The sequence below is a fragment of the Pseudomonas sp. HMSC067G02 genome (assembly GCF_001813485.1).
GTDB classification, from domain to species: Bacteria; Pseudomonadota; Gammaproteobacteria; order Pseudomonadales; family Pseudomonadaceae; genus Pseudomonas; species Pseudomonas aeruginosa.
This window is the reverse complement of the sequence record NZ_KV812632.1, coordinates 474,013-515,867: the sequence shown is the minus strand read 5'-3', so window position 1 is coordinate 515,867 and position 41,855 is coordinate 474,013. Positions and strand designations below refer to the sequence as shown.

The 41,855-nt window shown below is 67.9% G+C and carries 28 protein-coding genes (1 of these 28 running past the window's edge); 21 read left to right on the top strand and 7 right to left on the bottom strand.

All coding sequences use genetic code 11. The annotated features are described in order from the left end of the window. Nucleotides 1-329: 329 nt before the first annotated feature. The 3 genes from dnaE2 to imuA are packed head-to-tail and all read right to left on the bottom strand — an operon-like array spanning nt 330 to nt 5,429. A complete protein-coding gene (gene dnaE2, locus HMPREF2914_RS06415; protein WP_073667775.1) occupies nt 330-3,425 on the bottom strand; it encodes an error-prone DNA polymerase in 3,096 nt (1,031 codons plus the stop codon). Then, nucleotides 3,401-4,816 (bottom strand): Y-family DNA polymerase, encoded by a 1,416-nt coding sequence (locus tag HMPREF2914_RS06410; RefSeq protein WP_003116540.1) that lies wholly within the window; start codon nt 4,814-4,816, stop codon nt 3,401-3,403. The genes dnaE2 and HMPREF2914_RS06410 overlap by 25 nt, the downstream gene beginning before the upstream one ends. Before the next feature lie 7 nt (nt 4,817-4,823). Further along, a complete protein-coding gene (imuA, locus tag HMPREF2914_RS06405) occupies nt 4,824-5,429 on the bottom strand; it encodes a translesion DNA synthesis-associated protein ImuA (RefSeq protein ID WP_031627677.1) in 606 nt (201 codons plus the stop codon). Nucleotides 5,430-5,680: 251 nt separating this feature from the next. Between imuA and pigA the strand changes: the two genes are divergently transcribed. Then, nucleotides 5,681-6,280, top strand: coding sequence for a biliverdin-producing heme oxygenase PigA (gene pigA, locus HMPREF2914_RS06400; RefSeq protein WP_023092217.1), 600 nt, complete (start codon nt 5,681-5,683; stop codon nt 6,278-6,280). A 117-nt stretch (nt 6,281-6,397) separates the two neighbouring features. Here the strand turns inward: pigA and HMPREF2914_RS06395 are convergent, their stop codons facing one another. Continuing rightward, nucleotides 6,398-6,718, bottom strand: coding sequence for a hypothetical protein (locus HMPREF2914_RS06395; RefSeq protein WP_003116538.1), 321 nt, complete (start codon nt 6,716-6,718; stop codon nt 6,398-6,400). A gap of 165 nt (nt 6,719-6,883) precedes the next feature. Between HMPREF2914_RS06395 and vreA the strand changes: the two genes are divergently transcribed. The 3 genes from vreA (at nt 6,884) to vreR (ending at nt 9,171) form a co-directional block, all read left to right on the top strand. Further along, the gene (gene vreA / locus HMPREF2914_RS06390) at nt 6,884-7,600 is read left to right on the top strand and encodes a TonB-dependent outer membrane receptor VreA (protein ID WP_003120815.1); all 717 of its coding nucleotides are present in this window, start codon (nt 6,884-6,886) and stop codon (nt 7,598-7,600) included. Further along, entirely contained in the window at nt 7,597-8,142 is a 546-nt protein-coding gene (vreI, locus tag HMPREF2914_RS06385) for an RNA polymerase sigma factor VreI (RefSeq protein WP_003085329.1), read from the top strand. The genes vreA and vreI overlap by 4 nt, the downstream gene beginning before the upstream one ends. A gap of 69 nt (nt 8,143-8,211) precedes the next feature. Next, a complete protein-coding gene (gene vreR / locus HMPREF2914_RS06380) occupies nt 8,212-9,171 on the top strand; it encodes an anti-sigma factor VreR (RefSeq protein WP_004364210.1) in 960 nt (319 codons plus the stop codon). A 9-nt stretch (nt 9,172-9,180) separates the two neighbouring features. On the opposite strand, the gene HMPREF2914_RS06375 is transcribed toward vreR, so the two are convergent. Further along, nucleotides 9,181-9,822, bottom strand: coding sequence for a PulJ/GspJ family protein (locus HMPREF2914_RS06375; RefSeq protein ID WP_023092216.1), 642 nt, complete (start codon nt 9,820-9,822; stop codon nt 9,181-9,183). Further along, a complete protein-coding gene (gspH, locus tag HMPREF2914_RS06370; RefSeq protein ID WP_003111910.1) occupies nt 9,806-10,255 on the bottom strand; it encodes a type II secretion system minor pseudopilin GspH in 450 nt (149 codons plus the stop codon). The genes HMPREF2914_RS06375 and gspH overlap by 17 nt, the downstream gene beginning before the upstream one ends. Nucleotides 10,256-10,402: 147 nt before the next feature. On the opposite strand from gspH, the gene HMPREF2914_RS06365 reads away from it, so the two are divergent. Continuing rightward, nucleotides 10,403-10,834, top strand: a complete 432-nt coding sequence (locus HMPREF2914_RS06365) for a type II secretion system protein N (protein WP_004366502.1) — start codon at nt 10,403-10,405, stop codon at nt 10,832-10,834. A gap of 2 nt (nt 10,835-10,836) precedes the next feature. Here HMPREF2914_RS06365 and gspI read toward each other — a convergent pair whose 3' ends face one another. Next, nucleotides 10,837-11,211, bottom strand: a complete 375-nt coding sequence (gspI, locus tag HMPREF2914_RS06360) for a type II secretion system minor pseudopilin GspI (RefSeq protein ID WP_003085347.1) — start codon at nt 11,209-11,211, stop codon at nt 10,837-10,839. Nucleotides 11,212-11,444: 233 nt separating this feature from the next. On the opposite strand from gspI, the gene gspG reads away from it, so the two are divergent. From gspG to HMPREF2914_RS06280, 16 genes are all read left to right on the top strand, one after another. Next, nucleotides 11,445-11,894 (top strand): type II secretion system major pseudopilin GspG, encoded by a 450-nt coding sequence (gene gspG, locus HMPREF2914_RS06355; protein WP_003085349.1) that lies wholly within the window; start codon nt 11,445-11,447, stop codon nt 11,892-11,894. 7 nt (nt 11,895-11,901) lie between these two features. Then, a complete protein-coding gene (gene gspK / locus HMPREF2914_RS06350; RefSeq protein WP_003085351.1) occupies nt 11,902-12,867 on the top strand; it encodes a type II secretion system minor pseudopilin GspK in 966 nt (321 codons plus the stop codon). Continuing rightward, on the top strand, nt 12,864-14,075 hold the full coding sequence (gene gspL / locus HMPREF2914_RS06345) for a type II secretion system protein GspL (RefSeq protein ID WP_023092215.1): 1,212 nt from the start codon (nt 12,864-12,866) through the stop codon (nt 14,073-14,075). The genes gspK and gspL overlap by 4 nt, the downstream gene beginning before the upstream one ends. After that, nucleotides 14,062-14,655 carry a type II secretion system protein M gene (locus HMPREF2914_RS06340; protein WP_003111906.1) on the top strand — a complete coding sequence of 198 codons (594 nt, stop codon included), beginning with the start codon at nt 14,062-14,064 and terminating at the stop codon, nt 14,653-14,655. Before gspL ends, HMPREF2914_RS06340 begins: the two co-directional genes overlap by 14 nt. Then, the gene (gspD, locus tag HMPREF2914_RS06335; RefSeq protein WP_023092214.1) at nt 14,652-17,063 is read left to right on the top strand and encodes a type II secretion system secretin GspD; all 2,412 of its coding nucleotides are present in this window, start codon (nt 14,652-14,654) and stop codon (nt 17,061-17,063) included. Before HMPREF2914_RS06340 ends, gspD begins: the two co-directional genes overlap by 4 nt. Continuing rightward, complete coding sequence (gene gspE / locus HMPREF2914_RS06330) at nt 17,060-18,469, top strand: type II secretion system ATPase GspE (protein ID WP_023092213.1); 1,410 nt, start codon at nt 17,060-17,062, stop codon at nt 18,467-18,469. The genes gspD and gspE overlap by 4 nt, the downstream gene beginning before the upstream one ends. Further along, the gene (gene gspF, locus HMPREF2914_RS06325; RefSeq protein ID WP_003141142.1) at nt 18,469-19,683 is read left to right on the top strand and encodes a type II secretion system inner membrane protein GspF; all 1,215 of its coding nucleotides are present in this window, start codon (nt 18,469-18,471) and stop codon (nt 19,681-19,683) included. Before gspE ends, gspF begins: the two co-directional genes overlap by 1 nt. 513 nt (nt 19,684-20,196) lie before the next feature. Further along, nucleotides 20,197-21,303: an alkaline phosphatase LapA gene (lapA, locus tag HMPREF2914_RS06320; protein ID WP_003116534.1), complete on the top strand. Its 1,107-nt coding sequence runs from the start codon at nt 20,197-20,199 to the stop codon at nt 21,301-21,303. A gap of 85 nt (nt 21,304-21,388) precedes the next feature. Continuing rightward, on the top strand, nt 21,389-22,489 hold the full coding sequence (locus tag HMPREF2914_RS06315) for a substrate-binding domain-containing protein (protein ID WP_003112210.1): 1,101 nt from the start codon (nt 21,389-21,391) through the stop codon (nt 22,487-22,489). 158 nt (nt 22,490-22,647) lie between these two features. Further along, nucleotides 22,648-35,190: a filamentous hemagglutinin family protein gene (locus tag HMPREF2914_RS06310; RefSeq protein WP_023092212.1), complete on the top strand. Its 12,543-nt coding sequence runs from the start codon at nt 22,648-22,650 to the stop codon at nt 35,188-35,190. Nucleotides 35,191-35,581: 391 nt separating this feature from the next. Then, on the top strand, nt 35,582-36,184 hold the full coding sequence (locus tag HMPREF2914_RS33110) for a transposase (protein WP_003085362.1): 603 nt from the start codon (nt 35,582-35,584) through the stop codon (nt 36,182-36,184). Nucleotides 36,185-36,348: 164 nt separating this feature from the next. Then, entirely contained in the window at nt 36,349-37,983 is a 1,635-nt protein-coding gene (locus tag HMPREF2914_RS06300) for a ShlB/FhaC/HecB family hemolysin secretion/activation protein (protein ID WP_015503474.1), read from the top strand. A gap of 23 nt (nt 37,984-38,006) precedes the next feature. Continuing rightward, the gene (locus tag HMPREF2914_RS06295; RefSeq protein ID WP_003085365.1) at nt 38,007-39,854 is read left to right on the top strand and encodes a DUF2341 domain-containing protein; all 1,848 of its coding nucleotides are present in this window, start codon (nt 38,007-38,009) and stop codon (nt 39,852-39,854) included. Between the two features lie 10 nt (nt 39,855-39,864). Further along, complete coding sequence (locus HMPREF2914_RS06290) at nt 39,865-40,284, top strand: ExbD/TolR family protein (protein ID WP_003085366.1); 420 nt, start codon at nt 39,865-39,867, stop codon at nt 40,282-40,284. An 8-nt stretch (nt 40,285-40,292) separates the two neighbouring features. Next, nucleotides 40,293-41,039: an energy transducer TonB family protein gene (locus HMPREF2914_RS06285; protein ID WP_003098450.1), complete on the top strand. Its 747-nt coding sequence runs from the start codon at nt 40,293-40,295 to the stop codon at nt 41,037-41,039. 67 nt (nt 41,040-41,106) lie between these two features. Further along, on the top strand, nt 41,107-41,855 hold the start of the coding sequence (locus tag HMPREF2914_RS06280) for a putative porin (RefSeq protein WP_003110840.1). 958 nt of this gene lie beyond the right edge of the window; 749 of the gene's 1,707 nt are visible here — the first part of the coding sequence; the start codon lies at nt 41,107-41,109; the stop codon falls past the right edge of the window.

The following is a 41,855-nucleotide window of genomic DNA, read 5'->3' as shown; positions in this document are numbered from 1 at the left end:
GATGACCAGGGGTTTTGCTTTTGCGCGCGGAAAAAGGCGTGCTTCCTGTTCACCTTGCCGAACCCCTCCTGGCATGTCCTCTTTCGCGTCTAGCGTAGCGAGAGACCGGGCGGATCCGCATGGCGCTGGCGCTCTTGCGTTCGCCGTACCGATCCCGATCCGCGAGTTAGAGCCTCGCTTCGAGGAGAAAGACAAAAGGTGGCTTCCGATGAAGGGAATCGCTTGATTTACTGTATGAATAAACAGTATCTTGAGCGCTCCCCCCTTCGTGGCCATCCCTGTTGGCCATCCCAAGGCAGCTCGTCTCTCGAGCTGCCTTTTTCTTTGTCTCAATGGAAATCCCGGCTGCGGACGTCCAGGCCGGTGAGTAGAGGACTCAGGTCATGCAGGCGCCCGGCGATGACGTGGCGCACCTCGCCGGAGGACTCCAGGATGCCCTCCACCTGCAGCAGCCGGGACTCGAGGAATGGCCGCCTCTGCCGTTCGGCGAGGTCGTGCCGGACCACCACGTTGAGCATGCCGAACTCGTCCTCCAGGGTGATGAAGGTGATGCCGCTGGCGGTCTGTGGGCGCTGCCGGCCGACCACCAGGCCGGCGACCCGTATCGGTCGTCCATGTCCCAGTTTCGCCAGTTCGCGGGAGTCGCGGCAGCGGCGGGCCTTGAGCTGTCCACGCAAGAGTTTCAGCGGATGCGGGCCGAGGGTGGTGCCGAGGAGAGCGTAATCGCTCAGCAGTTCCTCGCCGCGCGAAGGCAGCGGCAGGCTGACCGTGGTTTCTTCGATGACGGTCCCTTCGGCGAACAGTGGCAATTGCGGCTCGACGCTGGCGACGGCCCAGCGCGCCTTGTGCCGGTGTCCGGCGAGACCGCGCAGGGCGCCGGCATCGGCCAGCAACTCCAGGGCCCGGGCGTCGAGCCTGGCGCGTCGGCCGAGATCGTGCACGTCGAGGAACGGCTCGGCCTCCCGGACCTGCTCGATACGCCTGGCATCCTCCTCGCGAAAGCCTCGGATCATCCGCAGGCCGAGGCGTATGGCCGGTTGCGCCTGGCCGAACGGCTCCAGGCTGCAATCCCAACCGCTGTGGCGGACATCCACCGGGCGTGTCTGCAGGGTGTGGCGGCGGGCGTCCTGGAGCAACTGGTCGGGGCTGTAGAAGCCCATCGGCCAACTGTTGATCAAGGCGCAGGCGAAGGCCGCCGGCTCGTGACGTTTCAGCCAACTGCTGGCGTAGGTGAGCAGGGCGAAGCTGGCGGCGTGGGATTCAGGGAAACCGTAGCTGCCGAAGCCTTTGATCTGCTCGAAGATGCGTGCTGCGAAGTCGGCCTCGTAGCCCTTGGCGAGCATGCCCCGGGTCAGCCGCTCGCGGTGGTGTTCCAGGCCGCCATGACGCTTCCAGGCGGCCATCGAACGACGCAGTTCGTCCGCCTCGCCCGGCGTGTAGTCGGCGGCGACGATCGCCAGTTCCATGACCTGTTCCTGGAACAACGGGACGCCCAGGGTACGTTCGAAGACCTTCTCCAGTTCGGCCGATGGATAGGCCACCGGCTCTTCACCGTTTCGCCGGCGCAGGTAAGGATGCACCATGTCGCCCTGGATCGGCCCTGGACGGACGATGGCGACCTGGATCACCAGGTCGTAGAACTTCTGCGGGCGCAGGCGTGGCAGCATGGCCATCTGTGCGCGCGATTCGATCTGGAACACACCGATGGTATCGGCGCGGCTGATCATTTCGTAGGTGGCCGGGTCTTCGCTCGGGATACTGGCGATGCTCAACCGCTTGCCGCCGCGCAGCGCGTGGATCAGGTCGAAGCTGCGGCGCAGGGCGCTGAGCATGCCCAGGGCGAGGACGTCGACCTTGAGCAGGCCGACCGCGTCGAGATCGTCCTTGTCCCACTGGATCACCGTGCGTTCGGCCATGCTGGCATTCTCCACCGGGACCAGGGTGTCCAATGGCTGCTCGGAGATGACGAAGCCGCCGGGGTGCTGCGAGAGGTGGCGCGGAAAACCGATCAACTCGCCGGTCAGGGCCAGCACCCGGCGCAGGATCGGACTCTGCGGATCGAAGCCGGCCTCTTCCAGGCGTTCGGCGCTGGGGGCCTGGTCGCTCCAGCGGCCGCAGCAGTTGGCCAGGACGTCGACCTGCTCGGGCGGCAGACCCAGGGCCTTGGCTACGTCGCGCACCGCGCCGGCGCCGTGGTAGGTGCTGACCACCGCAGTCAGCGCCGCGCGCTGGCGTCCGTAGCGTGTGAAAACGTACTGGATGACCTCCTCGCGGCGCTCGTGTTCGAAATCCACGTCGATGTCCGGTGGTTCGTTGCGCTCGCGGGAAAGGAAGCGCTCGAACAGCAGGTTGGTCCGGTCCGGGTCCAACTCAGTGATGCCGAGGGCGAAGCACACTGCCGAATTGGCCGCCGAGCCGCGGCCCTGGCAAAGGATTTCTCGGCCCCGGGCGAAGGCGACGATGTCCTGCACGGTGAGGAAATAGCTTTCATAGCCCAGTTCGGCGATCAGCTCGAGTTCTCTCTCGATCTGCTTGCGGACCTTGGCGCTCGCGCCGTTCGGCCAGCGCCTGGCGATGCCCTGTTCGGTGAGATGGCGGAGCCATGACGCCGGGTCGTGTCCGGCCGGTACCAATTCGCGTGGATACTGGTATTTCAGCTGTTCCAGATCGAACCGGCAGCGTTCGGCGATCTTCAGGGTTTCCGCCAGCAGGGCTTGCGGGTAGATCCCCTGCAGGGCCTCCAGGGTGCGCAGGTGGCGTTCCCCGTTGGGGAAGAGATAGGCGCCGGCCTCGCTGACCGGCAGATGGTTGCGGATCGCTGTCATGCAGTCCTGCAGGGCTCGCCTGCCGCGGGCGTGCATGTGGACGTCGCCGCAGGCCACGGACGGTAGCCGGAGATGCGAGGCGAGCGCGAGCAGTTTGTCCAGGCGGGCATCGTCATCGGCGCCGCGATGCAACTCGACGCCCAGCCAAAGGCGCTGGGGGAAGCGTTCGCGGAGCCAGGCAGCCTGCTCGTCCTCATGGTCGTTCGGCAACCAGATCGCCAACAGGCCGGCGAGCGGCTGTTGCAGGTCTTCGCGCAGCAGCCGGTAGTGGCCCTTGTCGGCTTGTCGCCGGCCGCGGGTGATGAGGCGACAGAGGTTCTGGTAGCCCTCTAGATCCTCCGCCAGGAGGACCAGCTTGGGCCCCTGTTCGAGGCGGATTTCGCTGCCGACGATCAGTTGTACCTGGTGCTCCCGCGCCGCCTGCCAGGCCCGTACGATACCGGCCAGGCTGCATTCGTCGGTGATCGCCAGGGCCCGATAGCCCAGGCGCGCTGCACGGGCGAAGAGTTCCGCGGCGCTGGAGGCGCCGCGCTGGAAACTGAAGTTGGATAGGCAATGCAGTTCGGCGTAGGCGCTCATGCGAACCAGCCATGCAGCCACAGCGGCCCTTCGCTGCCGACCTCGCGATAGACCCAGGCACGTTGTCCGCTGCGGGTTTCCACCAGGTAATAGTCGCGGCGGATGTCTTCGCCATCCCACCAGCCCGACTCGATCCGCTCCGGGCCGGCCAGCACGGTGGGCAAGGCCTCGCCGAGGGGGCGTGGCTCCGCCAGCAGCCAGCCGGGTCGGAGACCGCAGGCTGCCGGCGATTGCGCCCTGTCGCAGCTGTGCGGCCGCCAGCTTCGCTCCGGACGGTGTTCGGCGACGGCGCTCAGGCCCTGTACCGCCTCGTCGCCCAGCCGCGCGCGCAGGCGTTCCCGCAACTGTTCCCAGCCGAGATACTGCTGTGGGCGCTCGTCGAACAGTTCGCGGTGCTGCGGCGTGAAAGGAGGCAGCTCGCGGGCCTCCAGGCGCACGGCATGCACGGGTGCGGGCAGTTGCAGCTGTTCGAGACGGCCGCGGGTCAGCTCGAAGAGCATGGCCGCCTCGCGTTCGGCGCTGAGCAGGCCGACCGTGACCTGGCTGTCGGCGCGCCCGTGATGCTCCAGATGCAGGGTGAAGCGCTGCACGCCGCTGTCGCGTCCGGCGAGAAAGGCGGCGAGATCGGCGCTCAGCCGTCGCAGGGGGAAGAGCAGGGCCTGGTGCGATTCCACGTCGAAATTGAGTTCGATGCGCAGGTCGAAGGTGTCCGGCGGTCGGTAGTGCTCCAGCGCCAGTGGGCTGCGGCCGCAGAGGCGGTCGATGTGCAACAGCAGTTCGGCCGGGAAGCGACGGGCCAGGGCGGCGCGCGGCAACTCGAGGACCTGGCGCAGATGGCGCAGTCCCATGCGTCCGAGGGCGACGGCCAGCTCCCGCGAGAGTCCCAGGCGGTCCAGCGGAAGGGCGGACAACTGGCGTTGCAGCGCTGTCTCGTCCTCGATGGCCAGGCCGTCGTGGCTGTTCGCCAGGACCCTCGCCGCCACCGGGTTCGGCGCCAGGCACAGGCGATGGCGGAAGCCCAGCGCCGTGAGTTCCTTGCGCAAGCGGGCCTCGAAGCGTGGCCAGGGGCCGAACAGGGCAAGGCTGGACTGCACTTCCAGCAGCAGCGCGCGCGGATAGTGCAGGCTGACCTGCGAGCTGAAACCGTAGGCCCAGGCGGCGAGGAAGGCCTGCCAGCGCTCCACGGCGGCGAGGTCGTATTCCGCCGTGGCGAAGTCCCGGCTCAGGGCCTGGGCGGCGATCAGCGATTGACCGGGCTTCAGGCCGAGCGCGCGTGCCGCTGGGTTGACCGCCTGCAACTGCCGGCGCTGCGCTGGGCCGCCGAGCAGCGCCAGCGGTGCGTCGGGATTGCTCCGTTGACGCAGCGCGCTGTCCATGGCCAGTTGCGGCAGGAGAATGCAAGCCCAGAGCATGGCCGCCTCATTGCCAGGCGCTGGCTGGCAGGGCGGTCGCCGGCGCGAGGCCGCCCCGGCACTTGAGGATGCGCAGGCGTGGGGGGCGGGTTTCGATGCACAGGCGTAGCGCTGCCGGCGAAGGGTTGACCGCTTCGCGCAGGGGACGATAGGCGAAACCCAGGGCCTGACCGCTTTCGGCGGCGACCTGGAGGCGGCGCAGGGCGCGGTCGTCGGCCTGTTGCGGCCAACACAGCACAGCGGCGCAACTGCCCGAGCGCAGGCACTGTTCGGCAGCCCACAAGGCGTCGCGTCCGCTGGCCTGCAACAGGACCAGGTGGCGCAGGTCGACCGCGGCGGCCAGCCAGGCCTGCGGATAGGGTACGTAGGGTGCGCCGACCAGTACGACGCGACGTTGCGCCTGGGTCAGGCGAGCGAGGGTCGGCATCAGTAGTTGCAGTTCGCCGACACCGTCGCGGGCATGGAGGATTTCGCTCAGGGCATGCTCCGGCCAACCGCCGCCGGGTAGCAGTGCGTCCAGGCGCGCATGCCCGGTGGGCAGGGAAGCGCCGGCCGGCACGGCGGACTGGCCTTTCCAGATCCTACGTGCGTCGAGCAGCGCACTCAGCGCTATGCCATTGCCTCGTCCGGCGACGGCTGCGGGTGGGGTGATGTCGGCTACGGATGAAAGGGAGGCCAAGGAAATAACTCGAATACTGTATGTAAATACAGTATTTGCTGTAGTCCTTTTCTGGTCAATGGCAGTCGGTCGGCATCCTTTCATGTGACACTGAGATTCAATAACGAATATAATTGAGAATCGTTATTGATCCTGGGCACGCTATGTCGGCCCAGTGCGTTCCGTCCCTCGAAAGGAATTCCCCTATGGATGATACCCTGGCCCCTGAATCCACTCGGCAAAACCTGCGTTCGCAACGCCTCAACCTGCTGACCAACGAGCCGCACCAGCGCCTGGAGAGCCTGGTGAAGAGCAAGGAACCCTTCGCCAGCCGGGACAATTTCGCCCGCTTCGTCGCCGCCCAGTACCTCTTCCAGCATGACCTGGAGCCGCTTTATCGCAACGAAGCGCTGGCCCGCCTGTTCCCCGGCCTGGCTTCCCGCGCCCGCGACGACGCCGCTCGTGCAGACCTGGCGGACCTCGGCCATCCGGTGCCGGAGGGCGATCAGAGCGTGCGCGAGGCCGACCTGAGCCTGGCCGAGGCACTGGGCTGGCTGTTCGTTTCCGAAGGTTCGAAGCTGGGCGCTGCGTTCCTGTTCAAGAAAGCCGCCGCGCTCGAACTCGATGAGAACTTCGGCGCCCGCCATCTGGCCGAGCCGGAAGGCGGCCGCGCGCAAGGCTGGAAGAGCTTCGTGGCGATCCTCGACGGCATCGAGCTGAACGAGGAAGAAGAGCGCCTGGCCGCCAAGGGCGCCAGCGATGCCTTCAATCGTTTCGGCGACCTGCTGGAGCGTACCTTCGCCTGAGGGGCGTTCCTTGTCCTTTGATCGGCGGCCAACCTCGCCGACGACGATTGCCCCGGCCTGGTTGCCGGGGTTTTCTGTCTTGCGCCGCCGGCCAGGAACGCGGACCTGCGGAGGCCCTTAGCGAGGCGGCCGCTGCGCTTCCACTGAGTTGCCGAACGAGGTGCCCAGGCGAATGCGCGTCGCCGATTGGTTGTACAGGCCGAGCTGGTTTGGCGGACGCCGGACGATGGCGGCGGAATCCAGCTCCTGTTCGCGGCGGGCCCTGGCCGCGCTGTCAGGATCGGCCATCTGCTGGCTCAGGCATTCATAGGACAAAGCCTGGTAGCCGTTGACCTCGGTGTTGATGCAGTTCGCCGGCGGCGTCGGCTCGTCGGCCAGGGTGGCGTTCATGGCCAGGCCCAGGATCAGGGCCGGCAGAACCTGCGATGAACGGTGCATGGCGATTCTCCCGCGCTGGGATGGTGGTTTCCCGCTTATACGGCAATCGGTGAAAACATGTCACCGCAGGTACCGTCACACCACAGTCACACAGTGCCATCAGGATGTCCCTCCTGGGTGATGGCCATCTGGCCTGAACCGGGTAGTTCGGACTGGAATCCGTTGATGTCGATCCTCGGGGTGGCAAGGTCGTGCGCAGTGTCGTTGCTCGGTCTCGGCATGCTGCTGCCGGCGTCCGGCGCCGTGCCGGGCGATGGCGGCAGGCCGCCGTTGCGCCTGGCGGTGCACGCGTTCGATATTCCTCCGCAGAGCCTGGCATCGGCGCTGGTGACCTACAGCGGGGTGACGGGAATGGCGGTTCTGGTGGATGGCGAACTGGCCCGTGGACGGCGCTCGGCCCGCTTGCAGGGGCGCTTCACCGCCAGCGACGCCCTGACCCGACTGCTCGGCGGAACCGGCCTGATGGCGCGCTACACCAGCCAGGAAGCGTTCACCCTGCTGCCGGCGCAGGCCGTCAGGAACGCTGCGCCGCTGCCGGCAGAGATGCCGAAGGTCGAGCAGCCGCTGGATCGGCGCTACGCGGGAGCGGTCCAGGCGGCGCTGGAAGAACAGTTGTGCCGCTCGCCGCGCACTCGTCCGGGTACCTATCGCGCGGTGCTGCAACTCTGGATCGGTCGCTTCGGCGAGGTTCGCCACAGTCGCCTGCTCGGTTCGACCGGCGACCCGCAGCGGGACAGCGCCCTGGTGGAAAGCCTGCGCGGCGTGCGGGTGATGCAGGCGACGCCCGCTACGCTGGCCCAGCCGCTGACCATCCTGTTGCTGCCGAAGACGACGGGCAAGGCCATGGAATGCAAGCTGACGGAGGGAGTGGGAGGGTCATGAGCGATTCGCGGCAAAGCGCGATGGTGAAGCTGTTCCTCGCCTCCTACGACGACTTCAAGGCGCGCCTGAAACGGCGCCTGGGCTCCGAGGACCTGGCGTGCGACGTGCTGCACGAAACCTACCTGAGAGTCGACCGGCTGGATGATGCCCTGGAGGTCAAGAAGCCCCAGGCCTACCTGTTCCGTATTGCCCTGAACATTGCCGCCGACCGCCGCGAGGGCGACGCCCGCCTGCTCACCGGGGAGGAGGTGGCGGAGCTGTTGCAGGTGGCCGACGAAGGCCTCGACCCGGAGCGCATCGTCGGCGGTCACGCCGAGATCCGTCGCCTGCTGGAGGCGCTCTGCGAACTGCCGGCGCGGCGTCGGCAGATTCTCATCGCCTCGCGCCTGGAAGAGACGCCGCATGCGGAAATCTCCCGTCGCTTCGGCATTTCCACCCGCACCGTGGAGAAGGAACTCAAGGCCGCCCTGTGGTTCTGCGCGGAGCGCCTGGAAAGAAAAGTCATCCAGAGGTTCGGTCCCGGGGCCGGAAAACCGTCATAAGCATAAGCAGGTGGAAAACCGCCGCCATATCCATCCCATGAGCCATTCCGGTGTCCGTACAGCACAGTCATGACAGCCTCAGACTCCGCCGCCGATGAAACCGGCGACCTTCGCCACGAAGCGCACGCCTGGGTGATCAGCCTGACCTCCGGACGCGTCACCCAGGGCGACGCGCGGGCCTTCCGCCAGTGGTGTGCGCGCAGCCCGCAACACCTGCGAGCGTTCGTCGAGGCGCGCGATCTCTGGCAGGCACTCGGCAGTGCCGCCGCTCTGCCGCTGGAGCCGCCGGCCGTGGCGCAGATCGCGCCGAGGCGTTTCGGTCGTCGCTGGTTCGTCGGCGGTGCGCTGGCCGCCTCGGTGGCGTTGTTCGTCTTGCGCCCGTCGCTGCTCGACCATGGCCTGGGCGGCGCCGACTATGTCACGGCGGTCGGCGAGCAACGCCAGGTGCAGGTGAGCGGCGAGACGCGGATCGAGATGAACACCCGCACCCGCCTGAACGTGCGGCTCAATCAAGAGCAGCAGGAAACCATCGAACTGCTCGGCGGCGAGGCCGAGATCATCGCCAGCCACCCGCCGCAGAGCAGCCTGCGGGTGATGGCCGGGAGCGCCTGGCTGAGCGCCAGCCGGGCCCGCTTCAACGTGCGCAGCAGCGGTGACGTTTGCGTGGTGACCTGCCTGGAGGGCAGCGTGCGGCTCGAACACCTCGGCCAGCGCCTGGACCTCCAGGCCGGCCAGCAACTGACCTTCGACGAGCGACGCAACGGTCCGCCGGTGCCTTTCGACGTTGCCGAGGTGATGGCCTGGCGCGAGCGCATGCTGGTGTTCAACGACGTACCGTTGGCCACGGTGATCGACGAAATCAACCGCTACCGTCCCGGCATGCTCCTGCTGCTGGACAAGGCCCTTGGCCGACGCCGGGTCCAGGCCCGTTTCAGCCTCGACCAACTGGCCGACGTGGCGACCCTGATCCGCGATGCCTATGGCATCGAGGTCACCCGCCTGCCGGGCGGGGTGGTGCTGCTCGGCTGAGCCACCGCTTCATTGCAGGGCCACCACCCGTCGATAGCGCTCCACGCCGTTGCGGGTGACCCGCGCCAGGCTGATCTCCAGTCCGCTGGCGCGGACTTTGCTGCGTGCCGGCAGGCGCGTCCAGCCCTTTCCCGGCACCCAGGCACGGATCTCGAACCGACTCACGTCGTCCAGCACAGCCACCCGCTCCGCCAGCGGCGGCAACGGCAGGCGGTCGCCGCTGGGCGAGGCGGCGCGGTAGAGGACCTTGCCCTGTCGCCACCAGCGCACGCGCTGCAGCGGCGCGCCTGGCTCGGTACTGGCGCGGACGATGTCCAGGCGCAATGGGATCTCGCTCAGGCGCTTCAGTGCGAGTCCGGGCGGCAGGCTGTCGCCGGCCCGGATCGGCTCGTCGCCGCTGGGCAGGCCGGTCTCCTCCTGGATGGCGCTGTGCAGGGCGATGTCGCGCTCCAGCTGGTTCAGCGCGCGCAGTAGCGCGGCGCCCTGCTCGGTGCTGTCCTCCAGGTGCGCGCTGGCCCGGGCGATGCTGTCCAGGCCGCGCCAGGCCATCAGGCTGACGATGGCCATGAGCATGATCGCGACCATCACCTCGATCAGGGTGAAGCCGGCTTGCCGGCGCCGCGTCGTCGCGCGTTCAGTGTACCCGGACATGGCCGTTCGCCTCGCGCAGCACGGTGACGCTGTGTTGGCCGTCGGAGAGCGTTATCCGCAACGGCGCGCCGATCCATTCGGCGTCCAGCAACACCGGTCGCGGCGGGCGCACGCTGACCCGCAGCGGCGCGGCCTGCCAGTCGCGCGCGCGCAATTCGGTGTCGGCGGCGAAGGCGTCGGTCTTGCCGCGATAGGCCTGCGGGCTGAAGCGATAGCCCTTGGCGCTGGGCTGCCAGAGGATCGGCGTACCGCGTACCCGTGCTTCGCCCTGGGCTATTTCCAGCAACCGCGCCAGGCGCGCGGCATCCTGGCGCAGCAGACCCGTCGGGTCGGGGCGGGCGCTCAGGCTGATGGCCGCCGTGGCGATGCCGACGATTACCAGCACCACCATCAGTTCGATCAGGGTGAAACCGCCTTGCCGGGGTCGCCTCACCGGATGCCGCTCCGCGAAGAGAGAGGTTTCCAGAGTGCCCGACGAAGATGATCGGCGTGTGAAACATAACGGAGAGAATTCCGCGCTAGGCTGGTGCCGGGGCGCCGTTCGTGGCGCCCGTCGCCCATACGCCAGGAGAGCCCCGCCATGCCGGCCATGCCCCGTATCGATCCGCCCCGCCTGGTCCAGTTCGCCGCCGTGCTGGCGATCCTCGCCGGCCTGCTGTTCTGGGGCTATCTGTTGCTGGCGCCGATTCCCGGCGTGGTCCAGGCCGAGGTCGCCGACGTTCCGCCGCCCAGCGGCGAGGACGCCGCTCAACGCTGGTTCGCGGCGCCTTCCGGTGAGGTCGAGGTGCAACTGGCGGGATTGATCAGCGGTGGTCCCGCGGCGATCGCCATCCTCTCGGTGAACGGCGCGCCGGCCCAGGCCTATCGCGAGGGCGAGGTCCTGGCACGTGCGGCGAAGGTGCGGCGGATCGAGGCCGACGCGGTGCTCATCGAGCAGAATGGCGAGGTTCGCCGGGTGGCCATGCAGCGGCTCGCCGAACCGCCGCCGCTGGCTACCCTCAAGCGCGGTTGAGATCACCGGGAGCGGCTCAGCAGGGTGTTCAGGCGCGCCAGCGGCACCGCCTGTTCGCGCTGCGTGCGCACACGGATTTCCACCCAGAGTAGCGCGGGGTCGTCGGTGGCCTCGACGCGTTGTTCGCAGTACAACCGCAGGCGGCCCTGGGAGCATTCGAAATCGCTGTTTCCCGGAGCCGCGCCGACGCCCAGGCGTAGCTCGGCGAGCCGGCTCTCCGCTGCCAGCAGGGCCAGCGACTTGTCGCGCAACAGACCGTTGCCGTCGGTCATCAGGCCCACCGCGCGGATCGCTGCGGCCAGGGCGATGGCGACGATGGCCAGCGCGACCAGCACTTCGATCAGGGTGAAACCGCGGGAAGACAGGCGCGTGGACATCGCGGAAAGGTCGGCGAAAGGGGACTTCCAGGCTAGCCGGGAAATCTGACCGATCCCTGACAAAAGCTCGGGAGGGCGCCCCCGCGAGCCATCCCCGGCGCCTGCCGGAAAGCCCGGCTCCAGGGCCTTGCGGGCGCCTCCGGAAGAGCGGCGCACCCGAGGATTTTCAATATCGTTGACATATCTTCCTGAAACAATCCGCGGCGAATCGAACCATGCCGAGGAGTGTCGAGATGGATGTCGTGCAGTTCAGCTCCAGCCCGAAAGGACATCGGGGACAGCGGGGCTTCACCCTGATCGAGATCATGGTGGTGGTGGTGATCCTCGGCATCCTCGCCGCGATGGTGGTGCCCAAGGTGCTCGACCGTCCCGACCAGGCCCGTGCCACCGCGGCGCGCCAGGACATCTCCGGGCTGATGCAGGCGCTCAAGCTCTACCGCCTCGACCAGGGCCGCTATCCGAGCCAGGCGCAGGGCTTGAAGGTGCTCGCGGAGCGCCCTGCCGATGCCTCGGCGAGCAACTGGCGCTCGTACCTGGAGCGCCTGCCCAACGACCCCTGGGGCAAGCCCTACCAGTACCTGAATCCCGGCGTGAACGGCGAGATCGACGTGTTCTCCCTCGGCGCCGACGGGCAGCCGGGCGGCGAGGGCATCAACGCCGACATCGGCTCCTGGCAGCTCTGAGCGCGCCATGAACGGTCATCGCCAGCGCGGCATGGCGATCATCAGCGCGCTGCTGATCGTCACCGTGGTCGCGGTCATAGCCGCCGGCCTGATCGCCCGCCAGAGCGCATTCATCCGCGCCCTGGAAAGCGAGCAGCTACGCATCCAGGCCGGCTGGATGCTGCGCGGCGGCCTGGAATGGAGCCGCCAGTTGCTGCTCGAGGACAGCCGCCGCGACCCGCTGACCCGCCTCGACCAGCGCTGGGCGCAACCGATGCGTGGCTTGCGTCTGAGCAGCGCCGAATTGCCGTTCAACGGCCAACTGGAAGACGAGCAGGGCAAGTTCAACCTGCGCAACCTGTTGGTCGACCAGCGCCCCGATCTCCAGGAGCGAGCGAACTTCGAACGCCTCGCCGGTCTGCTCGGCGTGCGCCCGAAGGAGACTCGGCTGATCGTCGAGCGGGTACTCGATTCCTATGCACGGCTGCCCGCCGAAGCGCCGCCGGCCGAGACGCAACCCGCAGGCTTCGACAGCGGCCGCGAGACTTCGCCGGGTGCCGTGTTGCGGGCGCTTCCGGCGCGCATGCCGGCGCTCAGGCGTCTCGACGACCTGGCCCGGCTGGGCATTCCGCCGGCGACCCTGGAACGCCTGCGGCCCTACGTCACCATCCTGCCCGAAACCACCTGGATCAACGGCAACACCGCGCGCGCCGAAGTGCTCGCCGCCTGTGTCCCCGGCCTCGGGCTGGACCAGGCGCGGCGGGTGCTCGGCGAGCGCGACCGGGGCCGCTGGTTCCTCAATCGCGGCGACTTCGTCAACCGCCTGAACATGCCGCAATTGCAGGCGCAGTCGGTGAAGGTCGGGATCACCAGCGACTGGTTCCTGCTCACCGCCTATGCTCGGCGCGACCGGCAAGAGGTGCGCCTGCAAGCCCTGGTGCAGCGCAAGGCCGGTGAAAGCACGGCGGTCAACTGGGTGAGGGTGGGCTCATGAAAGCCACCTGGCGTTGCCTGCTGCCGCCGCTGAGCGAGTTCGCCGAGGCGGCGCCGCTGCATTGCCTGCGCCTGGATGCGCGCGGCGCGGTGCAGGAACGAATCGAGGCCTCGCTCGCGGAACTGGCGCGGCGACGCCAGGGGTTGCCGGTGGCGCTGTTCCTGCATCCGCGCGATTGCCGCCTGGTCAGTCTCGAACTGCCGGCGCTGCCTGCGGCGAAGCTCGCCGCCGCGGTGAACTGCGCGGCCGAGGCGCTGGTCCTCGGCGATCCGGCGCAGCTACGCCTGGCCCACGGCCCGCGCGGCGCCGACGGGCGCCTGACCTTGGGGTGGCTGGAGGCGTCGGCGCTGGCCTCGCTGGAGCAGGCCGTGCAGCGGCTGCGGCTCGACGTGCGGGAGGTGCAGGCCGCGCCGTTCCTCCTGCCGTTGCGCGATGACGGTTGGGTGGCCGGCGAGTGGGACGGCCATCTGCTGTTGCGCCGCTCGCTGAGCGACGCTGCGGTCCATCCCTTGCCGGAGCAGGGCCTCGCTGAGGTCCCGCAGGAGTTGCGACTGTTCTGGCTGGGCGAGCGACCGGCGTGGGGCTCCGCAGCCCTGGAGCGGGCCGAGGCGCTGGACGAAGCGCTGCGCTGGAGCGGGCCCGCCAGTCCGTGGGGATTGGCGCTGAAAGCGCCGGCGACGAGCGCCGGCAACGGCACCTGGAAGATGCCCCTGATCTGCGCTGCCCTGGCCCTGCTGGTGTGGGTCGCCGGTCTGAACCTGTACGCCGGGCAACTGGCCGGGCAGGGCCAGTCCTTGCAACGGCAGAGCAGTCAACGCGTGCAGCAGGCCTTCCCGGAACTGCCGGTGGTGCTCGATCCGCTGCGCCAGGCTCGCGAGCGACGCGACGCCTATCTGGCCGGCAAGGCCGATGGCGATGTCGTACCGGGGCTGGCCGCGCTGCTGCATGGCGCCGGCGAGGCGATGCCGTTCCTCGCCGGACGCCTGCAACGACTGGATTACCACGCCGGCGAACTGGACCTGGAGCTGCTGCCGGGACCGCCAGGCGGCGATGCCGCTGCCTGGCAGGGCGAGTTGGGCAAGCACGGGTTGCAGGCCGATGCCTCCGACAAGGGCTGGCAGGTGCGCGCCATGGACGCGCCGCCAGCGCCGGCCGCTGGCGCGGCAGACAGTGGCACTGCCGAGGCGGCTGCCGATGAAGATGAATAAGCGCCTGGCGGGCCTGCTGAATACCCCGGCGCAGCGCTGGAGTCCCCTGCTGCTGCGGCTGCAGGCCTACTGGCGGCAACTGGCGCCGCGCGAGCGCAAGATTCTCGCCGGCGGTGGCCTGGCGCTATGCCTGGCGCTGACCTGGCAAGTGTTCATCGATCCGCCGCTGGCGCGGATCGAGCATTGGCAAGCCGAGCTGCCGCGCCTGCGTGCGCAGGCCGCGGCGGTGGACGGCGTGTTGCGCGAGGTCGAGGCGTTGCGCGGTCCGACCCTGAGCGGTACGGCGGACGCCGAGGCGATCCGTCGCAGCCTGCGCGATCAGGGACTCGACGGTTTCCAACTGGACGCCCCGCAACCGGGCCAATGGCAACTGGACTTCGCCAGCGTGTCCGGCGAGGCCTTGCTGCGCTGGCTGGCGCGCAGCCCGGCGGCGTTGCGCCTGAGCGTCAGCGAGGCGCAGGTGACGCGTCTTGACGCTCCTTCCGAGGAGCGCTCTGGCTCTTCGAGCGAGCCGTCCGGCGGGCTGGTGTCCGCCTCGATCCATTTGCAGTCGTCTTCCGCTCCCAAGGATTCCCCATGAGGCAATCAGCTTTCCACCATGCCCGGCGTCGTTGGCCTGTACTGGGCGTGGCGCTGGGCGCGCTGCTGGTCGCGGCGTGTAGCGAGACGCCGAAGGTCCCCGGCGTGCCCCCGGCCGACGAGGAAGTCGGCCGGCCGCTGAGCAGTGTCCGCTCCGGTGCGCCGTTGCGCAGCGCCGACGTCCGCGAGCGGCCCCAGGCCGAGCAGGCCCGCCGCGCGCTGAGTGCCGGGCGCGGCGTAGCGCGCTCCGGTGGCGTGGCTCCGGTCTCAGCGGCAGCGGCCGAACTCGGCGAGCAGCCGGTCAGCCTGAATTTCGTCGATACCGAGGTGGAAGCGGTGGTGCGCGCGCTGTCGCGCGCCACCGGCCGGCAGTTCCTGGTCGACCCGCGGGTGAAGGGCAAGCTGACCCTGGTTTCCGAAGGCCAGGTACCGGCGCGCACCGCCTACCGCATGCTCACCAGCGCCCTGCGCATGCAGGGCTTCAGCGTGGTCGACGTAGACGGGGTCAGCCAGGTGGTGCCGGAGGCCGACGCCAAGCTGCTCGGCGGGCCGGTCTACGGCGCCGACCGGCCGGCGACCAACGGCATGGTCACGCGGACCTTCCGTCTGCGCTACGAGAACGCGGTGAACCTGATCCCGGTGCTGCGCCCGATCGTCGCGCAGAACAACCCGATCAATGCCTATCCGGGGAACAACACCGTGGTGGTCACCGACTACGCGGAAAACCTCGACCGGGTCGCCGGGATCATCGCCAGCATCGACATCCCCAGCGCCAGCGACACCGACGTGGTGCCGATCCAGAACGGTATCGCGGTGGACATCGCCAGCACCGTCTCCGAACTGCTCGACAGCCAGGGCAGCGGCGGCGCCGAGCAGGGCCAGAAGACCGTGGTGCTCGCCGACCCACGCTCCAACAGCATCGTGATCCGCTCGCCGAGCCCCGAGCGCACGCAATTGGCGCGCGACCTGATCGGCAAGCTGGACAGCGTGCAAAGCAATCCCGGCAACCTCCATGTGGTCTACTTGCGCAACGCCCAGGCGACCCGCCTGGCCCAGGCACTGCGCGGGCTGATCACCGGCGACAGCGGCGGCGAGGGCAACGAGGGCGACCAGCAGCGCGCGCGCCTGAGCGGCGGCGGCATGCTCGGTGGCGGCAACAGCGGTACTGGTAGCCAGGGCCTGGGGAGCAGCGGCAATACCACGGGCAGCGGTTCCAGCGGGTTGGGCGGCAGCAACCGCAGCGGCGGCGCCTATGGTGCGATGGGCAGCGGCCAGGGCGGCGCCGGACCCGGTGCGATGGGCGAGGAGAACTCGGCGTTCTCCGCCGGCGGGGTCACCGTACAGGCCGACGCGACCACCAACACCTTGCTGATTTCCGCACCCGAGCCGTTGTACCGCAACCTCCGCGAAGTCATCGACCTGCTCGACCAGCGCCGCGCCCAGGTGGTGATCGAAAGCCTGATCGTCGAGGTCAGCGAAGACGACTCCAGCGAGTTCGGCATCCAGTGGCAGGCCGGCAACCTCGGCGGCAACGGCGTGTTCGGCGGGGTCAACTTCGGCCAGTCGGCGCTGAACACGGCCGGCAAGAACACCATCGACGTGTTGCCCAAGGGGCTCAACATCGGCCTGGTGGATGGCACCGTGGACATCCCCGGGATCGGCAAGATCCTCGACCTCAAGGTGCTCGCCCGGGCGCTGAAGAGCCGCGGCGGCACCAACGTCCTGTCGACCCCGAACCTGCTGACCCTGGACAACGAGTCGGCGAGCATCATGGTCGGCCAGACCATACCCTTCGTCAGCGGCCAGTACGTCACCGACGGCGGCGGTACCAGCAACAACCCGTTCCAGACCATCCAGCGCGAGGACGTCGGCCTGAAGCTGAACATCCGTCCGCAGATCTCCGAGGGCGGCACGGTCAAGCTCGACGTCTACCAGGAGGTCAGCAGCGTCGACGAGCGCGCCAGCACCGCCGCCGGGGTGGTCACCAACAAGCGCGCGATCGATACCAGCATCCTCCTCGACGACGGCCAGATCATGGTCCTCGGCGGCCTGTTGCAGGACAACGTGCAGGACAACACCGACGGCGTTCCCGGGCTCTCCAGCCTCCCCGGCGTCGGCTCGCTGTTCCGCTACCAGAAGCGCTCGCGGACCAAGACCAACCTGATGGTCTTCCTGCGTCCCTACATCGTCCGCGACGCCGCCGCCGGCCGCAGCATCACCCTCAACCGCTACGACTTCATCCGCCGCGCCCAGCAGCGCGTGCAGCCGCGCCACGACTGGAGCGTCGGCGACATGCAGGCTCCGGTGCTGCCGCCGGCGCAGCAGGGCATCCCGCAGGCCGCCTACGACTTGCGCCCGAGTCCGCGGCCGCTGCGCGCGGTACCGCTGGGCGAGGCGGCGCCGCTATGAGCCTGCTGCCCTACGCCTGGGCCAAGGCGCAGCGCGCCTTGCTGCGGCCGGGCGAGCATGGCGCGACCCTGCTGGTCAGCCCGCGCACGCCCGGCTGGGCGATCAGCGAGGTGCGCCAGCGGCATGCGCTGGCCAGCCTGGAGAGCGTCCGCGACGACGAACTCGACACCCTGCTGGCCAGCGCCTACTCCGATACCGGCAGCGCCGCGGCGGTGGTCGGCGCGGCGGAGAGCGAGGTCGACCTCGACCGCCTGATGGACGATATCCCCGAGGTCACTGACCTGCTCGACACCCAGGATGGCGCGCCAGTGATCCGCATGATCAACGCGCTGCTGACCCAGGCGGCGCGCGACGAGGCCAGCGACATCCACATCGAGCCCTTCGAGACCCATTCGGTGGTGCGCTACCGCGTCGACGGCGCCCTGCGCGACGTGGTCGCGCCGCGCAAGGCGCTGCACGCGGCGCTGGTGTCGCGGATCAAGATCATGGCGCAGCTGGATATCGCCGAGAAACGCCTGCCCCAGGATGGCCGCATCGCCTTGCGGGTAGCCGGGCGGCCGATCGACATTCGCGTCTCCACCGTGCCCACCGGCCACGGCGAACGGGTGGTGATGCGCCTGCTCGACAAGCAGGCCGGGCGCCTGAGGCTGGAGACCCTGGGCATGGCTCCCGGCGTGCTGGCGCCGCTGGACAACCTGATCCGCCAGCCGCACGGCATCGTGCTGGTCACCGGGCCCACCGGCAGCGGCAAGACCACCACCCTCTACGCCGCCCTGGCGCGGCTCGACGCCAGCACCAGCAACATCCTCACCGTCGAGGACCCGGTGGAGTACGATCTGCCGGGGATCAGCCAGATCCAGGTCAACGCGCGCATCGACATGACCTTCGCCGTAGCCCTGCGGGCGATCCTCCGGCAGGACCCGGACATCATCATGATCGGCGAGATCCGCGACCTGGAGACCGCGCAGATCGCCGTGCAGGCCTCGCTCACCGGGCACCTGGTGCTGGCCACGCTGCACACCAACGACGCGGTGTCGGCAGTGACGCGGCTGGTGGACATGGGCGTCGAGCCGTTCCTGCTCGCCTCGTCGATGCTTGGCGTACTCGCCCAGCGCCTGGTGCGGCGCCTGTGCACGCATTGCCGGGTCGAAGAGGACGGCGGCTGGCGCGCGGTCGGCTGCCCGGCCTGCAACCAGACCGGCTACAGCGGGCGCACCGGCATCCACGAGCTGTTCGTGATCGACGACGAGATCCGCCGCCTGGTCCACCAGGGTTGCGCCGAGCAGGATCTCCGCGAAGCCGCCCGCGCCGCCGGCATGCGCAGCATGCGCGAGGACGGCGAGCGCTGGATCGCCAGCGGCTCCACCACCCTGGAGGAAATCCTCCGCGTGACCCGGGACGCCTGATGCAGACCTTCCGCTACGAAGCCGCCGACGCCCAGGGCCGGATCGAGACCGGCACCCTGGAGGCGGACAGCCAGCGTGGCGCCCTCGGCCAACTGCGCGCCCGCGGCCTGACCCCGCTGGAGGTCCGCGAGCAGGCTGGCGGCGGGACCGGGCAAGGGGCGGGTGCGCTGTTCGCCCCGCGCCTGTCCGACGGCGACCTGGCCTGGGCCACCCGCCAGCTGGCCAGCCTGCTGGCCGCCAGCCTGCCGCTGGAGGCGGCGCTGAGCGCCACCCTCGACCAGGCCGAGCGCAAGCACATCGCCCAGACCCTGAGCGCCGTGCGCAGCGACGTGCGCGGCGGCATGCGCCTGGCCGACGCCCTTGCCGCACGGCCGCGGGACTTCCCGGAAATCTACCGGGCGCTGGTGGCGGCGGGCGAGGAGTCCGGCGACCTGGCCCAGGTGATGGAGCGCCTGGCCGACTACATCGAGGAACGCAACGCCCTGCGCGGCAAGATCCTCACCGCGTTCATCTACCCGGCGGTGGTCGGCGTGGTCTCCATCGGCATCGTCATCTTCCTCCTCGGCTACGTGGTGCCGCAGGTGGTCAGCGCCTTCTCCCAGGCGCGCCAGGATCTGCCGGCGCTGACCCGGGCGATGCTCCAGGCCAGCGACTTCGTGCGCGCCTGGGGCTGGCTCTGCGCCGGCGCCATCGGTGGCGCTTACTGGGGCTGGCGCTTGTACCTGCGCGACCCGCAGGCGCGGCTCGGCTGGCACCGGCGAGTGCTGCGCCTGCCTCTGCTCGGACGCTTCGTGCTCGGGGTGAATACCGCGCGCTTCGCCTCCACCCTGGCGATCCTCGGCAGCGCCGGCGTACCGCTGCTGCGCGCGCTCGATGCGGCGCGCCAGACGCTGGCCAACGACTGCCTCGCGCAGGCGGTGGAGGAGGCCACCGCGCAGGTTCGCGAAGGTGTCTCGCTGGCCTCGGCGCTGCGCACGCGGCAGGTATTCCCGCCGATCCTCACCCACCTGATCGCCAGCGGCGAGAAGACCGGCGCGCTGCCGCCGATGCTCGACCGCGCGGCGCAGACCCTGTCGCGCGACATCGAGCGCCGCGCCATGGGCATGACCGCGCTGCTCGAGCCGCTGATGATCGTGGTCATGGGCGGGGTGGTGCTGACCATCGTGATGGCGGTGCTGATGCCGATCATCGAGATGAACCAGCTGGTCCAGTAGTCCGTACCTGAATAAGCCCTTCCCGTGCTGGGCGGTTAACCGCTCGCGGCTATCCGCCGTGGGGATGGGGCGTCTCAGCGGTCTTCCGAAGAGGGGTATCGGCGGATAACGCCGCTGGCGTAATCCGCCCTACGGGAGGGGCTTGTGCAAGCTGGCCTTCCTCTCGCTGTCATCAACCCGTGTGGCCCCTCGCCAGGGCTCGGGTGCATGTTTCAGCGAGGTTGCCCCGAGGGCGCGCCATGGCCGTCGCGGGCCGGCCGCCGGGAGGCGCTCGCGGAACCTCGCAGGTCCCGCGAAAAGGCCCGGCGCAGAGCCTGCGAACACCCGAGGAAAGGCTGCGAAAACAATTCGATGCTCCCGAGATTTTTTCCCCGATCTGTCACCGGAACTTGCGAGTTTTATCCCCAGCGGCCCCTTCGACCGGCTAGGGATGCAAAGCCCGGCAAGCACGGCGCCGCCTCATGCAAGACGACTTCCTCAACGTACCAACACCACGATGAAAGGAGATTCTTCATGTTCAAGCGCTCTCTGATCGCTGCCTCGCTGAGCGTGGCCGCCCTCGTATCCGCCCAAGCCATGGCCGTCACCGGCGGTGGCGCTTCCCTGCCGGCCGAGCTGTACAAAGGCTCCGCCGACAGCATCCTGCCGGCCAACTTCAGCTATGCCGTGACCGGCAGCGGCACCGGCAAGAACGCTTTCCTGACCAACAACTCCTCGCTGTTCGGCACCACCGGTACCGTTCACTATGCCGGTAGCGACTCGGTCCTGAGCGGTAGCGAACTGACCACCTACAACAGCAACTACAACGGCACCTACGGTCCGCTGATCCAGATCCCGTCGGTAGCCACCTCGGTCACCGTGCCCTATCGCAAGGACGGCAACACCACGCTCAACCTGACCAGCGCCCAACTCTGCGACGCCTTCTCCGGCGCCAAGACCACCTGGGGTCAACTGCTGGGCACTACCGACAGCACGCCGATCCGCATCGTCTACCGCACCGGTAGCAGCGGCACCACCGAACTGTTCACCCGCCACCTGAACTCGATCTGCCCGACTCGCTTCGCCACCAACTCGACCTTTACCAACGCCCGTCTGCCGGCCGGCGGTACGTTGCCGAGCAACTGGGTTGGCGTCGCCGCCACTTCCACCGTGGTGTCGACCGTCAAGGCAACCAACGGCTCCCTCGGCTATGTCAGCCCGGATGCGGTGAACATCAACAGCAACGCCGAGGTTTCCCGTGTGAACGGCAACCTGCCGACCCAGGCTAACGTTTCCACTGCCCTGGGCAGCGTGGCTCCGCCGGCCAACGCCGCCGACCGTGCCGATCCCAGCAAGTGGGTTCCGGTGTTCGCCAATCCGAGCGCCGGCTACTCCATCGTCGGTTACACCAACTTCGTCTTCGGCCAGTGCTACAAGGACGCCAGCGTTTCCACCGACGTCCGCGCCTTCATCAACAAGCACTACGGTGGCACCACCACCAACGCCGCAGTTGCCGCCCATGGCTTCATCCCGCTGACTCCTGCCTGGAAGAGCGCCATCGTGAGCGCCTTCTACACCGGCACCAGCGAAAACCTGGCCATCGGCAACACCAACGTCTGCAACACCAAAGGCCGCCCGTAAGCGCTTCGCCTAGGCGAATCGATACGAGGACCGGCAGCCCTGTGGCTGCCGGTCTTTTTTCTTGTGGGGAACCCAGGAGGTTTTCATGCTCAAGCCAATGCTTGGCGTCGTTGCACTGACGCTCTTCGCCAGCCAGGTGGCCCTGGCCGTGACCGGTGGTGGCGCCACGCTGCCGGAAGCGCTCTACAAAGGCTCTCCCGACAGCATTCTGCCGGCTACTTTCAGCTATGAGGGGGTGGGGAGCAGTGCCGGCAAGCGGGCCTTCCTGACCAATGACCCGGTGCTGTTCGGCGCGACCGGCAGCGTGCACTACGCCGGAAGTGACTCGGTGCTGCGGAACGTCGAGCTGCTGGACTACCTCGTGCGCTTCAACGAAGAATACGGTCCGCTGATCCAGATTCCCTCGGTGGTCACTCCGGTGGTCGTTCCCTATCGGAAGGCTGGAACCACCGCGCTCAACTTGAGCAGCCTGCAATTGTGCGATGTCTTCTCCGGCGCCAGGACTACCTGGGGGCAACTGCTGGGCAGCGGCGACACCACGCCGATTCGCATCGTCTACCGTGTCGATGGCAGCGGCACCACCGAGTTGCTGGCGCGTCACCTGAACAGTATCTGTCCGACGCGATTCGCCACCGGTCCGCTGTTCGCCAATGCCCGTTTGCCGCTCAACGGCCCGCTGCCCGCCAACTGGACCGGGGTATCGAGCGATGCCGAGGTTCGCTCCGCGATCAATGCAGTGGACGGTTCGATCGGCTATGCCGGACCGGAGGGGCTTCCTCTTTCCGACAATGCGAAGATCGCGCGGGTGAACGGGCTTCTGCCGAGCGCGGCCAATGTCGTGGCGGCCGTGTCCACCGTCGTACCTCCGACTACCACTACCGCTCGCGCCAACCCTCTGGAATGGGTTCCGACATTTGCCAACCCCACCCGTGGCTATGCCATCGTCGGCTATACCAATTTCATCTTCAGCCAGTGCTATCGGGACGCCAACGCGGCCAGTCAGATCCGGGCATTCCTGACCAGGCACTATGGGTCGAGCGTGAACAACGCGGCGACCGTCGCCCATGGCTTCGTCCCCCTGGTTGCGATCTGGAAGAGCGCGGTCATGAACACCTTCGTCAGCGGCAACGGCGAAAACCTGAACATCAACAATCCAAACATCTGCACCAACCGCGGCCGTCCTTAGTTTCCCTGCCCGGCGGCGCTCCACAAAGGATCGCCGTCGATCTCCGCTCCATGAACTTTCCATGACAAGTCTTCGGCCCACCCTCCGCCAGGCCGTCTACCAGTAACGGGCGTCGTTGCGGGCGCCCGACCGACTTCATGCTCAAGGACCCCTTCGCCATGCCGTCCCGTTCGCCGTCGTCCGCCCGTTCCTCCCGCGCGCTTTACGCGCCGCGCCTGAAGCCGCTGGCCCAGGCCATCGCCCTGCTGCTGGTCGCAGGGGGCGCCCAGGCCGCCGGGCAGCCGTTCAGCGCCGCCTGGTTCGCTGCCAAGGGCGCGGCGCAGGGCGGCGCTGCCGGGGCGCCGCGACCGGGAGCGCAGTTGCCGGGGGCGCCGCCGCCGCTGGCGCAGCAGCAGCGGGTCAACCAGCAGTTGCAGCGTTCGATGGCCAACCTGAACAACACCGTCGCCGCCATTGCCGCCCAGCAGGCCGCCCAGGCCGCCGGACGCCAGGCGGCGCTGAACCTTCCGCAGGATGTTCCGGACGGACTCGGCGAGGGCGGCCTCAAGGTCGACGCCTCGCTGCCGTTCGAGCAGGCCTGGCAGAACGCCAAGGGACCGGTGCAGACCCAGGCCGGCGGCAAGACCACGGTGAGCATCGAGCAGACCGCCGACAAGGCGGTGCTCAACTGGGAGACCTTCAACGTCGGCCGCAACACCACCGTGGACTTCCAGCAGCACGCCGACTGGGCGCTGCTCAACCGGGTCAACGACCCCAGCGCGCGGCCCAGCCAGATCCAGGGGCAGATCAAGGCCGACGGCACGGTGATGCTGGTCAACCGCAACGGCGTGGTGTTTTCCGGCAGCAGCCAGGTGGACGTGCGCAACCTGACGGTGGCGGCGGCGAACATCTCGGACGAACAGTTCCGTCAGCGCGGCCTCTACTACGACAACGCCGGCAGCCGTCCGACCTTCACCGACGCGGCCGGCGCCGTGCGCGTGGAGCAGGGCGCACAGTTGCGTACGGCAGCGCCGTCCGGCTCGACCAGGGGCGGCGGCTACGTCCTGCTGCTCGGCAGCGAGGTGGACAACGCCGGCAGCATCGTCACGCCGAAGGGGCAGACGGTCCTGTCCGCCGGCGACAGCTTCGTCATCCGCCGTGGCCAGGGCACCGACGGCAACCTGACCTCCACCACCCGCGGCAACGAGGTGCTGCCGGGCTTCGCCGCCGACAGCAGTGCCGGCCGGGTACGCAACAGCGGCCTGGTGCAGGCCGCCACCGGCGATATCAGCCTCAGCGGCCGCGAGGTGGAGCAGGCCGGCGTATTGCTTTCCAGCAGTTCGGTGGACAGCCGCGGCACCCTGCACCTGAAGGCCAGCGAGCGGATCACCCTGGCCGAAGGCGCCACCAGCGCGATCCTGGTGGATAGCAGCGGCAGCGCCGCCCTCGACAGCCAGCGCGAGGCCTTGCTCAAGCCGTTGAACGGCTCCAGTGCCGCTGTCAGTCGGGGCGACGACGACCGCCGCGACCTGTCGCGGGTGGAGATCGACTCCGCCGGCAGCGTCGATTTCCGCGACGGCTCCATCACCCTCGCCAGCGGCGGCCAGGTGGCGGTCAACGCTGGCCAGCGCGCCCTGCTGCGCGACGGCGCGGTGATCGATGTCTCCGGCGCGCAAGGTGTGCAAGTGGCGATGGAGACCAACAGCATCAAGGTCAACGTGCGCGGCAACGAGCAGCGCGACGCCTCGGTCAACCGCGAGGGCGGCGGTCTGAACAGCCAGGACGTGTGGGTCGACGTGCGCGACCTGGTACGGGTGCCTGCCGGCACCAACGGCTATGCCAGCGACCGCTGGTACACCGCCGGCGGCCTGCTGGAGGTCGGTGGCTACCTGGGCACCCAGGGCCACTCGGCGGGCGAGTGGATGGCCCAGGGCGGCATCGTCAGTTTCACCGGCAACGACGTGGTGACCCAGGCCGGTTCGCAGATCAACCTGTCCGGCGGAACCCTCGATGTGCAGGGCGGCTACATCCGCCAGACCTGGCTGAAGGGCTCGGACGGACGCCTCTACGAACTCGGGTCGGCGCCGGGCGACCTGCTCTACGACGGCATCTACCGCGGCTACGAGGCACACAGCGAGCGCTGGGACCAGACCCGTTATTTCTACAATCCGCTGATCGCGCCGACCCAGCGCTACGAGAACGGCTACATCGTCGGCCGCGACGCCGGCAGTCTGGTGATCGGCAGCGCCAATGCGCGGCTCGACGGCCAGGTGGTCGGCGATACCTATCGCGGCGAGCGGCAGACCGAAGCGCCACAGGCCGGCCTGGACGGCTACAACCAGTCGCAGAATGCCGTGGCGCGCGGCGCACAGCTGGTCATCGGGCGCTACACCCCCTACTACGTGAAGAGCAGCGGCCTGCTGGAGTACGCTCTCGGCGCCGATGCCGGCAGCCTCAAGCAGGTGGTCATCGGTGCCGGCGAGGCGGCGGCCGAGGAGCCGACCCTGGACGCTCCGGTGGCCGCCGAGCGCCAGGGCCGCCTGAGCCTGGACAGCGAACTGCTCAACGGCTTCCAGCTGGGCGGCCTGAAGGTGGCGGCCGGCGAGAGCATCCGAGTCGACGGCGCGCTGACCCTGGCCAATGGCGGCGAGGCAATCCTGTTCGCCAACGACGTGGCGATCGACGCCGACATCACCGCCCATGGCGGCAGCCTGCAGGCCGGCAACGTGTTGGCGCAGATTTCCCCGAACGGGACGATCGATGGTTTCGTCGATTCCGGCCGCGAAGACGGCATCTTGCGCGTGGGCGACGGCGTACGGCTGGATGCCAGCGGCTTGTGGAGCAACCTGCTGCTGGCGCCGGAGGACAACGATACGTTGGCCTACCGCGACGGCGGACGGATTTCCCTGCGCAGCGGCGGCGACCTGAGCCTGGGACAGGGCAGTCTGCTCGACGTGTCGTCCGGGGCGGCGCTGCTGGCCGACGGCAAACGACTGGGCGGACGCGGCGGCGACATCGCCTTGCACGCCAGTGCCGGGCTGGCGCAGGCCAGCGATGGCCAATTGCAGTTGGGCGGCACATTGAATGGTCTCGGCACGAGTGGCGCCGGCACGCTGTCGCTGCAGAGCGGCAAGGTGCGGATCGGCGGCGACGACCTCGGGGATGGCAGCCTGCAACTGGCCGAAGATTTCTTCCAGCAGGGCTTCGCCAGCTACCGGGTGGTCGGTCGCTCCGGATTGACGGTAGCCGAGGATGCCCAGGTGCGGGTCGCGCGGCCGGTCTACCGTTTCGCCAGCGGGGCCGGCGAGGTCGCGGCTGGCGAGGCGCCGCGAGAGGCGCTGGAGGGCTGGACACCGCCGCTGTACCTGGAGGATGCCTTGGCCGGACGCTTGATCCAACGCGAAGGGGCGGACCTGTACCTGCAGGCAGGCGGCGACGGCAATATCCTCGGGCAGCTCGATCCCGCCAGCCAGACGCTGGAGCTGGGGCGCGGTTCGCTGGTCGAGGTCGATCCGGGGCGCGCCATCGTCCTGCGCGGTCCCGGACAGATCACCTTGGATGGCACTCTGAACGCTTGGGGCGGACGCATCGACGTGCGCCAGCAGCAGTTCGGCGCGCTCGACGTTACCCAGGACAATCAGCCCAAGGCCCAAGGCCAGCCCCATGCACGCTCCATCTGGATTGGAGAGCAGGCATTGCTGGATGTTGCCGGCCGCGCTGTCACTGCCGTGGATGGGCGCGGTCGCCGCTATGGAGAAGTACAGTCCGGCGGCAGCATCGTCATCGGCGGCGAGATCGATCCGGGCAAGGCGATCGCGACCTCGGCGGATGCGTTCGTCATCGTACGCCCCGGTGCACGACTGGAGGCCTCCGGCAGCCAGGCACAGCTGGATGTACCGGGACTGGGAAGGGTTTTGCTGACCGGCGACGGCGGGCGCATCGCTCTCAGTTCCTACAATGGGCTGTATCTTGACGGTTCGTTGCGCGCCGCAGCCGGCGGCTCGGGAGCGGCGGGCGGCAGCCTGGAGATCATTGCGGACGCTCCCCTGTACCAAGGTTTTACTGTCGTGGATGACCGGGTATTGGCCATGCGCGAGCTGATCCTGACGGCAGGGCATGCCGATTCGGGATTACCGACCTTGCTGCAACCGGGAATGGACGATTCGGCTCTGCGCTATGGCCAGAGCCGAGTTGGGACGCAGTCGCTGACGAGCGGCGGATTCGACCAACTTTCGTTGTTCAGCAACGGTCCGCTGTCGTTCGAGGGGAACATCGATCTTGCGATGGGGCGCAGCCTGAATCTGTACGCGGGGACGATAGCCGCCACAGGTGGCGGGCCGAGCGAGGTGAAGTTGCAGGCGCCCTATGTCCGCCTTTCCGGCATCGGGATGTATGGGCAGCAGGCCTCTGGCGAGTTTCGTCCGCGTCTCACGTACGGGCCGACCGCGACAGCGGAGCAGGTTCGCTTGCAGGTTTCTGCCGGGCGCCTGCTGGATATCGCCGGGCGCTTGTCATTCGGTAGCGACGGGGTGATCAATGGGGTCAACGCAGAGGCTGTCCGCTATCAGCGACCAGGTTTCGAGAAGGTAACGCTGCGCAGCGAGGGCGACCTGCGTTTCGCTGGCGACTATCCAGAGAATGGCGATCCGTCGGGGCGCTTGATAACCCACGGCGATCTGCAACTGACTGCGGCCCAACTCTATCCGGTGACGGGAGCGAGTTCGACCCTCTATGCCGGGTATGGACTGGATGAGAGGGGGCAGGCCGTCTTCGATGCCGAACGGCATTTGGCTATCGAACGTAGCGGCGAGTCCTTGCCGGACACTCCGCTGTCGGTATTCGGCAGTCTGGCGTTCATGGCATCGAATATCGAGCAGGGTGGCGTGGTGCGTGCGCCGCTGGGGCTCATCCAGTTCGGCAGCAATCTGGATCGTGCCCCGGGCACGGTAAGGTTGTTGCCGGGGAGCCTGACCTCGGTTAGCGGCGCTGAGCTGGTCATGCCCTATGGAGGCACGACCGATGGGATCAACTATCTGGTCAACCAGGTCCCCATTCAACTGACCGGTGCCGGGGGCGCTCTCGCTGCTGGGACACTGGTTGCGGGAGTCGGCCTTTATGCCAGCGAGGTCGATGTGCAACAGGGGGCGCGGCTGGACCTGTCCGGCGGCGGCGAACTCGCGGGGGCTGGATTCATCTCCGGCAGAGGGGGTTCGACCGATGCGCGTTTTCATCCCCTGGTGCAGCAGGACAATGATGGGTTCCGTCTGCCGGAGCTGTCCAGCAACCCGGTGTATGCCATCGTGCCTGGACACCAGGCCGTTAGTGCGCCATTGGGCGGCGAGGCGGGCGCCATCCAGCCGTTGGTCGGGCAACAGGTCACCATCGGGGATGGCGTTCCCGGCCTGGCCGCCGGTACCTACACCTTGCTGCCTTCGACCTATGCCCTGTTGCCGGGCGCTTTCCGCGTCGAGATCAACGGTCTGGCGGGGCAAGGCGCGCCCATGGCGACGCAGGGGTTGCGCAATGGCTCCTGGGCGACGTCCGGGCAGTTGTCGATTGCCGGCACGTCCATCCGCGACAGTCTGAGCCGTCAGGTCATCCTGTCTTCCGCCGATACGCTGCGCCGCTACTCGCAGTACAACGAAATGAGCTATGCGGATTTCATTCGCGCCGATGCCGCGCGCAAGAACATCCCCAGAGCGATGTTGCCAGTGGATGCCAGATCCCTCTACCTGGGATTGCGCGCGGATGAGGAGCTTCGGGAAAACGCCCTGAGCTTCGAGGGGAAGGTCGACTTCACGCCGGAAGAAAGCGGATATGGCGGCAGCCTCATCGTGGATGCCGAGGCGGGCATCGAGATTCTGCCTGAAGGTGGGCTGCCCGACTCCGATTTCGCTGGCGTGTCGTTGGTTGCGGACGATCTGAATGCAATAGGTGCCAGCCGTATCGCCATTGGCACGCTGCCCTACGTCGAATACGGCGAGCAAGGAAACTTCGTCCAGTTCGGCGGGAGCAACCGGCTCTTTCCCGTTGTGCTGCGAAAGGGCGCGCACCTTTCCGCACCGGAGGTGATCATTGGCAGGGATATCACCCTTGAAGGCGGGAGTGGCATCAGCACTCTGGGGAAAGGCAAGACTGCATACGATTCGTCCGATGGTTTCATCTATCAACCCGGCGGCCGTAACCTGCTGCTCTTGTCCAACGGATGGCTGAACCTGCTGGCACCCGCAGCGGATAGCTCGTTACCGGTTCGTCTCGGAGGTTGTGCGGAAGGGGCGGGCTGCGCCGACACCGAACTCTATTCGGAGGGCACTCTGGGTATCGCCACCAATGGTACGGTGACGTTTGGCGACAACGTTCGTTACGGGACACGCAATCTCAGCCTGGCGCTGAGTACGATCAATATCGGCTCCAGCCAGTCGCTGGCCGACGCGGCCGCTCGCGGCGTGTTGCCGAACGGCTTGGCGCTGGACCAGACGGTGCTCCAGCGCCTGCTGCGCGGCGAGCGCGGGGCGGGTATTCCGGCCCTGGAAAACCTGATTCTCAGCGCCCGCGACGCGGTCAACATGTACGGTAGCGTCAGCCTCGACACCTACGACCCGGCCACCGGCAAATCCAGCCTGGCCAACCTGGTGCTGGGCACCCCGGCCATCTACGGCCATGGCACCGGCGAGGATGTCGCCAGCATTCGCACCGCCAGCCTGGTCTGGAGCGGCTCCAGCCAGCCGGCTGCGGCACCGGTCACCGGCGGCGCCGGTAGCGGCAGCGGAACCCTGCGGGTGGACGCCGAGCGCATCACCCTGGGCTACGGCGCGAATACCCAGCCGGCCGGCGAGACCGACGAGGCGCGCCTGGCGCTGGGCTTCGCCGAGGTGCAACTGAACGCCAGCGAGCGGATCAGCGCCAACCACAAGGGCAGCTTGCGGGTCTACCAGCGCCTGGACGGCTACGTCGCCGGCGAAGGCCTGCGCTACAGCGGCGGCGACCTGCGCCTGAGCACGCCGTTGCTGACCGGCGAGGCCGGTTCGCTGAGTCGGATCAGCAGTGGCGGTAGCCTCAGCCTGGCGGCTCCGGCGGGCGCTGCCGCGGTGACCTTCGACAGCGGCACCGCCGGGCTTGGTGCCGAGTTGTCCCTCAGCGCCCGCGAGATCCGCCTGGATAGCGCGGTCTCGCTACCCAGCGGCAAGCTGAGCCTGAGCGCCGAAGACGACCTGGAGCTGGGCGATGGCGCGCGCATCGACCTGGCCGGACGCAAGGCCAGCTTCAACGATGTGGATAAATACAGTTGGGGTGGCGACCTGCTGCTGAGCAGTCGCGCCGGCGACATCCGCCAGGCCGCCGGTTCGCTGATCGACCTGTCGGCGCGCAACAACCGAGGCGGTACCCTGAGCGCCGTGGCGTTGGCCGAGGACGCCGGGGTGGTGGACCTGCAGGGCCGCATACTGGGTGGCGCCAGCGGCGACTACGATGCCGGCGGCACCCGCGTGCCGTTCCTCGGTGGCGAGCTGGAGATCCGCGCCCAGCGCCTGGGCGACGGCGGCAGCCTGAGCGAGCAGTTCACCGCCTTGAACCAGCGCCTGAACCAGGGCGAGGTCTTCGGCGCGCGGCGCTTCCAGCTCAAGCAAGGCGACCTGCAGATCGGCGACGGCCTGAAGGCGCATCGCATCGAGGTGTCCCTCGACAATGGCCAGCTCGGCGTGAGCGGAACGGTGGACGCCAGCGGCGCGCAGGTCGGCGAGATCCGCCTGGCCGGTGGCCGCGGCCTGAGCCTGGGCGGCAACGCGCTGCTGGATGCGCATGGGAGCCTGCTGCGGCGCGACAGCTACGGGCAGATCATCGACAGCCCGAACCGGGCGATGGTCGAGCTGAGTTCCGGCAGCGGCACCTTGGTCCTGGCCGGCGGCGCGCGCATCGACCTGCGCCATGGCACCGCGGCGCCAGCGGAACAGGTTGATGGCGTCGCCCGTGGCACGTTGGAGTTGAACGCGCCACGCCTGGGCGGGGTCAGCGCCGGTGACATCGCCATCGATGCCAGCGGGGCGCTGGACATCCGCGGCGCCGGCAGCATCGCCCTGAACGCGGTGCAGCGTTACGACGATGCGCCCTGGGGCAACGATCCGGCGGCCGGCGGGCGGCCCTACCAGGTGATCGACCAGGCTTACCTCGATGCGCGGCATGCCGAGAGCAGCGCGTTCATCGCCGCGGCGCTGGCCAACCGCGAGTTGCTCGACGGCAAGCTGGCCGGACTGACCAATGCCACCTACGCGGATGCTTTCCACCTGCGTCCAGGGGTGGAGATCGTCAGCGCAACGGCGGACGGCGACCTGGTGGTGCAGGGCGATCTCGATCTGTCCGGCTACCGCTACGCCAGCCTCAATCCGAACACGCCGCTGACCGAGGTCTACGGTTCCGGCGAGGTCGGCGCGCTGGTGCTGCGCGCCGGCGGTGACCTGAACCTCTACGGCAGTATCAACGACGGCTTCGCGCCGCCGCCGGACTCGCCGGACGACAAGGGCTGGATCCTCACCCCGGGGGTGCAGCCGTTCGGCGGCGACCTGGTGGTTCCCGGCCCGGGCGTGGTGCTCGGCGACGGTACCGCGTTCCTCGGCGGCCGCACCCTCAACTACGACCTGCCGATCAAGGGCACCACCCTGGCCGCCGGCACCCGTCTGGCCACCGAGGCAGTACTCGAACAGCCCTATACCCTGGCCGCCGGCAGCGTGCTGGTAGCGGACATCCACGATGCCGCCGGCAACCTGCTGTACGCCGCGGGCAGCCTGCTGCGCGACGGGGTGACGCTGGAGGTCGGCAGCCGGCTGGGTGCCGGTACCCTGCTGGCTGCACCGGCCAGCGTGCAGGCGATGACCTGGCCTGCGGGCGTGCCCTTGCCGAGCATCCTGCGCGAGGGGCCAAGCAGACCCAATGTCCTGCTGCTCAATGGAGAGCTGGCCTTGGCACGTGGTTCTCTGATCCCTTCGCAGACCGAAGTGGTACTGGCTGGCGATGCGCCTTTCATCGAATTGCGGCCCAGCGACGGTGTCCGCCAGGGACGCAACTGGGCATTGGCCGAGATGCTGCCGGCCGGTAGCCAGTCCTGGTCCATGCGCCTGGTCGCCGGTGCCGATCTCGCGGCTGCCGACAACCGTCTGGTGCGTCCGGACTCCTCGGCCAGCCTGAACCTGGCCGATACGCACTATCAGGCGAAGATCGAACAGAGCTCGGGAGGGCTGGTGTTCACCGATCAGGCTACCGACTGGGGGATGACCCCGGGAACTCCGGTCGACGAGAGCAATGAATGGATCTGCGGGCTGGGGCCGTATTGTGCCGAGCCTCCCCGCTGGACCTGGGCGCCCGGCAATTACCTGGGCATGCCTGCTGGTACGGCGATCGGCGAGGGCGATCTGTGGTGGTGCAGTGTCGATCCGTCCCTGTGTATCGAGAATCTCGGCAAAACCGTGGTCACACCGCAGAACCAGTTGTTCAGTGTGCTGCGCACCGGCACTGGCGATCTTGACCTGGCCAGTGCCGGTAACCTTACGCAATGGTCGCCGTACGGCGTCTATACCGCCGGAACGCAGGCCGCCGATGTCGCGACGGGATTCAATCAGCCTCGCGGTCTGTTCAATGGGTCGGTACTGGGCGCCGGTGGCGCGGATTACGAAGTGCTCTCAACCAGCCAGTACCAGGCCTGGTATCCGGAACATGGCGGCAACCTCGATATCGCCGTTGGCGGTGATGTGGTTGGTGATCAATGGGCCGAGAAACTGACAAGTAGCGATCCCATTCGCCCCTTGCCCCCCAGCGCTGCAGTCGGCAACTGGCTCTGGCGCCAGGGCAGCGCCGACAGGGAAGGAGTGCCGACGGCCTGGTGGGTCAATTTCGGCAGCTATGTGCGTGGCGCGGAGGGAGATGCTCCCTATCTGGTCGGCTTCACCGGTTTCGGCACTCTGGGAGGCGGCAATCTCAGCATGCGAACCGGAGGTGATGCCGGCAATATCGCGCCACGCGGAGATGGTTCGATACCTTCATCCGGTAACCTTAATCCGCGCAGCCAGGGACTGGTCTTGGCGGTTGCCGGCACTGGCCGGCTCACCTCCGACGGCGCGCTGCAACTTGGCGGCGGCGGTGACCTGAATGTGAGAATTGGCGGGGAGGTGAACCCGAGCCGGGAGGCGCGGGCTACCCAGACCTACTCGAGTTCGGGGTTTGACGGTCTTTACAGCGGCGGCACCATTCACGATCTGCAGGGGGCCCTCATCAATCTGCGCGGTTCCGCGAGCTTGTACAGTGGTGCGCTGGGAGGCATCGATCCTCGCTACGACACTCTACTGCGGGACCCCGCCGAAGTGCGCAGCAGGGATGCGTTCAGCCCGACGCTGGCTAGCTCCACGGGTGGCCTCACCCTGGTGGCCGGAGATACTGGCATGCGTCTGGAAACCCGTGGCGACCTGGTCCTGGGTGGGGTGACTGACCCCGGTAGGGTGGGGGTGCCGAATACCGTTGGCTTCACGGCTCCCGATGGCAGCGTCTACCAAGGGGGTGGGATCGGTTGGTTCAGTCTCTGGACTGCACACACCTCGATCGATCTGTTTGCGGCGGGCGGCAACCTGACGCCCAGCACCCAATTGGTCGAGGCAACCAACGCTATTCCCATGGCAGGCCGAAACCTGTCGCCTAGCGATGGGCGATTCATCTATCCATCGATAGTACGTGCGGCTGCCCCGGAAGGAAGTATCTATCTCGGTCCTTCCAGCGGTTACATGGGAGGCGTGAGCCTGAATGTCTCGACCACTCCCTACTCCTTGTTACTGGCACCGTCGCTCAACGGTGAACTGGAGTTGCTGGCTGGAGACTCCATTTATGCCGGTGGCTATTCGGTGCAACGCTCAGGTGCCGATCCTGCGAACCTGCCATCGATCTGGACGCCGGCATTTGCCGGCTACTCCGATGCCGCGCTGCTCAACCCGATAGCCGGCAACGGCAGTCCGGACGGGAATCCGGCCGTCATTGGCGGATTGCCTCTGTTCTACTTCGGCCCCGATAGCGCTGCGAGCCTGGCGCGCGATCTGCAACCGGCGCGTTTCTATGCGTTGACAGGAGATATCGTCGGGCTCAATAGCGGTGCGCAGATTCGTTTCGGCGAGCAGGCGGGGAACCGCGCCGGGCAAACCTGGTATGAAGGCGCCGGTCCCGTCTGGATGCGCGCCGGGCGCGACATCGTTGCCTCCGGAACCCCATTGGGACAGCGTATCAGCGCTCCCAGTCAGATCAGTACGGATGCCTCGTTCACCGGCAACCTCTTCGTCCACGACGACCCCAACGACCTCTCGCTGGTCCAGGCCGGCCGCGACATCCTCTACGGCAACTTCAACGTCGCCGGCCCCGGTACCCTGGAGATCAGCGCCGGGCGCAACATCCTCATGGAGGACCGCGCGGCGATCACCAGTCTCGGTGCGGTGGTGCCGGGCGACAGCCGGCCGGGTGCCGATATCGTGCTCCAGGCCGGCGCGGCGGGGGCCGACTATCAGGCCTTCCTCGAGCGCTACCTGGATCCGGCCAACCTGGCGCAGGCCGGCACCCCGCTGGCCGAGCAGCCGGGCAAGGTGGTCAGGACCTACGAAAGCGAGTTGGCCAAGTGGTTGAACGAGCGCTTCGGCTTCGCCGGCGACGCGGAACAGGCCCAGGCGTTCTTCGCCGGCCTGCCCGCCGAGCAGCAGCGGATCTTCGCCCGCCAGGTGTACTTCGCCGAACTCAGGGCCGGCGGCCGCGAGTACAACGAAGTCGGCGGGGTACGCCAGGGTAGCTACCTGCGCGGGCGCAACGCGATCGCCGCGCTGTTCCCCGAGCGCGATCCGGCGGGCAATCCGATCAGCTACGAAGGCGATATCGTCATGTATGGCGGTGCCGGCGTGCACACCGACTTCGGCGGCGACATCCAGTTGCTCAGCCCCGGCGGGCGCCAGGTGTTCGGTATCGAGGGCGAGGCGCCGCCGTCTACCGCAGGCATCGTCACCCAGGGCCAGGGCGATATCCAGGCCTACTCGCGGGACAGCATCCTGCTCGGCCAGAGCCGCATCATGACCACCTTCGGCGGCAGCATATTGGCCTGGTCGGCGGAAGGCGACATCAACGCCGGTCGCGGTTCCCAGACCACCGTGGTGTACACCCCGCCGCGGCGCATCTACGACGCCTGGGGCAACGTCAGCCTGTCGCCGCAGGTGCCCAGCACCGGCGCCGGTATCGCCACCCTCAACCCGATTCCCGAAGTGGCGCCGGGCGACATCGACCTGATCGCCCCGCTCGGCACCATCGATGCCGGCGAGGCGGGCATCCGGGTCTCCGGCAACGTCAACGTGGCGGCGCTGCAGGTGGTCAACGCGGCGAACATCCAGACCCAGGGCCAGTCCAGCGGCATTCCGCTGGTGGCTTCGGTGAATACCGGTGCGTTGACCTCCGCCAGCGCCGCGGCGAGTTCCGCGACCCAGGCGGCGGAGGACGTCAGTCGCCAGCAGCAGGCCGCCGCGCGGCAGCGCATGCCGTCGGTGATCACGGTGCAGGTGCTCGGGTTCGGCAACGAGCGCCTGGAGCCTTCGCGCGACGGCGCCAGTCGTTCGCCGGGCTACAACCCGGACAGCGCCGTGCAGGTGCTCGGCGCCGGAGCCCTCGGCGAACAGGCGCGCAGCCAATTGACCGATGAAGAGCGCGGCAACCTGATCCTGTAAGGCACCGCCGCGGAGGCACGATACCCGCCAGGCCCTCCCCACGGAGGGCCTTTTTTTCGGCGAACTTCCGAGGTGCTGGTCGATTCTCGGGTGAATGCCCGTTCGTCCCCGCCGGCGGCGCGCGAACGGCCGGTCGCATGAAGTTTTCATGACAAAAGTTCGGTGGTGCGGCGGGGTTGCCGTCAAACAGGTGTGAATGAGGAAAACGGAATTCAGTGGTGAAAGGCAGGGACGGGAACGAAAGGAATCGGCCATTTCCCGGTTGCGCTGACCGGTTGCTGGAAATGAGCGTGTCGTTCGAGCAAGACGCGTTCCGCTCTGAAACAAGAGAACAGTATCCGCTAACGGCCGTGGTCACACCGGTGAATACGGCGAAGGACGGTGAGTATTGATGGAAAGTTACTCGAAAGTCGGTATGCAGGAACTTGACCAGCGCCTATCGAAGATCGTCGAAGCCGCACGCAAGAAACCGGTATCGGTTTATCGATATGGGGCGCCATGGGTCTGGATAGTGTCCCAGGAAGATTGGCAGGGTGCGCTCAAGGAAGTGTCCAGCTATATACCGCCGGGACATTCCCTGGCGTTGCTGAAACCGCAAATAGAAAGTCTCCTTGGCGAAGAGGCGAAAGTCCTCTCGGCGCTCGCCCGCGAACATGGCATGCAGTTGGCCCCGGAGCCGCTGATCCATGCGCTGCTGCTGCAACTGCTGTACGCGATTCCCAGCGAGCAGCAGTTGTACGAGCAATTGAACTACAACCTGCTGTATCGCTGGTTCGTCGGCCTGGAAATGAAGCAGAAGATCTGGAGTTTTCCGGTTTTCGTCGGCGATATAACCGTCCTGCTGAACAGCGCGGAGGCGGTAAGGATAATAGGCAGGATTATCGGGGAAGTGATTTCCGGGGATCTCATGCAGATGCCGGAATTCTCCCTGAACTTCGCCTTGTTGCATACATGGCAAGCGCGCCATGGCGGAGCGCGACGGCTGAATATCTAGCGCGAAAGTGAAAATAGAGAAGAACGAAATTTCATAAGGGCGGGGCGCTGTTTTTAACAGGTTGTTCATGCGTCATCGCTAGTTTGTTGTCTTTCATAGAACTGTTCGATGAACGGACTTGTTGCATTAGAACAATAAGTCCCGATGGAACTTCGGGGGACCGTGTGAAGCGTTCGCTGTTCAATTGTGCGCACCCGTTTCGCCAGCGCTGGTCGATCGGTTGCCTGGCTGTCGCATTGTCGTGCGCTTCGCTGGCCGACGAGGCCCCTCCCGCCGCGGCGGGAGCCGAGCCCCAGCGTCTGGTGGACATCAACGAGTACGTGGTACGCGGCAACACCGTGCTGGACAACCGCGCCATCGAGGCGGCGGTGTATCCCTTCCTTGGACCGCAGCGCAGCCTGGGCGACATCGAGGGGGCGCGCGATGCGCTGCAGGCCGCCTACCAGGAGAAGGGCTACCAGTCGGTCTACGTCGAGCTGCCGGAGCAGCAGGTGAGCGGCGGGGTGGTCTACCTGCAGGTCACCGAGACCACTGTCGGTCGCGTTCGGGTGGTCGGCGCCAAGCACTATTCGCCGGTGGAGTTGCGCGAGGAAGTGCCGGCCCTGGAGGAGGGCAAGGTACCCGACTTCGCCCAGGTTCAGCGCGAGCTGGCGCAGGTCAACCGCACCCCCGGCCGCCAGGTGCTGCCGATGGTGCGCGAGGGCCAGCGGCCCGGCACCATGGACGTCGACCTGCAGGTGGAAGACAAGAATCCCTGGCACGCCAGCATCGGCCTGAACAACGACTACAGCGCCGACACCCGTCACTTGCGCTCGGTGGTTTCGCTGGGCTACGACAACCTCTGGCAACTCGGCCACGCCATCTCGCTGACCTATTTCACCGCGCCGCAGGACCAGGACAACGCCAAGGTCTGGTCCGGCTCCTACACCGCGCCGCTGAGCCAGCGCTGGAGCGTGCAGCTGTCCGGCTACCAGTCCGACAGCGACGTGGCCACGGTGGGCAGCATGAATGTGGTCGGCCAGGGCCATTCCTATGGCGTCGCGGCGATCTACAGCCTGCCGGTCACCGGCCTCTGGTCGCACTCGTTCTCCTTCGGCGTCGACTTCAAGGACTTCGAGGAACAGACCCGGATCGGCGGCAACAACGACAGGGTGCCGATCAAGTACGCCCCGCTGACCCTCAGCTACAACGGCTTCCGCTACACCGAACGTTCCCAGTTGGCCCTCGGCCTGAGCCTGGTGGCCGGTACCGGCAGTCTCCTCGGCTACGGCGACGACGACGAGGAATTCGACCGCAAGCGTTATCGCGCCAAGTCCGGCTTCGGTGTGCTCAAGGGCGATCTCAACCACACCCTGACCTTCGGCGGCGACTGGCAGGTGGCGACCAAGGCGGCCTTCCAGCTCGCCTCCGGGCCGCTGATCTCCAACGAACAGTTCGCTGCCGGCGGTGCCACCAGCGTGCGTGGCTACCTGGCGGCGGAGAACACCGCCGACGACGGCTACCTGCTCTCCCAGGAATGGCGTACGCCGTCCCTCGGACGCTTCCTCGGCAAGCGCGCCGGCAGCTATGTCAACGACTGGCGCTTCTACGTGTTCGCCGAGGGCGCGCAACTGCGCCTGCAGGATGCGCTGCCCGAGCAGGACGACGACTTCAGCCTGGCCAGCGTCGGCATCGGCACCCGCGCGCAACTCGCCGACTGGCTGTCCGGCAGCCTCGACTGGGCCTTCCCGCTGCTGGAAGGGACGAACACCGACAAACACGACTCGCGCCTGCATTTCAGCGTGCAGGCGAGCTTCTGACGCTGACCCCGGAGTAACCCCACATGTATCGCTTATTGCTGACATCGCTGATCTGCCTGGGCCTGCTGGCCCCGGCCAGCGCCAGTGCCTGGTGGCAGGACGACTGGCAGTACCGCAAGCAGGTCTCGGTCGATACCACCCCGCAAGGCGCGGCGATCAACGAGAGTCTCGGTCGCCTGCCGTTGCTGGTGCGCCTGCATACCGGCAACTTCACCTTCGACGGGGTCAACGAGAACGGCTCGGACATCCGCTTCGTCGCCGCCGACGACAAGACCGTGTTGCGCCACCAGGTCGAGAGCTTCGACCCGCTGATGGGCATGGCCCTGATCTGGGTCGACGTGCCGCGGGTGGAGGGTGGCCAGCGCCAGGACATCTGGATGTACTACGGCAACGCCAAGGCGCCGGAGAGCGGCAACGGCCAGTCGGTGTTCGACCCGGACTACACCCTGGTCTATCACTTCGACGGTGCGCCGGGCACTCCGCCGCGGGACTCCACCGCCTACGCCAACAATGCGCAGACCGCCGCCGGCAGTCCGGTGGAGGGCGTCATCGGTCGCTCCGCGCAACTGCTGGGCCAGCCGCTGCTGCTGCCGGCCAGCCCATCGCTGGCGGTGAGCGCCGGTGGCACCTTCAGCTTCAGCGGCTGGGTGCGTCCCGACCAACTGGCCGGCGAACAGGTCCTGCTGTCGCGCCGCGAAGGCGGCAACGCTCTGTTGGTCGGCCTGGCCCAGGGCGCGCCCTTCGTCGAGCTGAACGGTCAGCGCGCTGCCGCCAGCCAGGCCCTGGCGCAGGGGCAATGGCAGCACCTGGCGCTGGTCGCCGACGGTACCCGGCTGGCGCTGTATCTCGGCGGTCGCGAAGTCGCCAGCCTGGCGGCGGCGCTGCCGGCGTTCAGCGGTGCGATCGCCATCGGCGCGGAAGGCCAGGCCGCGCCTGCGGTCGCCACCGAAGCGGCAAGCGGGGAAGGTGAGGCGAGCGCCGCGGCGCCGACCCTGCAACCCTTCCAGGGCGCCATCGACGAGTTGCGCCTGTCGAAGATCGCCCGCCCGGCGGCGCTGCTCCTCGCCGACGCCACCGCCCAGGGCGCCGAGTCGCGCCTGGTGGCCTACGGGGTCGACGAGAAGCAGTCCGGCTTCGGCTTCGGCAAGCTCGGCTTCCTGCTCAACGCAGTGCCGCTGGATGCCTGGGTGATCATCGCGATCCTGGCGCTGATGATGGTCCAGTCGTGGGTCATCATGTACCGCAAGAACCAGAACGTCGGCCGTGTCAGTCGCGCCAACGGGCTGTTCCGCGAGCGCTTCGCCGAGGTCGGCACGCGCCTGGAACTGCTCGCCGACGACCGCGAGCTGGCCGCCCGCCTGCAACACTCCTCGCTGTGGCGCCTGTACCAGGTGGCGGTGAAGGAGATCCGCACCCGCCGCGAGCAGGGCGCCGACACCTCTTCCGTCTCCGCGGCCACCATCGAGGCGATCCGCGCCTCCATGGACGGCGTGCGCACCAAGGAGAACCAGCAGCTCGGCTCGCGCCTGTCGAGCCTGTCCAACGCCATCGCCGGCGGCCCCTACATCGGCCTGCTCGGCACCGTGCTGGGGATCATGGTGGTGTTCCTCGGCACCGCCATGGCCGGCGACGTCAACATCAATGCCATCGCCCCGGGCATGGCCGCCGCCCTGCTGGCCACGGCCATGGGCCTGTTCGTCGCGATCCCCGCGTTGTTCGGCTACAACCGCCTGGTCACGCGGAACAAGGAAGTCAGCGCGGACATGCGGGTGTTCGTCGACGAGTTCGTCACCCGCCTCGCCGAGGTGCATGGCGAAAGCCAGCTCAGCGAAGTGGCCCATCGTCGCAACGGCCAGCCGTTGCCGGCCTGAGGAGAACGCCATGGCTTCCGTGAACAGCAGCCACGACGATGACGACGACGGCGCCGTCGACAGCATCAACATCACCCCGCTGGTGGACGTGCTGATGGTGGTGCTGGTGATGTTCATCCTCACTGCCACCGCCCAGGTCGCCGGGATCCAGATCAACCTGCCGAAGGCCAGTGCCACCGTGGCGCTGTCGCAGCCCAAGACCAAGGCGATCTCGGTGAACGATGCCGGCCAGGTGTTCCTCGACGCCTACCCGGTGACCCTGCCCGAGCTGGAGGACCGCCTGCGTACGGAGAAGGCCCTCAACCCCGACTTCCCGGTAGTGGTCCGCGGCGACGCCACGGTGCAGTACCAGAAGGTCATCGAGGTCCTCGACCTGCTGCGCCGCCTGGAGCTGTCCCAGGTCGGCCTGGTCACCGGCAAACCGACCTGAGGCCCGGGATGAACATGTCCGCCGATCCCAAGCACACCCCCGAGCCGAAAAATGCCGCGCCGCTGTCCATCGACGGCCGCCCGGCGAACCCGACCCTGCGCTACCTCAAGTGGGGCCTCGGCGCGCTGCTGCTCGCCGGCCTCGCCTGGCTGGTCTGGGAGTGGGCCAACGACATGAGCGGCGTGCGCCGCGAGGCGCCCAAGGTGCCGGCGATCATCCCGCTGCCGCCACCGCCTCCGCCGCCGCCGGAAAAACCGCCGGAACCGGAGCAGCCGGTGGAAGAGGAAAAGATCGTCGAGCCGGAACCGCAACCCGAACTGGAGGAGGTCAAGCCGCAGGAGGAAGCGCCGCCGTCGCCGGCCGACGACCTGGCCGACCCGATGCAGATGGATGGCGACGCCCAGTCCGGCTCCGACGCTTTCAACATCGGCGCCGGCAAGGGCGGCGGGATGGCCGGTTCCGGCGGCGGTCGCGCCGGCAACGCCAGCTATAGCCAGTACCTGGCCTACGCCTTCCAGCGCCTGCTGCGGGACAACCCGGAGCTGCGCAACCTGGCGTTCCGCCTGCAGGCGGAGATCTGGCTGAGTTCCTCGGGGGATATCACCCGGGCCGAACTGACCCGCTCCAGCGGCGACCCCGAGACCGACCAGAAGGTGCTGGCCGCGCTGCGCGCCGCCGGCCGCCTGGAAGAACGCCCGCCGGCTTCGCTGACCCTGCCGGTGCGCATCGCCCTGCAGGGCAAGCGGCCGGGATGAGAAGACGCCAACCCAGAACGATTTCCGGCAGGCGACTGCCTTGAAGGACCTTAGGAGCCGTACACAGATGAACGCGAAAGTGAACCGACTGGCGCTGGGGATGGGCGTCATGCTCGCCGCGCTGGCCGGCCAGGCGCAGGCCCAGCCGCCGGCGCCCTCGGAGAACGCCACGATCAACCTGATCCGCCTGTTGGTACAGCAGGGCGTGTTGAAGAAGGAACAGGCCGATGCGCTGGTCAGGCAGGCCGAGGCCGAGGCGTTGCAGGCCCAGCAGGCGCGCCAGGCCGTGGCGCCCGCGGCGGCCGTCGCCGCGGTCCCCGGGGAGGTCCGCGTACCCTATATCCCGCAGGTGGTGCGCGACCAGATCCGCGACGAAGTGAAGGCCGAGGTAATGACCCAGGCCAAGGCGGAGAACTGGGCGCAGCCCAACGCCTTCCCGGACTGGGCCTCGCGCATCAGTTTCGACGGCGACGTGCGCCTGCGCTACGAGTCGCGCTCCTTCGGCAACGGCAACAGCAACCAGATCACCGACTTCGCCGAACTCAACGACGACGGTCCCTATGACGTCAACCCGAATACCAGCTCGGGCCTGCCGCCGCTGCTCAATACCCGCGAGGACCGCGACAGCCTGCTGCGCCTGCGCGCGCGCTTCGGCCTCAAGGCGGCGCTGTCGGAAAGCTGGAGCGCCGGCATCCGCATCGGCACCGGTTCGGACAACAACCCGGTGTCGACCACCCAGACCCTCGGCGGCGGCTTCGGCAAGAAGGACCTCTGGCTCGACCAGGGCTACCTGACCTGGAAGCCCAGCGAGCGCCT

Excerpts from the sequence above, each read along its gene's own strand:
- HMPREF2914_RS06365 (WP_004366502.1), top strand. The coding sequence starts at position 10,403 with ATGCCGGCCATGCCCCGTATCGATCCGCCCCGCCTGGTCCAGTTCGCC.
- gspE (WP_023092213.1), top strand. The coding sequence starts at position 17,060 with ATGAGCCTGCTGCCCTACGCCTGGGCCAAGGCGCAGCGCGCCTTGCTG.
- HMPREF2914_RS06310 (WP_023092212.1), top strand. The coding sequence starts at position 22,648 with ATGCCGTCCCGTTCGCCGTCGTCCGCCCGTTCCTCCCGCGCGCTTTAC.
- HMPREF2914_RS06375 (WP_023092216.1), bottom strand. The coding sequence starts at position 9,822 with ATGTCCGGGTACACTGAACGCGCGACGACGCGGCGCCGGCAAGCCGGC.
- vreR (WP_004364210.1), top strand. The coding sequence starts at position 8,212 with ATGACAGCCTCAGACTCCGCCGCCGATGAAACCGGCGACCTTCGCCAC.
- HMPREF2914_RS06315 (WP_003112210.1), top strand. The coding sequence starts at position 21,389 with ATGCTCAAGCCAATGCTTGGCGTCGTTGCACTGACGCTCTTCGCCAGC.
- vreI (WP_003085329.1), top strand. The coding sequence starts at position 7,597 with ATGAGCGATTCGCGGCAAAGCGCGATGGTGAAGCTGTTCCTCGCCTCC.
- HMPREF2914_RS06290 (WP_003085366.1), top strand. The coding sequence starts at position 39,865 with ATGGCTTCCGTGAACAGCAGCCACGACGATGACGACGACGGCGCCGTC.
- gspD (WP_023092214.1), top strand. The coding sequence starts at position 14,652 with ATGAGGCAATCAGCTTTCCACCATGCCCGGCGTCGTTGGCCTGTACTG.
- HMPREF2914_RS33110 (WP_003085362.1), top strand. The coding sequence starts at position 35,582 with ATGGAAAGTTACTCGAAAGTCGGTATGCAGGAACTTGACCAGCGCCTA.
- pigA (WP_023092217.1), top strand. The coding sequence starts at position 5,681 with ATGGATGATACCCTGGCCCCTGAATCCACTCGGCAAAACCTGCGTTCG.
- gspG (WP_003085349.1), top strand. The coding sequence starts at position 11,445 with ATGGATGTCGTGCAGTTCAGCTCCAGCCCGAAAGGACATCGGGGACAG.
- HMPREF2914_RS06340 (WP_003111906.1), top strand. The coding sequence starts at position 14,062 with ATGAAGATGAATAAGCGCCTGGCGGGCCTGCTGAATACCCCGGCGCAG.
- gspI (WP_003085347.1), bottom strand. The coding sequence starts at position 11,211 with ATGTCCACGCGCCTGTCTTCCCGCGGTTTCACCCTGATCGAAGTGCTG.
- vreA (WP_003120815.1), top strand. The coding sequence starts at position 6,884 with ATGTCGATCCTCGGGGTGGCAAGGTCGTGCGCAGTGTCGTTGCTCGGT.
- HMPREF2914_RS06395 (WP_003116538.1), bottom strand. The coding sequence starts at position 6,718 with ATGCACCGTTCATCGCAGGTTCTGCCGGCCCTGATCCTGGGCCTGGCC.
- lapA (WP_003116534.1), top strand. The coding sequence starts at position 20,197 with ATGTTCAAGCGCTCTCTGATCGCTGCCTCGCTGAGCGTGGCCGCCCTC.
- gspK (WP_003085351.1), top strand. The coding sequence starts at position 11,902 with ATGAACGGTCATCGCCAGCGCGGCATGGCGATCATCAGCGCGCTGCTG.
- gspL (WP_023092215.1), top strand. The coding sequence starts at position 12,864 with ATGAAAGCCACCTGGCGTTGCCTGCTGCCGCCGCTGAGCGAGTTCGCC.
- HMPREF2914_RS06410 (WP_003116540.1), bottom strand. The coding sequence starts at position 4,816 with ATGCTCTGGGCTTGCATTCTCCTGCCGCAACTGGCCATGGACAGCGCG.
- HMPREF2914_RS06285 (WP_003098450.1), top strand. The coding sequence starts at position 40,293 with ATGAACATGTCCGCCGATCCCAAGCACACCCCCGAGCCGAAAAATGCC.
- HMPREF2914_RS06295 (WP_003085365.1), top strand. The coding sequence starts at position 38,007 with ATGTATCGCTTATTGCTGACATCGCTGATCTGCCTGGGCCTGCTGGCC.
- gspF (WP_003141142.1), top strand. The coding sequence starts at position 18,469 with ATGCAGACCTTCCGCTACGAAGCCGCCGACGCCCAGGGCCGGATCGAG.